Here is a 54318-nt window from a genome sequence, read left to right as displayed (position 1 = left end):
GGCGGTGGCACGCCTGGGGTCATTCACGCAGGCCGCCGACGAACTCACGATCACTCAGCCGGCGTTGAGCCGCACCATCCAGCAATTGGAAGACGCTCTCGGGGCGACGCTTCTCGATCGAAGTTCGCGACATGTTGAGACAACGCAGGCAGGGCGAACTTTCGTTGATTACGTCGAACGCGTTCTCGCCGAACTGGAACGCGGCGTGGCCGCCGTGCGACGCCAGGCAAGTATTCGCCTCGGGTTCAGTTGGTTGTTGCCGGATCCATGGGCGCAGGACACCGTCGCGCGGTTCGAGCGCGCCACCGGCACGACGGTCAGGTTGATCCGCACCGACGATGCGTTGTCCGCCGTGCAGCAGGGAAAGGTCAACGTCGCAGTGGTGCGGGGACAGGTGACGTCAACCGGGGTACGCGTGGTGCACCTGTTCGACGAATCACGGGTGGCGGTGTGTTCCGTTCACTCGCCCCTGGCGCAACGATCGGAGTTGGACTGGGACGAGGTCCCGCGTTGGCCGTTGGTGGTTAACGTCGCCAGCGGTACCACCGGGCCGTGGTCCTGGCCGGCCGATGCAGGCCCGAAAACCGTTGTGGAGACAACGAATTTCGACGAGTGGCTGGAGTCCGTGGCTGCCGACCGCGGTATCGGCGTTATCCCCGACGTCGCGGTCCGGCGCAATATTCACCCCGGTGTGCGGTTCGTCGCGCTGCGCGGAGCCCCACCGAGTCCAGTCGTGTTGGCTTTTCTGCCGCGCGCCCGCAATGCCGAACTGCGCCGTTTCGTCGAGGCGGCCGTGGCGAGCGCGGCAGCGGGCGAAGCTTGATACCGGTTGTGCGCTCAGGGTTTTCGGTGTGCGTTCGCGCCGGATTCTGACGGCGTGTCGTCGCCGACCACGCACACTCGACTGCTCACCGATCGGGGACAACGCGACGAGGACTTGCGCCGAGCTGATGCGGCTGGCCACCCGAACTTCCGCGGCGGATTAGGTCAGCGGCGCCAACCCCGAGCGAACGAGTTCCAGGCTTGCGCTCACCAGCTCACCAAGGTCGTCGGAACAACCGTTGCGGCCCCAATTCTCTACTGCGACAACCAGAGCCGCGGCCAGAGCGGATCCCGCGACCTCGGCGGCCAGGTCGATGTTCGGCATGTCGCGGTTTCGGCTCCTGACAAACTCGGTGAGCACCTGCGCAAACGATGACTGGACCACCCGCAGGTGGCCCGCGATGCGGTCCGCGGTGATCAACTCCGTGCGTGCGATCGCGGCCTGGCGGACGACTTCGATGTCGTGCGGGAAGGCAGCCACACTCGCCAACACCGCATCGAACAGCGGCTCCCACGGCGGACGCTGCGCGAGCGCCTCGGCCAGCCATTCCAGCTGGGTTTCGTAGTCCTGGAACAGCACGGCTTCCTTGGTCGGGAAATGCCGGAAGAAGGTGCGTTCGGTGACGCCCGCCTCCCGAGCCAACTCCGTGACAGTCACATTCACAAAACCCTTGCGGGCGAAGCTGTTTAACGCGGCCTGGCGAAGCGCCTCATGCGTCGAGCGGCGACGCAGCTCGTGGCGGTTGAGCGGGACGGTCATAGCTCGCCGATCGTATCCCAGCCGTTCCAAATCAGTCAGTACCGACATCTTCCTATTATGTCAGTACTGACATATTCTTGTCACGCCCACAACGTGAGAGGACGGGCCGGAACTATGAGCACAACGGACTACGACGCGATCGTGGTCGGTGCCGGACACAACGGACTGACCGCCGCCGCGATTCTGCAACGCGCCGGGCTGCGCACCGTGTGCCTGGAAGCGAACACGTACGCCGGAGGGATGGCGGCAACGGTCGAACTGATCGACGGCTTCCGATACGAGATCGCGGGCTCCGTCCAGTTCCCCACGGCCAGCGAGATCACCAAGGATCTCGGGCTCGACACGCTGCCCACGGTGGAACCCGAGGTGATGTCGATCAACATCGGCGAACACGGCGAAGAGCCGATGGTCTTCTACCGCGACCCGATGCAGCTGATGGCACACCTCGGCGAGAAGCACGGCTTCGAGGCCGTTACCGGCATGGCCGAACTGATCGGGTGGAGCCAGGGACCCGCCCGGGCGCTGGGCCGATTCGACGTACGCAAGCCTCCCAAGACCCTGGACGAGATGTACGCCTGCGCAACGAATGACGCTGAACGACGGGCGATTCACGAGATGTTGTTCGGGTCGGCGATGGACGTGATCGACCGCTACCTTCCCGAGAAGGACAAGCACGCGGTGATGCGCGGGATGCTCGCGTTTCTGGCCGTCAACTCCACGTACCGCGGGCCCTACACACCAGGTAGCGCCACCTGTCTTGCGTTCGCGCTGGCCGTGCCCGATGACAGCACCGCGATGATGACCAAGCTCAAAGGCGGCATCGGCGCGCTGACCGAGCATCTGCGTGGGCTGTTCATCTCCCACGGCGGCGAGCTGCGATTCCGCACCAAGGTTGAGCAGATTCTGGTCGAGCGCGGGTCGGTGACCGGTGTGCGGCTTCGTGACGGGTCGACACTGAGCGCGCCGATCGTCGTGTCCAACCTGTCGCCAGACGTCACGCTCAACGACCTGGTCGCACCCGAACATGTCCCGGTAGAACTTGTTTCGCGCGTGTCGGACCGAGACCATCGTGCGTCCTTCGTGCAGCTCCACTTCGCCCTGGACGGGCTACCGGAATTCGCGCCCCCCTACGAGTTCTTGAACGAGGAGGGAATGCAACAGTCGGTCGGGATCTTCGGCTCGCCGGAGGAGCAGCAACTGCAGTGGGAGACCTGCCGGCGCGGCATCGTCCCGGACAACCCCTCGATGGGCATGCAGATCCCTTCGGTGCACGATCCGGGCATGGCGCCGCCCGGCAAGCACGCCGCCAGCGCCTACGCGTACGCCTTCCCGGTCGAGGTGGACCGCGACCAGCATGGGCATCTGAAAAATGAGATGGCGCAACGTGTTATCGACAAGATCACCAGGTTTGCACCGAATTTCAAGGACATCGTGATCCGCCACATCACGTTTGCGCCGTACCACATGAACACCATGTTCGGCGCACCCTCCGGCGACTTCTGTCACGGTCTGCTCCACCCGGACCTGATGGGCCCGAATCGACCCGGACCGAAGGGGTTTCTCGACTTCCCGATACCGATCGACGGCCTCTACCTCGGTGGCGCCGGATGCCACGGAGGCCCGGGTATTACCTTCACGCCCGGCTATAACGCGGCATACCAGATTCTGGATGACCGCTAGCCGGTCAGCCCCCGAACGTTCCCACCAGTTGAGCCTGAGCGGTGGCAGCGCCGGCAATTGTCTGCGCCGCTTGTACACCGGCCAGTCCGCCGGGGAGCTGGTAGTCGTTGGGAAGCTGGTAGAGCGTGAAGCGGTAGTGGTGCGTTCCGCTGCCCTCGGGCGGGCACGGCCCCTTGTACGCCGGCTGGCCCGACGTGTTCGGGAGTGCGGTTGCGCCGGCGGGGGATTGACCGCGCCCGGCGCTACCGGAACCTGGTGCGATTCCGATGACGATCCAATGGACGTACAGGCCGTTGACGGCGTCGGGGTCGTCGACAACCAGCGCCGCCCCTAACGGCGCGGACCACGCCAGCGGCGGCGACACGTCCGCGCCCTTGCAGGTGAAATCGGTTGGTATCGGTGCGTTATTGGCGAACGCGGGACTGCTGATCGTCAGCGGCCCGGTGCCCGGTGCTGCCCTGGTCGTGCCGGCGCCGACGCCGGCCAACGCCAGTGCCAGTGCCAGTCCGGCAATCACCAACCCGGCTCCGTGCAGTGTGCTCGCCCCGCGTATTGCCATACGACATTGTCGCTCCCCTCGCGTTAGGGCACCAGCACGACCTTGCCGATGTTCTCCCGCGCCGCGAGGATCCGGTGCGCGGTGGGCGCGTCGTCGAACGGCACGGCTGCGTGGACGACGGGGGAGACGGTGCCGTCGTGCAGTGCAGTGGTCAGCGGGCTGATCCAGGGTTCGAGGGTGCCGCGGTCGTCCCACAGTCGCAACATGTTCAGGCCGATCACGGCTTTGGAGTCCTGCAGCAGGGCCATCGAGTTGAAGCCACGCAGCATCGACAGCGCCTGCGGTGCCGCGCGGCGAAGTGAGCGCTTCTCACCTTGCTGCATGGCCGAAACCCCATAGCCAACAAGCCTTCCGCCCGGGCGCAGCAGCGCATACGAGCGCCGCAGCGACGTTCCACCCAGGGCGTCGAGGACCACGTCATACGGGTCGAGGCCCTTCCACCACCCGTCGCGGCGGTAATCGATCGCGCGGTCCACACCGAGCTCGACAAGCTTGGCGTGTTTGCCCGGCGACGCCGTGCCGTGCACCTGTGCTCCCGCGGCCTTGGCGAATTGAATGGCCGCGATGCCGACCCCGCCGGCCGCGGCGTGGATCAGCACCCGCTCGCCGGCGCGCAGCGATCCGTAGCCGTGCAATGCCGCCCATGCGGTGGCGTAATTGACTGGTACTGCGGCGCCCTGTTCGAAGCTCAATGCATCGGGAAGCGCCACGCTGTCGCTGGCGGCGACGTTGACGATCTCGGCGTAGCCACCGAAACGTGTTCCGGCCAAGACCCTTTCACCGACCAGGCCCGGGTCGACGCCGTCGCCGACCGCATCGACGGTGCCGGAGACTTCGTACCCCACCACCGCCGGAAGTTTCGGCGCGTCCGGGTAGAGCCCGACGCGGGCCAGATGATCGGAGAAGTTCACCCCGGCTGCGCGTACCGCGACCCGCAGCTGACCCGGGCCCGGCGGGGGTGGGTCCGGGCGCTGCTGTACCTGCAAGACCGACGGGTCGCCATGCTTGGTAATGACAACTGCGCGCATCGACTACTCCTGCCCGGCGGCGTCGGCAAGGCGGGGCAGAACGACGTCACGCCAACCCGGTCCCATGCGATCGAACGCGTCGGCCATCCGCGCGTCATCGAGGTTAAAGCCGCTGTGTTCCAGGAACACTCGAGTGCCTGCGCCTTCCGGCTCGAGGCGCCAGCTCAACGTCCATGCCGGGGTGAAGGTGTAGACGAAGCGGTGCGGCGGATCGACCTCGAGCACCTTGCAGGATTGCTTGCCGTAACCCGGCATGTCGAGGGTGAATTGGTGGCCAACCACCGCGGCCACCTCACCCTCGGCCCACCAGAGTCGCATCAGCTCGGGTTCGGTCAACAACCGCCACACCTTGTCCGGAGGCGCCGCCACGAATTGGTCTACCCGGATCGTGGCCGGTGTTGAGGTCTCGGTCATTGCAGCTCCTCTGCTGCCTCGGCGAGCACGGCCAGCCGCCCCCGCCAGAACCTCTCGAACGGATGCAACCAGTCGTTGAGCTCAGCCAACGGTTCGGCGGTCAGACGATAGATGCGATGACGGCCTTGCGGCTCGTCGGCCACCAGCCCGGCCTCGCGCAGCACCTTGAGGTGTTCGGCCACCGCGGGGCGACTGAGTTCGAACCGCTCGCTGAGTTCCCCCGCGGAAAGTTGCTGCCGGGCGAGGATTTCCAATAATTCCCGTCGCACCGGGTTCGCCAGGGCGAGAAAGATGCGATCGGGCGTCGCCACGACACGCAATATACGTCGGGAATTTCCGACACGTCAATGCCGAGCGCCCAGGCGTCTCCCACAAACCGCACGAAGGGCACTTTTTCGACGGCAGTCGTCAGGCTACGTTGCACTGTGTGCATTTCACGTGGGAGCGGCTGACCCGCAGTGTGTACCGGTGCCGGCTGCCGTTCTGCGATGTGACAATCGGACTGATCCGGGGCGCGACCGGAGCGCTGTTGGTCGATAGCGGCACCACGCTTGCCGAAGCGGCCGCGATCGCCGCCGATGTCGCCGAGCTTGCGCAATGTCAGGTCACTTGTATCGTGTTGACACACAAGCACTTCGACCATGTTCTCGGTTCCTCGTTGTTCGCCGGCGCCGAGGTCTACTGCGCACCCGACGTCATCGAATACCTGTCCTCGGCAACCGCGCAGATTCGCGACGACGCGGTGCGCCACGGGGCGAACGCCGCGGAGATCGATCGCGCGATCGCGGCGCTGCGCCGGCCACAGCACGCGATCTACGACGCGATGATCGATCTCGGTGACCGCAGCGTGACGATCGCGCATCTGGGTCGTGGCCACACCGGCTCGGATCTGGTGGTGATAGTGCCGCCCGCTGATGACGAGGACGGCCGGGTCGTGGTGTTCACCGGAGACCTCGTCGAGGAGTCGGCCGACCCGGCGCTCGACGCCGATTCCGACGTGGCGGCCTGGCCGGCAACCCTGGATCGGGTGCTCGCGGCGGGCGGAACGGACGCCATCTACGTCCCGGGGCACGGCAAGGTCGTCGACGCCGAGTTTGTCCGCCGCCAGCGGGATTGGTTGAGCCGCAAGGCGGGCTCAGCGCCCGGCTAGGCGTGGCCCGCGGTGGCAGCGGCAATCAGGGCATCCGGGTCGGTCACGCTGACCCACAACGAGCGCAGCTTCACCGACCTCCCCACCGCTTTGGCCCGGGCCGGCGGCTCGATGGTCAAGGCCACCAGGCCCTTGGTCGAGCCATTGACCAGCCAGCGACCGCGGGAGTAATGCACACCCCAGGCGAAAGCCCGCTCTGTCGGAACTTCCGCTCTGGTGATCGACGCAAGGGGTATGCGGGCATCGAACGCCCAGCCCATCTTCACGTGCAGGGTCCCGTCAGCGACCCGCAGCTCACTGTTCTTCGGCCCGAGTCCGATGGGAACGGACAACGGGAGATACCACCGCTCGAAGCGTAAATCTGTCACGGCAATGACCGTACCCAGCTGTTTGCTGGCGTGCATGGCTTCCATAGGCTTCATTGGTCTCCCCGGTTTGCTGACGCCGCGTGTGTGGCGACGAGGGAGGGGCGGGCCGTGCGCTCGGTATCGCCCCGGTCATGACACGGCCGTCGTCCGGCCACCGAAAACCGGTGCGATTCAACGCTTCGGCTCGACCCGGTAATCACCCGGTTGACGGGTGATTGAATGCCCGGATACAGGGATAGACTCCTACCCACCGGTAACCTGCCGAACAGGAGTGTAAAAGCATGGCCATCATCGACGCGGACACCGAAGTCCCCGCACCGTTCGAACAAGATGTCGCAGCCACGCAGCGATACATGGACGACCCACGCTTTGCCGGGATCATCCGGCTTTACACGGCCCGCCAGGTGGTAGAACAACGCGGCACCATCCCGACCGACTACACGGTCGCCCGCGAGGCAGCCGCCGCTTTCTACCCGCGCCTGCGCGAGCTGTTCGCGCAGAAGAAGAGCATCACCACATTCGGCCCGTACTCGCCGGGACAGGCGGTGAGCATGAAGCGGATGGGCATCGAGGGGATCTACCTGGGTGGTTGGGCAACCTCCGCCAAAGGTTCGACCACCGAAGACCCGGGACCCGACCTGGCCAGCTACCCGCTAAGCCAGGTGCCCGAAGACGCCGCGGTGCTGGTGCGAGCCCTGCTCACCGCCGACCGCAACCAGGAGTACCAGCGGTTGCAGATGAACGAGCAGCAGCGCGCCGGCGCCAAGCAATACGACTACCGGCCGTTCATCATCGCCGACGCCGACACGGGCCACGGCGGTGATCCGCACGTGCGCAACCTCATCCGGCGTTTCGTCGAGGTCGGCGTCCCCGGCTACCACATCGAGGATCAGCGCCCCGGCACCAAGAAATGTGGCCACCAGGGCGGCAAGGTGTTGGTGCCGTCGGACGAACAGATCAAGCGCCTCAACGCCGCGCGCTTCCAACTCGACGTCATGCGGGTGCCGGGCATCATCGTTGCCCGCACCGACGCCGAGGCGGCCAACCTGATCGACAGCAACTCCGACGAACGCGACCAGGCTTTCCTGCTGGGCGCGACCAACCTGGACATTCCTTCCTACAAGGGCTGCTTCCTCGCGCTGCTGCGGCGCTTCCACGAGCTGGGCGTCAAGGATCTGAACGGTCACCTGCTGTATGCCCTGGCCGACGGCGAGTACGGCATCGCCAATGCCTGGCTGGAGCGCCAAGGCATCCTGGGCCTGGTTTCCGAAGCCGTCAACACCTGGCGGGAGGACGGGCAGAAGTCCATCGACGATCTCTTCGACCAGGTCGAGTCTCGGTTCATCGCGGCCTGGGAGGACGACGCCGGGCTGATGACCTACAGCGATGCGGTGGCGGAAGTGCTGTCGTTCGGCGAAAGCGAAGACGAGCCGGCGAGCATGAGCCCCGACGAGTGGCGCCAATTCGCCGCCCGGACATCGCACTACGCGGCGCGGGCGAAGGCAAGGGAGCTGGGCGCCGCCCCGGACTGGAGCCCCGAGCTGGCACGGACCCCCGAGGGCTACTACCAGGTTCGCGGCGGCATTCCGTACGCGATCGCCAAGTCGCTGGCGGCGGCGCCGTTCGCCGACATCCTCTGGATGGAGACAAAGACCGCCGATCTCGCCGACGCCCGGGAGTTCGCCGAGGCGATCCACGCCGAGTTCCCTGACCAGATGCTGGCGTACAACCTGTCGCCGTCATTCAACTGGGACACCACCGGCATGACCGACGAGGAGATGAAGCAGTTCCCCGTTGAGCTCGGCAAGATGGGCTTCGTCTTCAACTTCATCACCTACGGCGGGCACCAGATCGACGGCGTCGCGGCCGAGGAATTCGCCACCTCGCTGCAGCAAGACGGCATGCTGGCGCTGGCGCGGTTGCAGCGCAAGATGCGCCTGGTCGAGTCGCCCTACCGGACGCCGCAGACGCTGGTCGGCGGCCCGCGCAGCGACGCCGCCCTGGCCGCCTCGTCGGGCCGCACCGCGACCACCAAGGCGATGGGCAAGGGTTCGACCCAGAGCCAGCACCTGGTGCAGACCGAGGTGCCGAAGAAGCTCCTGGAGGAGTGGCTCACTCTATGGAGCGAGCACTACCAGCTGGGGGAGAAGCTTCGCGTGACGCTGCGGCCTCGACGCGCGGGTTCGGACGTGCTCGAACTCGGGATTCTCGGTGAGGACGGCGAACAGCTGGCCAACGTGATCGTCGATCCGATCAAGGACCGGCACGGCCGCAGCATCCTGCAGGTGCGCGACCAGAACACCTTCGCCGAGAAGCTGCGCCAGAAGCGGCTGATGACCCTGATACACCTCTGGCTGGTGAACCGCTTCAAGGCCGACGCGGTGTACTACGTGACACCGACCGAGGACAACCTGTATCAGACCGAGAAGATGAAGTCCCACGGCATCTTCAGCGAGGTCTATCCGGAGGTTGGCGAGATCATCGTCGCCGAGGTGAACAAGCCGCGCATCGCCGAGCTGCTCAAGTCCGACCGGGTAGCGCTGCGCAAGTTGATCACCAAGGAAAGCTAGACAGCACCGCCAAGCGGTTCGCCAAACTGTTTGGCCAGCAACATATCTCGCGCACGCGTGCCGCCTGCCGAGGTACAGCGCGTCCCCATTTGCCTTGCGATGCCGGTCGCTCGAGTTTGCTCCATCCCGCACCGGTGCTACCTCGATCCTGCGCATCCGCGTTGGCCTAGTCGGTAATGGTGCGCGGCGCAGCCGCAAGAGCAGGGAGAACCCGGGCCCCAACCGTGAAAGTCATCACGCTTCGTATGCCAACAATATTTTGTGTGCCTGCAATAGTTGCAGTGGTGTATGATTTAGCTAGTCACAAACTTTCACCGGATGTAGCAACCGAGAGGACGAAACGATGAAGTCTCTAAACAAGCTGACGATCACGACCTTCGGCGGAGCAACCGCGCTCGCCTTTGCCGTCGGATTCGGCGGCATCGCCGCCATGCCCGTCGACACCACACCCGCTCCGCCGGCCCACACTTCCTCGAACGCGGCAGCGGCTCCGACCACGGCGGGAAGCACCAACGCCGCCGTTCACCAGGCCACTCTCGTCGGCTGCATCTCCGGCCTCGACTGCTAGGCGGTCAGGGACCTCACCGATGGCCCATCTCGACTCCGAGACGGGCCATCGGTCTTTTTGTGGGACATCGGATTCGGTGCGGTTTGGCAAGCGACTGAGCGGGTATGAAGCAGGGGCCGCGGGTGAGCGCGCACACGACGTAGTGGAGGGCGGGAGTCTGATGAGGTCTGCAGCGAGGACGACGTTTGCGCTTTTCGGTGCGGCGGTAATGCTGTTTTTCGCCGTGGGATGCGGCAGCAGCGGTAAAGGCCCGAGCGGCAGCACCACGCCCACCACCACGTCGACAACAACCTCCAGTGTCGCGCCGTCCCCCACCGGTGGTGGCGGCCCCGGCGGGGGTGGCGGCAGCGTCCCGGGTGGGTCCCCGGTGGCCCGACCGGCGGGGGCGGACCGGGCGGTGGCAGCGGCAGCATCCCAGGTATCGGCGGAGGCGGCGGCGGGCCCGGCGGTGGCGGCGGCTGCATCGGCAACGTCTGCGGCGGCAACTAATTCGCTGTTTCGTCGACGCCTCGTAACGCACGGCACAACCACGCTTTGCTCCCTAGCCGATGGGGCCATGTCGATCTGGCCCCATCGGCTGAGCAATTTCTGGTGACCCTCGAACTGGCCAAGTCCTCACCGCGTTGAGTTATTGTTCTCCCCAACGCGACTGCAAAGGGACCTTCAATGGCGAAGCTCAGGTTCGGGTATTTCATCGCTCCATTCCACCGCGCGGGCACCAACCCGACACTCGCCCTGCAGCGCGACCTGGAATTCGTCCAGCACCTCGACGCCCTGGGCTTCGACGAGGCCTGGATCGGCGAACATCACTCGGCGGGAAGCGAACTCATCGCCTCACCGGAGATCTTCATCGCCGCAGCCGCCGAGCGGACCAAGTGGATCAAGCTCTGCACGGGCGTCATCTCGCTGGCCTACCACAACCCGCTCTGGGTCGCCGACCGTTTGATGATGCTCGATCACCTGACCCACGGCCGGGTGATCGGCGGCGTCGGACCCGGCTCGCTGCCTACCGACTCCTCGATGATCGGCCTGACGCCCACCGACACCCGTGAGTTGCTGGAGACCAACCTCGACATCGTGGTACGGCTGCTGGCGGGGGAGACCGTGAGCGCCAAGACCCCGACGCACGAGCTGCACAACGCCAAGCTGCAACTCTCCCCGTACTCCGACGGGGGTGTCCCGCTGGCGGTGGCGGCCGTCGCCTCGCCGACGGGCGCGCGGCTGGCCGGCAAGCACGGCATCGGCCTGCTGTCCATCGGGGCGACGCTGATCCTGGAAGGCTTCAATGCGCTGCAGTACCACTGGGACATCGTCGAAGAGCGCGCGGCGGCGTTCGGCACCACGGTCGATCGCAAGAACTGGAGCCTGGTCGGCCCGTTCCATGTCGCCGAAACAGACAAGCAAGCCCGCGAAGACGTGAAGTTCGGCCTCGAGCCCTGGTTCCGCTACTTCCAGAAGGTGGCGGCGTTCCCACAGATGACCATGCCGGGCGAGCAGATCGACGAGATGATCGACGTCATCAACGAGAACGGTGCGGGTGTGATCGGCACGCCCGAGCGGGCGCGGGCGCAGGTGCAGCGGATGTGGGATCAATCCGGCGGGTTCGGCTGCATGCTGCAGATGGGCCATGAGTGGGCCAATCCCGCGGCAACCAAGCGGTCCGCCGAATTGTTCGCCGCCGAAGTGATGCCGCATTTCCAGGGTCAGGCGCAGCCCACGCTGGATGCCGCCGCGCGCGCCAGCGACGCCCGGGAGGGCCTCGCGGAGTCGCAGAATCAGGCGGTCGAGTACATGACCAAGAAGTATCAGGACGAAGTCGGATCTAAGCCCGTCTGATCTGGTGCTTCACCGAGAGTCCGCGTCAACACGGCTGCGCCCTGCCGAAACCTCGTCGGCAGGGCGCACCTACTCAAATCAACTCTGTCAGTTGGTGACTACAGCGATCAGCGATGACCGCCATGATCACCGGGACCACCTGGCCCATCAAATCCACCATGATCGCCAGGACCACCATGATCGCCATGGTCGCCATATCCGCCATGATCGCCAGGACCACCGGAATGCCCGTAATAGGGGTTGGGTCCGTAGCCGCGCCAGTTGTCGTGGCAACCCCCGCCATCCCAATTGTTGCCCCAGCCCGGGTCCCAAAAATCACCCGGGCACCACTGCGGGAAGGGCCCTGGCTGGGCTTGAGCATCAGCTGCAACGCCCAGCCCCGCCAGCCCCAAGCCAGCGGCCAATGCGAAAGTCATTGCCGCCAAACGTAAATTATTTTTAACCACGCTAATTAAATACCCGAACGGGCCGATTCCAATCTTGTAGACGCCAGCGTTTCTTTTTTGCGTGACGTTTGCGCTGCTCAGAACGCTGGAGGCGAATTAACCGTTGTGCAGGATTACCAAGAAAATGGCTCTAAATAGCTGTTTGCACTCCGAACCACCGCGCGAGCGCTCCTCGCAATTCGGCGATTTCGGGCTTGGCCGCCGATGACGCCCATGCCACATAACCGTCTGGGCGCACCAGCAGCGCCGTCGCCGCGACCTCGCCGTTCGGGCGACCGGCAGCGACGGTCAGCCGGTCGGCGACGTCGGCCAGCGCCGCCGCGACCTCGCCGCGCTTGGTGAGATCGAGCAGCAGCGGCCGCCCGGTGCGGGCAAGCTCCGCGACCCGCCGGGTGCCGTCGGCGTTTTCCACCGCGAAGTCGGGCACCCAGTGCCCGGCCAACGGATGGGGATCGGGGCCGGTGAGGTAGCGGTTTTCGGCGCCGGATATCAGGTCGGTGAGGCGGCGAACCGTGTCGGGCGCGGTGAGCAGTTCCGACAACAATTCGCGCAGCGCCGTGACTTCAGGGCCGGGCCGCACCAACGCCAGCTGGGCCCGGCTGTGCATGATGACCCGCTCGGCCGCGGGCCGGCGCTCCGCTTCGTAGGTGGCCAGCAGAGCCGGCTCGACGCGTCCGCTGACGACGGCCGCCAGCTTCCAGCCGAGGTTCACCGCGTCTTGCAAACCCAGGTTGAGGCCCGGGCCGCCCATCGGGGAGTGCACGTGCGCGGCGTCGCCGACCAGGATGACGCGGCCCACCTAATATCGCGAGGCGATCCTCGAGTTGATCCCGGAGAAGCGGCGCAGATCCTTTGGCGCGTCCGGCAATACGGGCCGCAGCGGCATGTCGACGCCCAGCACGCGTTTGGCGCTGGCCTCGAGTTCGGCCAGGCTCATGGACGGCTCGTCGACATGATCGTCGCGAGGTTCTTCACGCGCCGCCGTGTCCAGCTCGAACACGAGCACCGCTGCGCGGTCCCCGAGTGCGCCGAAGGCGAAGACGCCTTGATCGCCCCGATGGAACTTCAACGGCGGCACCCGGCCAAAGCCGGGTATGTCCAACCCCGCGCTGACCGGGCCGAGCCATTCGTCGGGGGGCACGACGTCTAATGCCATCCGGACTACCGTGTCGTACGACGACATGCCGGGGAAATCGATCCCGGCCAGCTTGCGGGTCGGGCTGGTGCCGCCGTCGGCGCCGACCAGGTAATTGGTCCTCAGCTGATAGGCACCGTCGGGTCCCGTGATGTGTACCGTGACGCCGTCCGCGTCCTGATCGAAACCTGCGAGCGTGTGGCCCCAGCGGATGTCGACGTCGTATTCGCCGGCCCGATCCGCAAGCGCCTGCACAAGCCTGGGCTGCTGAACGGGCAGCAGGAACAGCTGCGGATTCGGCACCACCGCAAGGTCAAGCGGAAAGGCCGCGAACATCGCGCGTGGATTGACTTGCGGCTGCTCCGATGTGCCGGCGATCTGACCGTACAAACCACGATGGTCGAGGATCCGAACACCTTGCCCGATAACACCGTTGGCGCGCCGTAGCGGATTTGGCCCCGGCATCGGATCCAGCACCACCGGCCTGATTCCGGCCAGTCCCAATTCGCCGGCCAGCATCAGCCCGTTGGGACCAGCTCCCGCGATGACCACGTCATACACTTAGCCAAGCTTAATAGTCTGCCGGTGGACCCGACAAGAGTGAGTCCCTGATGACAGCGGGTGATTTCATAACCGTGGGCCAGGCAATCCCCAGGTGATCGCTAGCGACGGGGCGCAAACCTGATGTATGACCCCTCAACTCCGCGCAGCCCGCCGTCCGCAATTGCGCATCCTGCAACTCATTTTCGCCGCGGCAGCGGCCATCGCGATGCTCGTGTTCTTCAACGCGGCGCGCCCAGATACAACTGGCGGATCGGTGCGCCTGACCGACGTGTCGATTGCTTCGCTGGTGCCCCAGACTCCGCCGGGCCTGATCGGCAGCGGTGGGTGGGCGGCCGACGACGGTAGCGACCAAGCTCAGCTGCAGCAACAGCTCGCGCAACAGGAGATGCAGCAGGCCGAACAACAGGCCGAAGAGCAGAACGAAGCCGCCCAGCAGCAGGCCCTACAAGACGAGTTACAGGGTCAGCAAGTCCAGGAACAGGCCGGCAATCCGTAATCGCTGGTTCTGGCGGTCACGTGGTGCGGCCGTAATGCACCGTGTGAAACAGCTTGTCAGCCAAGCCAATAACGGCAGCAGGCCGCGGTACAGTGAAACCCGTTGCGCGACAGGCCAATCGTCAGCTGGACTCGCGTTCGGCCGTCTTCACCAGCTTGTCCGCAAACAACCGGACCGCGCCGCCCAACGCCGCTCGCATGAACGGGCCGGTGCCGCGCACACCCTCATTGAACGATCCGGCCCAGTGGATGTCGGTGCCACCCGCCGCGTTCGGCGTGAACACCACCTCGGAGACGTAGTCCTTGGCCGGCGATTGGGGCCCGATCAGCTTGTAGACGTGCCGGCGATCCTGCTCGTACTCGACGGTCTCTTCCTGCACCAGGAACGGCCACATGCCAATCTTGCGAACAGCGCCGACGCCTGCCGGCGCGGGATTGCCCTGCCGCGCCCAACTCGATTGAATGACCAATGGTTTGGCCCAGTCCGACCAGTTGGCGCCGTCGGTCACGAGCCTGAACAAAGTGGCCGCGGGCGCGCTACTGGTCCGGTTGATCTCGAACGAAAATTTCCGACCCGACATGCTCAACTCCCCACACCGTAGGAATGGCCCTCAACGGAACTGCGCGTACCCTACCGCGCAGGCTGACGGGCCGTCCGGCCGGTCGCGGCCCCGAGTTCGGATTTTCCGACAAAAGGACCCTGGGCGCGCGAATGCGGCACACTTCTGCCGCGTCACAGGCATACTCTCCGTGTGCGTGGGACGGCTATTACCGACCGAGGCCTGACATCGTATTTGCGGGAACGGACGCGGATGTCGGGGATGATTTCCAGCCAATTCTGAGGGGTCATGAAAGAATCTGGCGGACACATTGTTTCGTGTTCGTCTGTGGTGTTCAAAGGACATGGTGAGTTGCGGCGACGACGGTGGGGCGCTTTGTTCGCGATCGTGCTCGCACTCGGCGGGTGCAATAGACCAGCGGCTACGCCCGCCTCGGACCCGCCGGCGAACACAACGAACAGCAGTGTCGCAGCGGACAAAATCACGACGTTGAGGGCCAACAGTCAGCGCGTGCTGGACGACGCGGTCAAGGCTGGTGGGCCGGGCTGCTCGGCGGCGGTAGGGTCCCAGGGCAACGTGGTTTGGGCTGGCGTGCGTGGCCTGGCCGACCTGGTGACCGCCGAGGAGATCACCACCGAAACCGTTTTCGACATCGGCTCGGTGTCCAAGCAGTTCACCGCCACCGCCATCCTGCTGCTTGCCCAGGCCGGGAAGCTGACTCTGGGCGACCCCCTCTCCAAATACGTGTCCGGGTTCCCGGGCTGGGCCGCCACGGTCTCTATCGCCCAATTGATGCACCAAACCAGCGGCATTCCCGATTACGTCGACATACTCATCGATCACGGGATCCAGGTCACCGAGCGCGCCACCGAGGACCAGGCCCTGCAGGCGCTGGCGGCAGTTCCGCAGCTGAATTCCAAACCGGGCGAGCGATTCGCCTACTCCAACTCCAACTATGTGCTGCTCGGCGAAATCGTCCATCGGGTGTCCGGAACGCCACTGCCACAGTTCCTCAGCGACAACATCTTTCGCCCGCTCGATCTGGCCATGGTGATGGATCCGGTCGGCCAGATTCCGCATAAGGCAGTCTCGTATAACGGCGGTAGCGAGGGATACCACGCGGCAAGCTCCGCTTGGGAGCAGGTCGGCGACGGCGCCATCCAGACCACACCCAGCCAACTGGTTCAATGGGCGGACAACTATCGCACCGGTCGCGTCGGCGGTCCCAAGCTGCTCGAGGCGCAGCTTGCGGGGGCGGTAGAAATCGGACCGGGCATTCCCGTCCACTACGGCGCCGGTATCTACATCAGGCCGGACGGCTCGCTCGACCACGACGGTGCTTGGCTCGGATTCGTCGCGGCGTTTCGCGTCAGCAAGGACCGACTGACGTCGGTAGCGGTGAGCTGCAACACCGACGACCAGGTCGCAGAGGCGCTAGCCGAGTCGATAGCGAAAGTCTGGATGTAGCCGGCCAAGGCCCAATGTCAGACGAATTCGACGACGATCAGCCACACCAGTGCCACGGCCACGCCCAGCAGTCCAATCACAATGGCCGCGCGGACAAGTCGCGTTTGACGGTGGAACCAGTGCTGCATCTGCGAGAAGCGCCAGTCGGTCCACGCGTATGCGCGCGCGGCCCAATCGGCTTCGACCGCCAACAGGCGGAGGGCGACCAGTAGCGCGGGGATCCCTAACTCGGGGAGCGCCACGATCATTGGGACCGACACGACCAGCAGCACGACTCCGACCACGGCCAGGGCCAGCCGAATCGGCATCGCCCTGGCCCGCCCGCGCTCGCGGTAAACCAGCACCCGGGCCAGCGCATCGTCGCGGCTCTCGACGTCATGCTCACCAGCGTTCACGGATGCTCCTTGACGCCGACGCGATGATTCCGCTCGGACTCTAGTGGACGGCGCAAACCGAGGGGCGGTAATGCCCGGGACCTAGACTGGCGCCTATGGATTACGGCTCCCGACAGGACTCCGCGGCTCCAAAAGGCCTGCTACTGATCGAGGATTGCCTGGATGCCACCGGCAATATCGCCTTGCCGCCGGGCACCACGCTGATATCTCTCATTCAGCGCAACGTGGCGAATGTCGGCGACGCGACGGCGTACCGCTACCTGGAGCACGCCCGCTCTGAGGGGCATGTCCTGGAAGTGACCTGGGCCCAACTCGGCGTCCGGTTACAAGCCATCGGCGCGCGAGTGCAGAAGTTCGCCGGCGATGGCGACCGGGTGGCGATCCTCGCGCCTCAGGGCATCGACTACGTCGCCGGCTTCTACGCGGCGATCAAGGCCGGGACCATCGCCGTCCCGTTGTTCGCGCCGGAACTGCCGGGTCACGCCGAACGACTAGAGACGGCGCTTCTCGATTCCGAGCCCACCGCCGTTCTCACCACCGCGGCCGCGAAGGACTCGGTCGAGAGCTTTCTCGACGGCGTCCCCCGGTTGCGACGGCCGCACGTCGTCGTCATCGATCAGATACCCGACTCCGAGGGCGAGCGATTCGCCCCCGTCGAGTTGGGCGTCGATCAGGTTTCTCACCTGCAGTACACCTCGGGCGCGACCCGGCCTCCGGCCGGTGTGGAGATCACCCACCGGGCCGTCGGCACCAACCTGGTGCAGATGATTCTGTCGATCGACCTGCTGAACCGAAACACCCACGGCGTCAGCTGGTTACCGCTGTATCACGACATGGGCCTGTCGATGATCGGCTTTCCGGCCGTCTACGGCGGACATTCCACCCTGATGTCACCGACCGCGTTTGTCCGCCGGCCCCAGCGGTGGATTCAGGCGCTGGCCGCCGGGTCTCGAGAAGGGCGAGTGGTCACCGCCGCACCGAACTTCGCGTACGAATGGACCGCACAGCGCGGCCTGCCCGCGCCCGGTGACGACGTCGACCTGAGCAACGTCGTGCTGATCATCGGTTCCGAGCCGGTCAGCATCGACGCGATGACGGCCTTCAACAAGGCGTTCGCGCCCTACGGGTTGCCGCGTACCGCGTTCAAACCGTCCTACGGGATCGCCGAGGCGACCCTGATGATCGCCACCATCGACCACGACGCCGTGGCCAGCGTTGCGTACTTCGACCGAGAACAATTGAGCGCCGGTCACGCGGTGCGCGTCGCCGCGGGTGCGCCCAACGCGGTCGCGCACGTATCGTGCGGGCGGATTGCTCGCAGCCTGTCGGCAGTGATCGTCGACCCGGATACCGGCGCCGAACTCGCCGATGGCGCGATCGGCGAGGTGTGGTTGCAGGGTGACAACGTCGGCCGGGGCTACTGGGGACGGCCCGAAGAAACCCGGCTGACGTTCGGCGCCACGCTGCGATCGCGGCTCCGGGAAGGTAGTCACGCCGAGGGCTCGAAGCCCGACCGAACCTGGTTGCGGACCGGCGATTTGGCGACGTATCTCGACGGGGAGCTCTACATCGCCGGCCGGATCGCGGATCTGATAGTCATCGACGATCGTCACTACTATCCGCAGGACATCGAGGCCACCGCCGCGGAGGCGACGCCGATGGTGCGGCGCGGATACGTCACGGCGTTCGCGGTACCGGCCGACGAAGCGTCGGCTGACGCCGCTGCCGGGAGCCCGCGTCTGGTGATCATCGCCGAACGTGCGGCGGGCACCAGTCGCGACGATCCGCAGCCGGCGATCGAGGCGATCCGGGCCGCGGTGCCGCATCGACACGGCCTGACGGTGTTCGACGTGCGTTTTCTGCCTGCCGGGGCAATCCCGCGCACTACCAGCGGCAAGCTGGCCCGCGTGGCCTGCCGCGCCCAGTACCTGGGTGGCGCGTTCGGCGCGCCTTAGTCGGCCGCCGAACTGGCATCCTGGCCATGTGGGTGTGGTGATCCGGCTATTGGAGCTTCTGATCGTGATCCTGCCGCTGGCGGGCGCGGCCATCGCGGTGATGCGCGCGTTCGGCGCCAACAGGCGCCAGGTCCAGCACGCCGACGACGATCGGGCGCGAACGCCGGAGTCGGTGACCGAGCTTCCGGGCGACTCCGAGCACAATCAGGCCGCGCAGTGGCGGTCGCTGAGACGCGTCATCGCTGAGCACAACCGGACCGACGAACGATGGCTCGACTACGAACTCGACTTCGCCAAACTGCTCGACTTCCCGCTCATGACCGACATGCGTGATCCGCTCACGGTCGACTTCCACAAAGCCAAGCTTCGCGCCGACCTTTTGCGCCCCATCAAAGCCGAAGACCTGCTCGACGACCGCGACGCCGCCGAACGATATCTGGCCGCGGTTGCCGACTACGTCACCGCATTCGACATCGCCGAGACCGAGGCGACGCGACGGCGGCGCAGCGACTTCTCCCGGACCGACCAACAGCGGATCGCGCGGGCCCAGAGCCTGTTGCGGGTGGCGTCGGACTCCGCGGCCGCACCGCAGGAACGGCAGAGCGCCTACGACCTGGCCGGTAAAGAACTACGTGGCCTCATCGTGTTGCCGTCCGCGACGCAGGCCAGCATCGAGCGGGGAATGTCCGGTCAGATCGAGGGATAAGGGCGTACCGCGGATGTCGACACCCGATCTGCCGGCCGAACCGAGTCCCGGCGCGGACCTCACGGAATTTCCGGTCACCGCGCCGCCGCTGCCCGGCCCGGTTACCGTCGATCAACGCTGGAGCGATCTGACGTTCCTGCACTGGCCGGTGCGGTCGGAGACGGTCGCGGACCTGTACCCGCCCGGAACCCGTCCGGACGTCTTCGCCGACGGGATGACCTACGTCGGGTTGGTGCCGTTCGTCATGACCAGCACCAAAGTTGGCTCCGCGCTGCCACTTCCATACTTTGGCAGCTTCCTGGAGACCAACGTCCGGCTGTACTCCATCGATGACGCCGGCCGGCACGGCGTTTTGTTCCGGTCGTTGGAGACGGCCCGCCTGGCCGTGGTGCCCGTCGTCCGCCTCGGCCTCGGCGTGCCCTACACCTGGGCGAGGATGCGACTGATCCGCCACGGTGACCACATCACGTATGACAGCATGCGCCGGTGGCCGCGGCGGGGCCTGCGCAGCCTGTTGACGATCGCGGTGCGCGAGGCGGTTGAACCGACCCCGCTGGAGGTCTGGCTGACCGCTCGATGGGGCGCGCACACGCGTAAGGCCGGCCGGACGTGGTGGGTGCCCAATGAGCACGGCCCGTGGCCCTTGCGGGCCGCGAGTGTCGCCGAGTTCAGCGACGAGCTGATCGGTGCCGGCGCGGTGCGGCCCGCCGGCGATCGACTGCGCGCTCTCTATTCACCCGGTGTGCGAACTCGTTTCGGCCGCCCCTGCATCGTCCGTTGAATCACGGGCAGCTGTATCCGCCGTCGATCACCACATCGGATCCGGTCATGTAGCTCGACGCCTCGCTGGCCAGGAACAGGTAGAGGCCGGTGAGTTCGTCGGGCCGGCCGATGCGGCCCAGAGGAATCTTGGGCTCCCACAGCCGGTGGTAGTCGGCATAGGGCTCGACGAGTTCGGTGAGGATGTAGCCGGGGCTGACGCTGTTGACCCGGATCCGGTGCGGCGCGAGCTCGACGGCCATGGCCTTGGTCAGGTGGATGACCGACGCCTTCGAGGCGCAGTAGTGGCTGACCTGCTGCGGGGTGTTGATGATGTGGCCGGACATCGATGCGGTGTTGATGATGACGCCGCCGTTACCCTGGTCGACCATCGCCCGTGCCGCGGCCTGGGCGGTGAGGAATACGCCTGTCACATTGGTGTTTTGGATTTTCTGGAATTCGTCCACCGACATGTCCAGCATCGGCGTGACCGAGATGATCCCGGCGTTGCAGACGGCGATGTCAATGCCGCCCAATTCCGCGATCACCTGGTCCAGCATGGCGGTCACCTGGTCTTGCTGGGTCACGTCGCAGCGCACCGGCACGACCCGGCCACCGGCGGAGCGGAGTTCGTTCGCGACCTCGTCCAACACCTCGGAATGCCGCGCGGCGATGGCTACCTGAGCACCGGCCTGTAGGTAGGCCTCAGCCACTTTTTTGCCGATGCCGCTGGACGCCCCAGTGACCAGAGCCGTCTTGCCGCGCAAGTCAAACAAGTCCAAGACACTCATTCGATATCCCCATCCAGACGAGTCACGCATAACCGAAACACGTTCTAGTGTGTCCGTCATGGGCAAATTCACCAGGGCCGAAATTGAGCAAGCCGTCGCGCACTACACCACCGTCGCGGAAGGGTGCAGCTCGTCGGGCGACTGGCGCCCTTTTGCCGATCTGTTCACCGAAGACGTCGTCTATACCGAGCACCACTACGGCGTATTCCACGGGCGCGAGGCGGTGCGCGACTGGATCGTCGCGGTCATGGCCCCATTTCCGCACATGCGTTTCCCTAGCGACTGGATTGCCTACGATGACGACAATGACGCTGTCGTCATCATGATCAAGAATCTGCTGGACCACCCGACCGACCCCAACGGTGAGCCATTCTGGTTCCCGAACTGGACCCGCCTCGTGTACGCGGGTGACGGGCTCTTCTCCAGCGAGGAAGACATTTACAACCCGAACCGGGATGCGCCCGGTGTGGTGGGTGCGTGGCTGCAGGCGGGCGGTCAGCTGGAGTCGACGGAGATCCTGCAGGCAGGCGCCTAGCCCGAAGCGCCGACCCGGTGCGCGCCTTGGCACTTTCGGCCGCTCCGTCCCAAATAAACCTGTGGGGCGATAGTATCCCTGTGCAATAATGTTGCTTACCTACTGTGCCGTTTTTGTTCGGTGTGCCGATAGCCGGGATCACTGCACACGGGCGAAGGATCTCGCTGGAAGGTAGCCAATGATGAAGGTTGTCAAGACGATTCAGCCACCGGCCGGATTCACCCGATTCGTTCTCCGGATTCCTATCTACCTCTATCGACTCAAGCTTGGGTGGCTGTTCGGAAGACGGCTTCTGCTGCTCAACCACACCGGATGCGTCTCCGGCAAGCCCCGACAGACCGTCCTCGAAGTTGCCGAACGTGACGGCGACGGCTATGTCGTCGCGTCAGGGTGGGGATCCACCGCCGCGTGGTACCGCAACGTCCGCCATGCGCCCGACGTCACCATCCAGGTGGGCACGCGAACGGTACCGGTTACGGCCGTGCCGCTCGACCCAGAGGAGGGAGGACAAGTCTTCGTACGGTACGGGTCACGGCATCGCGCGGCGGCCAGGTACGCGCTTCCGCACCTACTGGGATTCGCAGTTGACGGGTCAGACGCAGACTTCCGCGCGGTTGGACAGCGCTTGCCCTTCGTCCGGTTCGTCCCTCGAGCAGAATTCTAAGATCCTCGGCCTGCTTGAACCCTACTGAGCCCCAGCGAATGCCAGGGCCTCTTTGAGAAATGAGGACCAGCTCTCTGGTCGGGAAGATCCGATGGCGGCCCATTCGCGAAAGGGCCGACCCGACGGAGCGAAGGGCTCGGCGTCACCGCCCTGAAGGAGTTCTTTGACCCTGCGTTCGGGCAGCTTGACAACGAGGGCGCTGGTGCGGCGCCTCAGCCTGATCACCCCACCAACAACCACTTTCGTCGCCGTGACCGGACCGCCGTGAGCGCCTGCTCCCAGGCCAGCATCGTGGTGGCCTTCAGGTTCGCCGGCTTGGCGCTGTCCTTCGAAAGCAGCGCGGTCGCAGCGGCTTTCGTGGTCGCGGAGGCCTTCGACATGTGGCCGGAGTCGAACGGCGGGTGCGGGTCGTATTCGATCGCGAGCTGGATCGCCTTCGCCCGGCCCTCGCCGCCGATCTCGCCGGCCAGCCACAGCGCTAGGTCAAGCCCGGCGGACACGCCCGCGCTGGTGACGATGTCGCCTTGACACACGATCCGCTCGTCGGCCACCGGGACGGCGCCGAATCCTTGCAACAACGGGATGGCCAGCCAGTGCGACGTCGCGCGCCTGCCCTCGAGCAGGCCGGCGGCGGCCAGGATCACCGAGCCCGAACACACCGACGTCGTCCAGCGGGCGGTGCGATGTGCATGACGCAACCAGTCCAGCAGCGCATCGTCGCGTGCGTGCACCGGGGTCGACGGGCCGCCCGGCACGAGAATCACGTCGGGCGAAGGTGTTTCGGCAAGTGAATGCGTCGCGCCGATCACCAGCACACCGGAATCGGCGGTGACCGGTCCGGCTTCATGCCACACGAACCGCACCTCGGCGTCCGGCAGGTTGCGCAGCACCTCGTACGGCCCGATCATGTCCAGCGCAGTTAATCCGGGGTAGGCCACAAACGCGATCTGGGTCATCGGTGTCGTCCCTTTCTGGTTAGGCTTCAACTAAGCAAAGGCCTTGCGATATTGGTCTGGCGAAATACCGACTCGGCGAATGAAGTTGCGCCGCATGGTTTCTGCCGTGCCGAAACCGCAGCGCGCGGCAATCGCGACAACGGTGTCGTCGGTCTCCTCCAACTGGCGGCGCGCGGCTTCGGTGCGGATGCGTTCCACATAATGGCCGGGCGCCTCACCGACCTCGTCGGTGAATACGCGGGTGAAATGCCGCGGACTCATCGTCGCCCGGCGGGCCAGCTCGCCGATGCTGTGCACGCCGCCCGGTTCGGACTCGATGGCCTCCTGCACCTCGCGGATGCAGATGCGTTTGGCGCGGGGCACCCACACCGGGGCCGCGAACTGGGTCTGCCCGCCGGGGCGGCGCAGATGCAGCACCAGCCACCGGGCGACGGTTTGGGCGACCTCGGTGCCGTGGTCGTCTTCGACGAGCGACAGCGCGAGGTCAATGCCCGCGGTGACGCCCGCGGCCGTCCATATCGTGTCCGAGCTGCGGACGAAGATGGGATCGGGATCGACGTCGATGGCCGGGAACTCGCGGGCCAACCGATCGGCAAAGGCCCAGTGCGTGGTCACCCGGCACCCGTCGAGCAGCCCGGCCTCGGCCGCGAGGAAGGCGCCGGTGCAGACGGTGACAAAGCGGCGTGCCGTGCGGGCGACGGTTTTGATCCAGACGATCAGGTCGGGGTTCGACCGTGCGTCATCGACGGCGCCGCCGGGCAACACGACGGTGTCGATGCCGTCGCGGGGATCCGGCAGTGGCGCCGCAAGAAACGCCAGACCGGTCGGGGTGGCAACCGGACTCCCGTCGATCGACCCGACGACCACGTCGTATCCGCCGTCGGTCAGCAGCGATGCGCCGGTGAACACGTCGTGCGGCCCCACCACATCAAGTGCCTGCACGCCGGGAAAGCCGACGATGACCACCTTGCGAGCCATGGATCCAGTGTTGGCCAAGCCCACCCATGTCGTCTACGCCGGGCATCCCACCAATTAGGACATCGGACCTGACCTAAAGCCGCCCGGTCGGCCTTGGCAGACTGTGCCCATGGCACAGATAACCTTGCGTGGAAACCCGATCAACACTGTCGGCGAGCTTCCTGCCGTCGGATCTAAAGCCCCAGCGTTCAGCTTGACCGGCTCCGACCTGAGCCCGGTCAGCAGCGAGCAGTTCGCCGGCAAGTCCGTGTTGCTGAACATCTTCCCGTCCGTGGACACGCCGGTCTGTGCGACGAGCGTGCGGAAATTCAACGAGCGCGCCGCCGGCAGCGGTGCGACCGTGGTGAACGTGTCTAAGGATCTGCCGTTCGCGCAGAAGCGATTCTGCGGCGCGGAGGGCATCGAGAACGTCACCACAGCGTCGGCGTTCCGGGACAGCTTCGGCGAGGACTACGGCATCACGATCGCCGACGGACCGATGGCCGGGCTGCTGGGCCGCTCCGTCGTGGTCATCGGCGCCGACGGCAACGTGGCCTACACCCAGCTGGTGCCGGAGATCGCCGAGGAGCCCGATTACGACGCCGCGCTGTCCGCACTGGGCTGACCGTCAGCCTCCGGTCGGCGTCAGCGTGAACGGCAGCCAGTAGACGCCCGGGCCGTCTCCGGGACATCCGGGCGCCCCGACGGTGAAAGTCCGCTCGCCGTGGAAACTTCCGTCGCCGTTGGGCAGCAGGAAATCGGAGCGCAGGGTCGCCACCGTGCTGTGGTCGTCGCAGTGGAACGGGTAGTCCGAGCTCGACACCCAGCGGTCGGTGGCCCACTGGTAGTCGAACAGCGTGGGCGCATTCGGATTGTCGGCCAGCCGGCCGGCCAGCAACCAGTGCGCGACGCAGCCCGAGGCGTCGCAGTTGGTGGTGAAGTCGGCAGGCTGGATCGACGGCTCCGACGCTCGCGGCTGGCCGTTGAACGTCTGCTGCGCGTGGTCGAGGAAGGTGTCGTAGGCGCCGTAGAGCGGGGCCGGCTGCGGCCGGTCGGCACCTGCGAGCGGTGTCGACCCGATAGCCACACCGACGGCGGTCGCGACGACGGCGGGCCACGCGGCGCCCGCGAGATATCTGTGAGCCATCGGCGGTACTTTAACCGGCCGCACTCGGGGTTGCCGCCGAACGACTGCATTCGTTTGCACCACACGGCTTTTATCGGGTCTGAGCTGTGGCGGTGAGTCCGGCCCGTGTTAGCCTGGCGATTCCAGCTGGGTTAGCCTGCGGCCCGGCAGACACAAGGAGTGACCGCGCAATGATGCGTAGCGCCCGGGTTGCGGCGGCGGCCGTGATCGTCAGCGGAATGACTGTTCTGTCGGCCGGCTGCAGCAGCAAGCCGACCGTCAAACCCGACGGGGCGGCGCAGTCGGTCGTCGACGTCGTGTCCAAGCAGACCGGTTTTCACCCCAACGATGTGCACTGCCCCGACGGGGTGGAGGCCAAAGTCGGCCAGCAGTTCGACTGCCACTTCACCGGGCCCGAGGGCAAGGCATACGTCGCCAACATGAAGATCACCAAGATCACCGGTGACAACGTCGAATTCGACGTCAATACCCATCCCAGTGGCTAGTCGGCCTCGAGTCGCTGCGCAGTGGCGGCCAGCACCTCGCGGCAGCCGGTCCACATCTGTTTGATGATGTCGGCGGCAGGCAGGATGGCGTCGATCCGGCCCGCGACTTGACCGGTGTTGGCGACGCTGGCATCCATGTCGCCATCGAAGTACAGCCGTTGCACCCGTTGTAGCGCCGCGCCACCATCTTCGAAAGACCTTGCACCATCGATCTTTTCGGCAGCTTGCGTCCGAATGACCCGCATCATCCGCTTGCCGTCGAGGGGCAGCAGCACGGTGTCTGTTTCGTCGGCGTGGACCACTGCCTGTTTGAGATTGCCGTGTACCGGTGAATCCGCCGAGGCCAGCAAGCGGGTGCCCATTTGCACGCCGTCGGCGCCGAGCACCAGGGCTGCCGCCATGGAGCGCGCGTCGCAGATGCCGCCGGCCGCCACGATCGGCACGTCGACATGAGCGGCAACCAGGGGCAACAGCACCATCGTCGACGCCCCGAAGCGGTTCTTGAAACCGCCGCCTTCGACGCCCTCGACCACCAGCCCGTCGACTCCGGCGTCGACGGCCTTTTGGGCCGCCGCGAGCGTGCCCACCACGTGGAACACCGTGATGCCCGCATCGTGCAGCCGGTCGGTGAAGAGCGAGGGATCACCGGCCGAGGTGGTCACGAACCGAATGTCGTTGGCGACAAGCAAATCCACGACTACCGGATCACGGTTGAACAGCAGTGCGATGTTTGCGCCAACCGAACCGCGGGTGAGGTCGCGCACGCGGTGTAGGTCGGCTCGCCCCTGCGCCGAGGTCGTCTCGATGATCCCCAACGCGCCGGCATTGGACACCGCCGCGGCAAGCTGGGCGCCCGCGATATAGGTCATCGGCGCCTGGACGATCGGGATATCGATCCGCGCGAGTTCGCAGACCCGGTTGACCGCGCCGGCGTTCATCGGTCGCGCGGATCGACGAGGGCGCGGAAGCGTTCCGCGGGCACGACCGACGCACCGAGACCGCGCACCCGGTCGGCCAGCGTTCTGTCCGATGTCACCACCCGAATGTCGTCCGCATGGGCGTCGGCCTGCACCAGCCGCACGATCTCGTCGTCCGCGGAGTTCACCCCTGCCTTCGGCGCATGCGCGATCTCGATTGTCGACGACGTGATGGCGGTCGGCCGCTCAAAGACCACCGTCACCCCTTCTGCATGCATTGACGCCCATCGATCCAGCCTCTCCACCAGTGTGGCCATCGCGCCGCCCCGGTCCTTCCACCAGCCGTCGGGGCGACTGCCGATGACATTCATACCGTCGACGATCCACCGCACCCGTCCACGGTAGAGCCATCATCGCCGGAACGGCCGCAGGGTAGCTGTCCGGCAAGCACTTTCACCACATCAACACGAGGCCGAACACCACCAGGACGGTCAGCGTCAGCAATTGGGGCCAGGGACGCCACGGGGCATCCTGGATGGCATACGACATCTCCTTGAGCGGGGATGTCTGCGGGGGAGCGGCGCGGTCCGGGGCCACTGGACGGTGAAAGCGGTGGAAGTACAACTGGATAAGGGTCGCGCCGATCCACAACCCACCGAGGAAGGACGCCGCCTGGACGCCGCGCCACAACAGCAGCGCGGCAAGCGCCACCGTGAACGCCATCAGCACCCAATCGGACACCGTGGTCGCCGAAGGCTTGTCGCCGTATTGCTTGTCGAGCATGGCGCGGCGCCGACGGTACGGCAGTGCGAAAAACGCGAATTTGTCGACGATGTGGATGCCCAGGACAGCGACGACGATTGAGGTAACGGTGTTCAGCATGAGGTCTGAAAACCCTTCCAGTTCATAACTCGCGATTCGATACTTAGCGCGTTTGAGTAATTGATACGGTCACCGGTGTCAGTGTTCCCGCTGATGTCGCGCACCAATGATGGAGAAGCGCCAATGACGTCGATAGCCGAGACGGATGACCGGATCGTTTCCCTGGCTCGCGGCATGCGAGACCTGGTGGCGGCCGAAGCCGCGGAATGCGAACGCATTCGCACACTCACACCCGCGGTCGTCGACGAAATGTGGTCCAGCGGGTTGATGCAATCATTCAATCCCGTCGCGGCCGGCGGTGTCGAGCCGTCCTTCACCCAGATGATCGAGACCTGGATCGAAATGGCTTGGCAGGATGGCTCATTCGGCTGGGTCGGCATCGCCAACCTGCCGTCTTCGTTCGCCGCCGCGGCGTATCTGTCCGACGAAGGCTTCGCCGAGGTGTTCACGGCCAACGACAACCGCGTCACCATGGGCGGCCAATTCTTTCCCAACGGGCAGGGGACGGTCGTCGACGGCGGCTACCTGCTGAACGGGGCGTGGAGCTTCGGTTCGGGCACCGGTCATTCCGAATACATCGCGGCGGGATTCCTGCCCATCGACAACGGCGAGATGCGCTGGATCAGCGAGGGGCTGCCCGAGATGCACGTGGCGGTGCTGCCCCGCGCGCAGGTCAGCTTCAACGACGGCTGGCACGTCCAGGGGCTCAAGGCAACCGGCTCCTACGACTACGGCGTCAACGACCTTTTCGTGCCGCGAAGCCGCACCTTCGAACTGTTCACGCGCACGCCACACCGCGGTACGTCGCCGGCCACGCGGATGGGGATGATGCCTGTTACCGCGGCCGGTCACGCATCGTGGGCGCTGGGCGTGGCCAAGAGCATGCTCGACGATGTTCAGGAACTGGCCGCCACGAAATTCCGGATGAGTGACATGGCGTCACTGGCCAGTCGCCCGACGTTCCAGAAGGGGCTTGCGCACCACCGCGCCGCCTGGCGCGCCGCGCGCCTGCTGGTGCTCGACGCGTTCACCACGGCCGAGGCCGCCGTCGCCGCGGGGGAAGACCTCACCCCGGCGTTGCGCGCCGACATGCGGGTGGCGGCCGTCTACGCGACCGACATCGCCCGCAACTGCGCGGAATGGGCCCACCTGGCCGCGGGAACTACGTCGATCCGCGAGGGCAGCCGCCTGGAGCGGGCCTTCCGCGACATCTACACCGGAACTCAGCACGCCTTCATCAGCGAGAAGGTGGCCATCGACGCCGCACAGATCTGGTTGGGCATCATCGACGACCAGCCGGGGCTGTAGCGCCGCCCACGCAGGACCTGTCAGACCAGCCCGTCACCGGTCTTCTGAGCTCCCGGGTCGTCGGCGACTGGTTCTTCCTTGTCCGTCAACGACGCCGGCACCGCCGCGGCGCTGCCGCCGGCCGCCCCGCCCATGGAGCCGCCCATCGAGGTCAGCGAACTTAGCGAGCTCAACGGCGTGCTCGCGGCACCCAGCACCGTGGACGCTGCGCCGGAAAGGCCGGAAATGGTGGCCGCTGTGGGAGTCGCCGCCGCGGGAGTCGCAGCAGCAGCAGCAGCAGCCGGCGCCGCCACCGCGGCCGGCGCCGCCACCGCGCCCTCGACCAGATTGGCCATCAGCGGCGTGCGGGCCGCCGTGCCCGCCGCGCCCGGAAGCGCCTCGGAGCGCAGCAGCTTGCCGCTGGCGGTGCTCGCGAATCCAGCCGCTTCGATGAGGCTGGTCTGCATGGCGTTGGCTTCCAAAGCGCTGGCCGCCGTCGCATCGGTCTGGGCGTACATGCGGGCGATATCGACCAGGGCCGCACCGGCGCGCGCGAGCTCCTGCTGCGCCGCGTTGTGAAAGGCGATCGCCGATTCGGCTGCGGCGGCAAACGCCATCGACGCTCCGATCGAGATCTCCTCGGCTCCCGCGGGGACCAGGGCAGTGATCGCCGGCGCCATCGCGGCGCTGTCAGCGACCGCGGCGGTACTCATTGCGATCAATTGCGCCCCGATGACCGCAGCGGCCGGATCGTGCGACATAGATGTCATATTGCGTCCTGCTCCTAGGGACTACCGCCGTCGAGTCGGGTGCAGCTGTGCCAGGCGGATGCCTCGATTCTACCGAGGCTCAAGGCAGCTGGATTCACTTTTATCGACCGCACCTCACAGATGGCTCAACAGCCGCTCGGCGAAGATCTCGGGGTGCTCCCGGTGCATGAAGTGCCCACCCGGGACCTCCTCGACGACGTAGTCGTTCGTGAACATCCGGGTGGCGCCCCGGTAGTCCGACGGTTCGGCGATCGGATCATCAAGCCCGGCAAAGACCACGGTTGGCACGGTGATCCGCGTCTTCAGCGAAGTACTGGGGATGGGGGAGAGCTTTCGGTAATAGCCGAATGCCGCGTTCAGGCTCGCCCGGTTCGAGAAACTGGCCCGGACGGCATCGAACTCCGCCGGGTCGGGTTGCCAGGCCGGCGACCAGCGCCGACAAATTGCGGGTAGTGCAGCGAAGTCGTTGCGCGCGAATCGGTTTGGCGCACCCGGCAACTTATAGGCGGCGAAGTGGCGAACACCCCAGAGTTTCTTCAATGTTGGCTTCAGCGCCCCGGGATGCGGAATGGCAATAGCGAACAGCTTTTTGACCCGATCGGGCCCCAGCGCTGCCGCGCCGTAAGCGGTCGTCGCGCCGAAATCGTGACCGATCACAACGGCGTCGTCGGCACCCAGGGCTTCGATCAACGCAAGCGGATCATGCGCCAGCGTTTCTTGATCGGCGTCGCGATCCGGAATCCCGCTGGGGTGATACCCGCGCATGAATGGACTGACCGCACGATATCCGGCTGCGGCGATTCGCGGGCGAAGGTCGTCCCAGGTGTGCGCGGTGTCGGGGAACCCGTGCAGCAGCAGCACCAGGGGACCGGAGCCCTCCTCGAGGTAGGCGAATCGCAGCCCATTCGCCTCGACGTAGCGGATCGCATCGGCCATGACCTGCGGACACTACGCCGATCCGATGACGGGGGGATGAATATCAGTGCGCAGCGGGATAGGCGTGTATCAAGGCGCTGGCGAGTTTCGGGACGGCGTGGGTGAGTTCGTGTTCGGCGTCGTGCGCGATGTGATGCGCCTGGGCCAGATTCAGACCGGGGTCGACATCCAGCTCGGCGTCGGCGTGCAGGCGATGCCCGATCCAGCGCATCCGCACGCTGCGTACCGCCTGGACCCCCGGATGAGCGGCCAGCGTTCGCTCGGCGATGTCGACCATCGCCGGATCCACCCCGTCAAGCAATCGGCGGAACACGTCGCGCGCCGCGGTGCGCAGCACCGCCAGAATCGCGACAGTGATGACCAGGCCGATAATGGGGTCGGCCAGCGGGAATCCAAGCGCGGTACCGCCGGCGGCGAACAACACTGCCAGGGAAGTGAATCCGTCGGTGCGAGCGTGTAGCCCGTCGGCGACCAACGCCGCGGAGCCGACGCGGCGACCGACCTTGATGCGATAGAAAGCCACCCATTCGTTGCCGACAAAGCCGATCAGGCCGGCCAGTGCCAGCCAGCCGAGATGGGTAACCGGCTCGGGGTGGATCAGGCGCATGACTGCTTCGTACCCGGCGACGATCGCCGACAGCGCGATCATCGCGACCACGAACAAGCCGGCCAGGTCCTCGGCACGACCCAGCCCGTAGTTGTAGCGGCGGGTAGCCGCCTTGGTGCTCAGCGCGAACGCGATCCACAGCGGAACCGCGGTCAGGGCATCGGAGAAATTGTGGATGGTATCGGCGGCCAATGCCACCGACCCGGAGACGAGCACGACCACGATCTGGGCGACTGCGGTCAGCCCGAGGACCAGCAGGCTGATCTTGACCGCACGGATCCCGGCAGCGCTGGATTCCAGGGCATCGTCGACACTGTCGGCGACATCGTGGGAATGCGGCGCGAAGATCTCCTTGACGGCCCCGCGCAGCCCGTGCCGATGCTGATGACCATGCGAATGGTCGTCGCCGTGCTCATGACCATGCGGGTGGTCGTCACCATGCGCATACGCGTGAGATGTACAGCTATCTGCATGCATACGCAGATAGTAAGTCATCGAACTGGCCGACGGCCACGCGGCCGTCGCATACCATCAGCGGATGCGCGGCTCCAAGATCTTGATCACCGGTCCGACTGGCCAGGTTGCCACTCCCGTCGCCGAGGCCCTGGCGGCCGAGAACGAGGTGTGGGGCATTGCCCGGTTCACCAACCCCGCAGCACGAGAACGCCTCGAGAAAGCGGGGGTGCACTGCGAGACCGTCAACCTGGCGGCCGGTGACTTCACCGGCCTTCCCGACGATTTCGACTACGTCATCAACCTGGCGGTCGCCAAGAGCGGCGACTGGGACAAAGACCTGGCCGCCAATGCCGAGTCCGTCGGTTTGCTGATGGCGCACTGCCGCAGCGCGAAAGCGTTTCTGCACTGCTCGTCTGGAGCGGTCTACGACCCGCCGGACGACGAGCCCCGCGCCGAGCACGCGGCGCTGGGCGACAACCACAAGCCGTTATTCCCCACCTATTCCATCTCCAAGATCGCCGGCGAAGTCGTCGCCCGGACGATGTCGCGCGTCCTCGATCTGCCCCCCCCCATCGCCCGCCTCAACGTCCCGTACGGCGACAACGGCGGGGGGGCGGTCTACCACATGGAGATGATGCTGGCCGGGGTCCCGATTCCCGTCCCGCCCGGCGTCCCGGCCCGCTACAACCCGATTCACGAAGACGACATCATCGCGACCATTCCGAAGCTGCTGGAGGCGGCGTCGGTCCCGGCGACCACGCTCAACTGGTGCGGCGATCAGGCGGTGAGCCTGCAGGAGTGGTGCGGCTATCTCGGGTCGCTGGTCGGCAAGGAGCCGGTGTTCGAGGAGAGCGAGCAGGCGCTGCGCGGCAATCCCACCGACTCGGCACGGATGCGTGAACTCATCGGCGGCGCCACGGTTGATTGGCGCGACGGCTTTCGACGGATGGCGGCCAAGTTTCACCCGGAGCTGGTCAGCTCCTGAATCCTGTTGCGGCAGAAGGTAATTACCAGTAGCGCAGCGCATTGCGAAACAGCTCGGCCAGAACGGGTTTGGTCATCTCGCGCGGGGCGTTCTGCAGCAGCCGCTGCTGGGGAAAGGCGCCTTCGGTGAGCGCCGTGATGTCGCTCTCGGTGTAGCCCACGCCGCTCAGTCCGTTGGGGATGTGCACCGCACGCATGATGCGGATGAGTTCGGCCGCAAGCACTTCGCCCGCGTCGTCGAGATCGGCGTCGTCCGCGTCAGCCCCCAGCAGGCGGGCCGCCTCCAGGTGCCGCTGCGGGCTGACCTGTGCGGTGAAGCGGAACACCGCGGGCGCATTGACGATGACGGACATGCCGTGCGGCACCAGCGGTTCACCCGGCGGGTAGCCCGAGGGGTGGAAGTCGCGCACCAGCCCCGCAACCGCATAGGCCATGCCGTGCGGCGCGTGCACGCCCGCGTTGCCGAAGGCGATGCCGGCCAGCGTCGCGGCCCACATCATCTGCTCGCGGGCCGCGCTGTCCGCGGCGTCGTGCACCGCGGTCTCGAGGTTCTGGCCCAGCACGCGCAGCGCCTCCCGGCAGCCCAGGTCGCTCCACGGGTTTGCGCCCTGACTCATCGGACGCAGGCTGGGCCGCGCGGGAGCCGGGCGATGGACGTAGGGTCGCGCGGTGTAGGACTCCAGGGCGTGCGACAGCACATCCAGACCGGCGGCGGCCACGACCCCCGCGGGCAGAGTGGCCGTGCAGTCGGGGTCGACCAGCGCCTCGGTGGGGCGCAACGCGTGCGATGCGATGCCGGTCTTCGCCGCCAACGACAGCAGGTCGAAGATCGCGATGCCGGTGACCTCACTGCCGGTGCCGGCGGTGGTGGGGCAGGCGATGTGCGGCTTGAGCGGCCCGGGGATGGGTTTGGCCTCGCCGATCGGCGCGTTGACATAGGTGAGCAGGTCCGCGGGATAGCTGGCGAACAGGTTGGCGGCCTTGCACGTATCGATGACGGAGCCCCCGCCCAACGACACGTAGCCGTCGGGCTGTGCCTCCTGCGCGAACCGCGCCGCGTCGGCGAACGACACGTCGGTGGGCTCGACGTGCACGTCGGTGTAACCGACGACGTCCAGGCCGGCGGCCAGCAGCGAGTCCCGGGCCACGGCGAAGACGGCCAGTCCTGCCACGTCCACATCGGAGAACAGGGCCACCCGTCGCATCCCCAGCGCGGCGGCGCGTTCGCCCACTTCCGCCAGACAGCCCCGCCCGAACGTGATCCGCGACGAGTCAACGGTGAAGGCGCCATCGCAGCCCTCGGCCACAGCAGGGAATTCACAGCACGCCATGCCTCTATCAAACTCGCCCACCGTCGACGCGTTGTGGCGGCTTGGGAGAAGACGTCCTTGACCGCGCAGCGCCCGTGATGCTAAGCAAGTGCTCAGCACTCGACGTTCGTCGAACGCATGGCTTGAGTACGGGTTTTATGGAAGGGATCGGATGACTCTGCAGGCGGTATTGGACGATATTCGCAAGCGTCCGGGATCGGGCGATGTCATTCAAGTCATCGATCCCACAACCGAAGAGCCGATAACCGAGTTCACCGACTGCGGGCCGGAAGCGGTCGACGAGGCCGCCGCCCGGGCGAAGGCCTCCTTCGAGTCGGGCGTCTGGTCCCAGCTGCCGGGTCGCGAGCGGGCCAAGGTCATGTGGCGGATCGCGGACCTGATCGACGAGCATGCCGACGAATTCGCTCAGCTCGATTCGCTCAACACCGGCATGCCGCTCATGCAGGCAACGCTGCAGATGTCCACCGTTTCGGAGTTCTTCCGCTACTACGCCGGCTGGTGTTCGAAGATCAACGGCGTCGCGTACGACGTGAAGACCGACGGCATCGCGACGGACTCCTTCGTCGACATGCACGCCTACACGTTGAAGGAGCCCTACGGCGTAGTGGGCCTGATCTTCCCGTGGAACGGGCCGATCTTCAATGCGAGCGCCAAGCTCGCACCTGCGCTCGCCGCGGGCTGCAGCGTGCTCGTCAAACCCGCTGAAGAGACACCACTTTCGGCGCTGCTGCTCGACCAGCTGATCCACGAAGCGGGTGTCCCCGAGGGGGTCGCCAACCTGCTGACGGGCTACGGCCACACCGCGGGAGCGGCGATCACCGCGCACCCCGACGTCGAGAAGGTCGCCTTCACCGGGTCGACCGAAATCGGCAAGGAGATCGTGCGGGCGTCGGCCGGCAACCTGAAGAAGGTCACGCTCGAACTCGGCGGGAAGTCGCCGGTGCTGATCTTCGACGACGCCGACATGGACAAGGCGCTCCTGATGGCATCGCTGGGCATCTTCGTGCATTCCGGCCAGGGCTGTGTCTGCGGATCGCGGATATTCGCCCAGCGCGGCGTGTACGACCGCGTCGTGGAAGGCGTTGCCATGATGGCGAATACGTTCAAGCTCGGCGCCCCCAGCGAGGAGGGCTGCGTCAGCGGCCCGCTGATCAGCCAGAAGCAGCTGAACCGCGTCATGGGCTTCATCGACGAGGGCCGCAGCGACGGCGTCGAGGTGGTCACCGGCGGCTACCGGCTGGATCGCAAGGGCTACTTCGTGCACCCGACGGTGCTCACCAACGTCGACCCGGGCATGCGGCTCTACCAGCAGGAGATCTTCGGGCCCGTCGTCACCATCCTGCCGTTCGACGACGAGGACGAGGCCGTCGCGATGGCCAACGACACCACGTACGGCCTGGCGGCCACCGCCTGGACGCAGGATGTCGGCCGGGCCCACCGGATGCTCAAGCGCCTGCACGCCGGCAGCGTCCAGGTGAACTGCCAGTTGGTCTTCGACCACGACGTGCCGTTCGGCGGCCACAAGCAATCCGGCTGGGGCCACGAGTTCGGCAAAGAGGGCATCGACATGTACATGAAGACCAAGTCGGCCTGGATCCAACTCTAGGCAGCACAGCGAAAAGCTCCGAACCTTGGGCGGGTTCGGAGCTTTTCGTGGCTCGACGTCAAGACCCTCGTGAGTAGCGGGTCAGGAAGCCATAGGAGGTGAGCCCCGCGACGGTGCCGACCACGCCCCACAGCACCAGCGAGAAGGCCATCGACCCAAAGAACCAGCCGAACGTCATTGCGAGGTAGAGCGTCCAGATCAGCCGGTAAAAGCTCCAGACCGCAAGGAGGCCGGTGCTGATCCCGATGTAGAGGCTCCGCTGGCGGTCGACGCGCTTGATCTGTTCTTCGATGCCGGTGGGCAGGATGTTCATGTCTGTCTTCCCTTTCTTGAGGCGGCGCCTCGCTGGCGTCGTCGTTGCAGCAAGTACAGACGGCGCCATCGGCTACCGATCCCAAGAAATTGAAGCCGCGGAGCTAGCTCGTCTTGACGACGAGCTTGCCGGTGTTCTTGCCGTCGAAGAGCATGTTGATCGCCGTCGGCAACTGCTCGAAGCCTTCGACGACGGTCTCGAGCGGAGTGAGCCTCCCCTCGGCAATCAGGCCCGCGATCTCGCGGATCGCGTCGGGCGCGCGGCCAAGGTGGTCGAGCACGATGAAGCCCTGCAGCGTCGCGCGCTGAATCAACAGATTCCCGAACACGCGCGGACCGGGTGGCGGATCGGCCGAGTTGTAGCCGGAGATCAGCCCGCACAACGCCACGCGCGCACCGATGTTCAGCCGGGCGAAGACCGCGTCCATGATTTTGCCGCCGACGTTCTCGAAGTCGACATCGATGCCGTTGGGCGTCGCCGCGGCGAGCTGGGCGGCCCAATCGTCGGCGCGGTGATCGACGGCGGCGTCGAAGCCGAGCTGCTCGGTCAGCAGCGCGCACTTCTCCGGACCGCCGGCGATCCCGACGACGCGTGCGCCGTCGGCCTTGGCAAGCTGCCCGGCGATCGAGCCGACGGCGCCGGCGGCCGCCGAGACGACGACGGTCTCACCCGGCTTTGGCTTGCCGATGTCGCGTATCCCGACCCATGCCGTCAGCCCTGTCGTGCCCAGCGCCCCCATGTAGGCGCTGGGCGAAACCCCGTCGGCGACGTCGACCGGGAACAACGGCTGTGTGTCCGAGGCGACGAGGTACTCCTGCCAGCCGACGAGCCCCTGCACAATCTGGCCCACCCGATAATTCGGGTTCTTGGACTCCACGACTTCGCCGAGCCCGCCCGCACGCATGACCTCGCCGATACCGACCGGCGGCAGGTAGGTCGGTGTGTCGTTGATCCAGGTCCGGTTCGTCGGGTCCAGCGAGATCCAGTCAACGCGGACCAGCGCCTCGCCGTCGCCTATCGCGGGCACGGCCTCCTCGACGAGCTCGAAGGTGTCCGGGCCGATGCGCTCGGAGGGGCGGTTGCGGAGCAGGAAGCGGCGGTTGCGAGCAGGCATGAGCGCACGCTACTCCGACCCCGTCAACGGTCATGAGCGTCGTTCCCGCGGAGGCACGCAATCTCCGGGTGGCGGGTGCTATAACGCAACGTATGCCAAGCAACGGTCACACGATCACCCACGTTTCCGATACGGCCCGGTGGACGGCGTTGCACCGCGCAACCGAATCGGCGCGGCCCGACGCGTTGTTCCACGACCCGCTCGCCGAGCGTCTCGCCGGCGAGCACGGCCGCGCCATCGTCGCAGGCGTGCCGTGGCAGGACCGCAGCGGTTGGTGGCTGGTCGCGCGCACCAAGATCATCGACGACGCCATCGCCGACGCACTCACCAATGGCTGCGACCGCGTGCTGAACCTCGCCGCCGGTCTAGACACCCGGCCGTATCGGCTAGACCTCCCGGCCGAGCTCACCTGGATCGAGGCCGACCTACCCAAGCTGCTCGCGGAGAAGACCGAGCTGCTTGCCGATCAAACCCCGCGCTGTCGCCTGACCCGAACCGCCGTTGACCTCGCCGAGCCGACCGCCCGGGACGCGTTCTTCGACGACGCGTTGAACGGCGCGACGAAAGCCTTCGTGCTGACCGAAGGTCTGTCGATGTACCTCGAATACCAGGACATCGAAGCACTTTCGGGCGCGATCAAACGGCCCGAGGTGACGTGGTGGATGCTCGATTTCGCCTTTCCTGGTCTGCGGAAGCGCATCAATAAGAATGTTGACGGGATAGCCGAAAGCGCACCGTTCAAGTTCGCACCCGAGAACGGGCTGGCATTCTTCGAAAACCTCGGCTGGCGGACCCTCGAAGCGGAATCGTTGCTCGAGGCCGCGTACCGACTGCACCGCTTACCGATCTGGATGCGCCCTCTTGCCTGGTTGCCCAAGTCGGATCTACGTCACCCGGGCAGCAAACCCTCAAGCGCGGTCGCGCTGCTCACTCATTGATTTGCCGAAGGGGCCATTCACAATGGGGCCCAGGTGGAGCAGTGTTAGCCGGATGGACGCATTGCGACTTGTCGCCGTAGCCATCGCCATAACGGCGGTGGCTGTATTACCCACTGCGTTGCCCGCCAGCGCCGATCCGCCACCCACTCAGGTGATCACCACGATTGCCGTCGGGTCCCAGGGGCAAGCCGTCAACGGCTACAAAGAGGCACCCCCCGACGGCAACGTCGCCGTCGTCACCGACTGCACCGATCCCTCGCCCTCGGCCGTGGCCGCCAATGTCTACGCGTGCTCGCCCAGCGCGGCCGGTGCCGCCACCTGTTGGCCGTCGACACCGGGATCGCTTCTGTGCGTTGACAATCCGTGGGACAAGCTGCTGCATCGCGTTTCCTACCACGGTCCGCTCTCGCCCGTGCAACCGACGGCGTCGCCGGACCCCTTCGCGCTGGCTCTCGACGACGGCACCCACTGCCTGCTGCGCAACGGCGGGGCCTGGGGCGGACGCGACGACGGATACGTCGGCGCCTACGGGTGTGGGAATTCCGGTGCCAATCCCGCCGTGCTGTCGCTGCCGAATCAGGGCGACGGGAGCGGCATTGACCGCTCGGGGCCGGTGTGGACGGTCAAAGTCGGTCAGCTGGGCTCACCGGGCACCCACTTTCCGCCGCCGCAGACCCACGCTGTGACGAGCGCGTGGTTCGCCGGAGATCGGATTCCGGCCAGTTAGAACGTCCGGTCGCACCCGCGTAGCCCGGGTAGCGAATCCGGAGTGCGTCTGCCCTACTTACCCACTCAGCCCACGATTCCTAACTGGCAACCCGCACAATCGAATTCGATATCTGTCCCGCAAAGCCGACCGTGACATCGCTCATCTCCTGAATGGAGCACGTCTGACGTCTTGCCATCGGGCGACATCGTAGGAATTTTGCCCATTTGCCGCTGCCAACCTACGTCGCTGAATTTAGGATCGCTACGTGCTCATTTCACTCAAATTCGATCTGAAATTCGAGTTTGCCGAACTTGAGGAGCTCTGGACCACCGCCGATCGCCTTGGTTTCGAAGCGGTGTGGGACTACGACCACTTCTACGGCCCGATGGAGCACACCGACCCCGTATACGAGGGTTGGACCACGCTGGCCGCCATGGCTGTGGTGATCAAACGGGCGCGGATCGGCTGCCTGGTCTCGGGTGTGACATACCGGAACCCCGCGATCCTCGCCAACATGGCCGTCACCGTCGACCACATTTCCGGTGGACGGCTGAACTTCGGGATCGGTGCCGGCTGGCACGAGGCCGAGCACCGCGGATACGGAATCGAGTTTCCCAGCCCCGGCATCCGGGTCGCGATGGTTGATGAGGCACTGACCGTGATCCGTAAGCTCTGGACCGAAGAATCGGTCACTTTCGACGGGCAGTTCTTCGCTCTCGAGAATGCGCTCTGCGAGCCCAAACCACTTCAGCGCCCACACCCACCGATCGTGATCGGCGGCAGCGAACCGAAGATGTTGCGTGTCATCGCGCGCCACGCCGACGTCTGGAACATGCCAGGGCACGAGGGGCCTCAGAGATGGGGCGCCGTGAACACTCGACTCGACAAAGCGTGTGCCTACGTGGGGCGTGACCCCGCCGACGTCCAGCGTTCCGCACAGGTGTCGCTACACCCGGCGGAACTTACCCAGGTGGATGAGCAGCTTGCGCTGCTGCCCGAATTCGAGCGACTCGGCTGCGAGCACATGGTGCTGGCGTTCCGACAGCCACCAACGGTGGCCCTTCTCGAACGCTGCCTCGCGCTCGGTTGATTCTGCACACGCCGATCGACCAATCAGTGACGGCTGAATCGCTCCCGCAGCTACGCCCGTCAGACGCGCAACACAAGTGCCGGGTGACATTGCGTTTGGAGGACGAGCGCCCTTGTCGGACAACCACGAACGTGGCTCAATAACCCCTACTGAACATTCAACCGGGGAGCTGCACGTGCAGGCACGAACTCTGTTACCCGCCGCCGTGGCCGTCACGGCCACCGCCGTCGTCGGTGGCCTGGCGAGCCGGCCGGCCGCGTTGCCGTGGTACCGATCATTGCGTAAGCCGTCCTATCAGCCTCCGCAGCAAGCGTTTCCGATTGTGTGGCCGGCGCTGTACGCCGACATCGCCGTTGTATCAGCAAACACACTCGATGAGACGGAGCGCACCGGGCAACTGGTAGAGCGTCGCCGATACATCGCGGCGCTGGGCGCAAACCTTGTGTTGAACGCAAGCTGGACCTGGCTGTTCTTTGATCGTCGACTGCTGGGCACCTCTGCGATTGCAGCGGCGGTCCTCACCGCGAGCAGCGCCGACCTGGCCCGCCGCGCGGTAAAGGTACAGGGCAAGCGCGCCGCGCCCCTGCTCTTGTACCCGGCCTGGTGCGCGTTCGCGACGATGTTGTCCAGCCATGTCTGGTTTCTCAATCGAGCATGAAGGGAATGATCTCGCTGATGAAGCCGACCAAGCTCGCCCAACAGATCATCGAGTCCGTCGTAGCGGTAGTGGGCATTCGGGTGGGGACCGAGGAGCCGAAACATACGCGCCGCCGGCTCACTGACACCGTCGAACTGCGGAGCTATGGTCCGCGGATTGCAGCCGAAACGACGGTGATCGACAACGAGGATCGCGCTCGCAATATTGGCTTTCGTCGGTTGGCGGGTTACATCTTCGGCGCCAACCAACGCAACCAGACGATCTCGATGACGGCGCCCGTCAGCGAGACGGGCGGCCAGCAGATCGCGATGACAGCACCAGTCGTTCAGACCGCCGGCCCGGATCATGGCTTTGTCATCCGGTTCTTCATGCCGTCGAAGTGGACCATGGAGACGCTACCCACGCCCAACGATGATCAAGTCCGCTTGATCACCGTGCCGCCAGAGACGGTGGCAGTGCTGAAATTCACCGGCGACCGCAGCCCCAAGGCGGTTGCTGCACGTACCAGCGAGCTCAGCAAAGCATTGCAGGACAACGGCATCCAACCAATCGGCGAGGCCGATGCCTGGTTCTACGACCCGCCGTGGACGCTGCCGTTTCGGCGTCGCAATGAGATCGCAATTCCGATCGACGCGGAATCCGTGTCCCCCTAGCTCGCCCGGTCATGGCGGCGACATTGCTCGTTACCAGACGCGTATCCAGTCGACGAGCATGTCGGCGGGGTAGCTGCCGGGCCCGGGATCGCCGCCGCCGGAACCGGCCACCGCGAGGTTGAACACCGGATAGACGGTGTAGCCGGGGCCGTTGAACGGCCAGTCCGGTAGCGAGGTCGCCGGCACGTCGAAGTAGGGGGCCGCGCCGTCGGCGTAGTCCTTCCAGAACCGGATGCCGGTTTCATCCCACTGGCATCGCCAGGTATGCCAGGCACTGTCGACCGCGATGTTGTGGGTCTTCCACTCGCCGCCATTCGATTTGGCGTGCACGGTGGTGGCCGACGGCCAGCTGCCGTTTCCGTACCACTCCATCACGTCGATCTCGCCCTGGTCGTCATTGCCCAGCCAGTAGGCCGGCCACGCGCCGGGGGTGAGGCAGTTCAGCTTGATCCGGGTTTCCCAGGTGTGGCCGACGCCGCCCCGCCAATTGCTTTGCACCTTGCCGCTGAAGTAGGTGGGCCCGTCTTTGGCGGCGCGCAGAACGAGGTTGGAGTTGCCGTCGACGAACACATTGCGCCGATCGTCGCGGTACTGCCCGATGTGCTCGGGCAGCTCCCAGTAGGTCGGGTCCTTGATGACCTCGCGAGCCTTGGCGACGGTCCACTTCGACGGGTCGGGGGCCGATCCGGCCGGGCCGTCGAACTCGTCTTGAAAGATATAGGCCCCGCTCTGGCCGCTGGGGGCGCGCGGCACCGGCGCATCCGACCGAGACGGGTAGGCGTGGGCTTCAGGGACGGGAAGCGCGGCCGCCAGCACGCCGATCCCTGTCGTCAAGATCATGCGGCGACGGTCCATCGGGGGCATAAGCAAGCGACGATAGCAGCCCCGCGCCTACGGGGTCGAAACCCGAATTTGTCGGTGGCCGTCGTTACCATTCGGGTCGAAGCAGGCTCCAAATCGCACGGCGGCACGGTACTAGCTCGGGATTTACCACGAATTCACGGCTAATTCTCATGCTGGCGCGTGGTTTGGTCTCAGGATTGCCTGGGCATCCTGGACACGAACGCATAACACATTCGTAGCTTTGCAGCAGAGTTGGATTGCTCTGGGAGGAGTGACAATCGTGGCGAATACATCCGGTGCGACGGTTATATTCCTTCAGTCACATCCAGCGTGGATTGCCGCACACCGCGTTGAGCGTGAGCGCGAGGAAGCGATGCGCCGCCACCCGTCATTTCGGACGGGTCGAGGCTCTGCAGAATTGGGCAGCAAAGCAGTCGCTGGTTTCCGTGATTTCCGCGTGTACTCTAGCTCCGACACCCCGGCCTGAGGGGTTCCGACGTATCTCACCCGCGAATTCGATTCGTCGGTGGTCTTCAGCTAATCGTTTTGGCTGCTTGATGTATGAGCACGCAGCGGCGTCTCGTTTCGCCGCCTCCTCGCGTTAGCGCCAAATTGCACTCCCGGCCGCCGGGGAAATCGGCGCCGGGCTGGTGCTCGGCTATGTCGGGTTGCGGGCCAGGCAGAACACCGACGGGTAGGGCAATCAACGACCCTTGCAGAGCACGGCAATAGCGGAAGCTGCGTTATCGCCGCGGCATCGGCATAATTCGCGGTGTGCCGCAGACACATCGAGCCAAAGCCCTTGCCAACCCTGAACAGCCGCATAGCGCGCTTATCCACGAGCTGGAGCGTTATATCGAGGCCCACCATCCCGACGCCCGCGACGTCAATGTGGTGAGTGCGACGGACACCGGCCAGGCCGACAAGACCCACAAGCCGGTGCGGCACTGGTATCAGGTCACCTACGAGGCCTGAGCTCGGCCACGTCAGGCACCCCCGGACGTGGCCGCACCAATGTCCAGCGAACCGCCCCCGTCCGGGTCGGCCACCTCCACGGTCGGATCATCGACGTCGTCGAACTCCAGCCGCAATGCCCGCGACATGATCGCATGCATCACATACATGGTGGTGACGTACGTGAATTCGAGGATGTCCCGGTCGGTGAAGACCTCCCGCAGCTGGACGAACAGCCGCTCGGGCACTCGACCGTGTTGTCCTGCAAGGCAATCCGCGTAGGCCAGCAGCAGTCGCTCGTCGTGATCGAAGCAGTCCGCCGTTTCCCACGATGGAATGGCCGCGATCTTCTCCTCGGACAGCCCCGCCGATCGGCACGCTTTGCAGTGCTGAGAGAAGACGAATTGGCTGCCGACCACCCACCCGGCCCTGATCTGGCCCAGCTCGCGGTGGTCCGGCCGGATGTTGACCTCTTGCTGGTACATCCGGAAGCCGCGAACAGCATGACGCAGTGCAGCGGGGGACTGCGCCATCACGGTCCACCAGTTGCCCGGAGTCCCGCCGATCGTCCCAGGCTCGGCGACCGGGTCACGATCGCCGAACATGAAGTCGTACATGTTCAGCGTGAATTCGTCGCTGACCTCACCCCGAGGAACGGGATTCAGGCGTGGCATTGCGGATCCTCTCAGCCGATGACAGCGGGGGCTGGGTGCAGATTGCATCCAATCCCAGCCCCGTTACCGCGTCAATGCAGCTCGGCGCAGTAGCTCAGCAGCGTGATTACGTATCCGTGGATTCAGGGGCGCAGGCCGGACAGCACCATAGCCGCAAAGACATCACCAATCTCGGTCAGCGAGTTCCGCCCACCGGGGACGTACCAACGATGAATCCAGTTGTGCATACCGAGGATGCCAAGCATGACCAGCCGGGGGTCGAGATCGTTGCGGAAGACGCCGGATACGATGCCCTGCTCGATGATGGCCAGCAGCGTTTTGCCGTAGGCGTCGGCGTTGGTGACGATGTCAGATGCTTGGGGAATGGCCGCCAGGTAATGACTTTCGCTGAACAACAGAACGACTTCCGGATGGGTGATCAGATCTTCGATGAAGGCCTGCAAAGCGCGGCGTAATTTCTCATCGGCCGGCGCATCGGACTCGAGCGCCTCACGACAGTGCCGGGTCATCGTAAAAGCCGGCTGTTCGATCAGCGCAACGAGCAACTCCTCCTTGGTACCGACGTAGTAGTAGAGCGACGCACGGTTGATCCCGACCTCGACAGCGACGTCCTCCAGGCGGGCCCGCGCGAACCCCTCACGGCGGAAGACCTCGGCAGCTCCCTTGAGAATCGTCTGCCAGCGCTGGCCGGAGGCTCGGCGGTCGGCGTTGCGCCGTTCATGGCGCCGACGTGCGTTGCCACTCTGCTGGCGTGCGGCGGGAATCGTTTGTCCTCCTCGTGCGTGACCTCGCGCTAATAAGGTACGTCATCGTGCCCGGAGCTGGGCAAATGCCGGACTACCTCAACCCCGACAGGCTGCGGTGACCCATTGTCGAAGGTTTGGCCCGACCAACCTGCGCTGAAGCTACGCCGTAGCCTGTGCCTCAGCTGGTCAACAACGCGGCCACGAGGCAGGTGATGGCAATGCCGATCGGCGATCAGGACGAGCCCAGCATGGAATTTCTGCGCTGCCCTGGACGGATTGCCATGGCGCACAGGGGATTTACCGCGTTCCGGCTGCCCATGAACTCCATGGGTGCTTTTCACGAGGCGGCGAAGCTCGGATTTCGCCATGTCGAGACCGACGTTCGGGCAACCCGTGACGGCGTCGCCGTGATCCTGCACGATCGCTCGCTGCCGCCCACGTCGGGAGTTGCGGGTGCGATCGACCAGCTGTCGTGGCCGGAAGTGCGCACGGCGGATTTAGGCGCAGGGGAGTCGATCCCGACCCTGGAAGAACTCCTTGTCGCGTTGCCGGATATGCGGGTCAACATCGATATCAAAGCCGCTTCGGCCGTCGAGCCGACCGTCGACGTCATCGAGCGGTTGAACGCGCACGACCGAGTGCTGGTGACGTCCTTCTCCGATCGGCGCAGGCGCCGCGCGCTGGGCCTGCTGTCCAAGCGGGTCGCGAGTTCGGCCGGGACGGCCGCGTTCCCCGCGCTTCTGGCCGCCAAGACGCCCGCCACCCGGGCGTATGCCTGGCGGATCCTGCACGACAGCGACTGCCTACAACTGCCGCCACGGCTCGGTCGTCTGACCGTCATCACGCCCGGACTGGTCCGGACCGTTCATGCGTCGGGCCGTCAGGTGCACGCCTGGACGGTCGACGACCCGGCAGCGATGCGGGCGCTTCTGGACATCGGCGTGGACGGCATCATCACCGATCGCGCCGATTTACTGCGCGATGTTCTCATCGCCCGCGGCGAGTGGTCGCCGGCCTAGTGCTGTCCTAGACCTTGCCTGCGACGAAGTCGGCGGCCTGGTTGACCATTCCCGAGCTGATATACGCCCCGGCAAGATGTTGTGGCCAGTTGTCCTGCCAGGTGTTCGGGTCCGCCGGGTTGCAGATGGGATCGGCGCCGTGGCACTGCTCGATGGTGCGGTCGTTGTAGGTCGGGCTGAAGTTCGTGATCGGACCCACCCACTGGCTTCCGTTACCGAACAGCGCGACGGCGGCGATGTGCTGGTCCATGCCCGCCGGCAGGGGGCTGTCGAAACCGAATGCGCCGATGGGCGCCGCGAGCACCACGTCGGTGACCGCCGCGCCCAGCGAGTAGCCGCCCAGCACCAGCTTGGTGTCCGGGCAGTTGGCGGCCATGTCCTGGATGTGATGGCTCATGTCGTTGGCGCCGATGTCGACCTGCGTGTCGGCGGGGTACTTCACCGCGTAGGACCCGACATTCTTCGAGACCTTGGATTGCAGGTCGCTGATGAATGCGTTGCCGACTGCTCCTGGCCCCGGCGACTCTAGTCGGCCGCGAGCGAAGACCACCTGAACCTGTGGGCAACTGGCAACGGCCGAAGGCGCTGCCCCGGGAAGCCCGGACGGCAGCACGGCGGCGGTCAACGTCAGCAAGGGTGCACTGACCACCGCCGCGAGGCCAGCACCAACAGACTTTCGGAGAAGTAGAGCGCGCACAGCATGATGGTAAATCGAGCGCGCCACAACCGCTGAGCGGGGCGGACGAAGCGCCGACTAGCCCGACGTTTAGGTTCAGCTGATGACCAACACCCACACCAGTGCAGCACGCGAGCGCTTGTTTGCCCTGGCCGAGCAGGTGACCGGGTTCATGCCCAGTGACGAGGGCAGGGCGCTATACGACGCCGCTTTGCGCTACCTCGACTCAGGAGTGGGTGTCGAGATCGGCACCTATTGCGGCAAGTCCACCCTGTTGCTCGGCGCCGCCGCACAGCAGACCGACAGCGTGGTCTACACGGTCGACCACCACCACGGCTCGGAGGAACATCAACCCGGCTGGGAATTCCACGACACCTCATTGGTCGACGAGGTCACCGGGCTGTTCGACACGCTGCCGACGTTTCGCCGCACGCTCGACGCCGCCGGGCTCGATGAGCACGTCGTGGCCGTCGTGGGGCGCTCGCCGGTGGTGGCCAGGGGCTGGCGCTCACCGCTGCGGTTCTTGTTCATCGACGGCGGCCATTCCGAGGCGGCGGCCAACCAGGACTTCGAGGGATGGGCCAAGTGGGTGACCCGAGGCGGCGCGCTGGTCATCCATGACGTGTTCCCAGACCCCAAGGACGGCGGCCGACCGCCATACTACATCTATTGCCGCGCAATCGATTCCGGTCAATTCCGTGAGGTGTCGGCGACCGGCTCGCTGCGGGTGCTCGAACGCACCGGTGGTCAGCCCGGAGAGCAGATCGACGTCAGCGGCCCGGCCCGCTGACCACGCATTCACAATCGAAGTCGGTCTGCAGGCCCAGCGGCAGCCCTTCGGCGCGGAAGATCCCAGCGCCGGCGGTCGTGTCCGAGAGTGCGTCGGCCGCAAGGATCATCGCGGCCCCGGTCCAGGTGGTGCGCTCCTCGGGCCAGCGTTTCCCGTCGGCGAACACCAAACCGGTCCAGTACGAACCGTCGTCCTCGCGTAGATGCTGCATCGCGGCGAACTGCCGGTGCGCAGCCGACCGGTGGCCGATGGCGTCAAGCGCCATGACCAGTTCGCACGTCTCGGCACCGGTCACCCACGGCCGGTCGTCGACACAGCGAATGCCGAGGTCGCCGACCACAAAGTTGTCCCAGCGCTGGCGGATTCGCGCATCGGCCGCCGGGCCCCGCAGAGCGCTACCGAGGATCGGGTAGTACCAATCCATCGAGTAGCGGTCCTTCTCGCTGAACGCCTCTGGGTGCGCGACGAGTGCGTGGCCCAACCGGCCCACTGCCAGTTCCCATTCCGGCTGCGATTCGCCGACGACGGCGGCCAGGGCCAGCGCGCACCGGATGCTGTGGTAGATGCTGGCGCACCCGGTTAACAGGGCTTCGGGTACTGGTCCGTCTTCGCCTCGGGCCCAACAGATCTCGCCGAAGCCGACCTGCAAGTCGACGACGAAATCGATGGCGTTGCGCACCACCGGCCACATCGCTGCGGCAAAGGATTTGTCTCCGGTGACCAATGCGTAGTGCCAGACCCCGGTGGCGATGTAGGCGCAGAAATTGCTGTCGCTATTGGCGTCTTCGATTGTCCCCGAACGGATTTGGATGGGCCACGAACCGTCGGGACGTTGCATGCGCCGACTCCACTCAAAGGCGGCCCGCGCCGGCTCGAGGAGACCCGCCGCGGTGAGTGCCATCGCCGACTCAATGTGGTCCCACGGATCGGTATGCCCACCCGCAAACCACGGGATGGCGCCGGAGGACTCCTGCGCGGCAGCGATCGACAGTGCGGTCTTGTGGCATTGCTCCGGGGTAAGGACACCCGGAACCGCCGGAGGGCTAAATCGACGCAACTGAACGTCCCGGTTTGGCCTGACTTTCCACCGCCCGCGGTTTGTGGAAGTACATCGCAACGCTCTTGCCGACCAGCGGATTGAGCAATGACTCGGCAAGCTGGGTTATCTTCGGCCGCTGCATCAAATCCCACACCAACAATTTGTGGTACGCAGTCACCGCCAGATGATCAGTATTCTCAACGCCAACAGCACATTTCAGCCACCAGAACGGCGAATGCAGAGCATGGGCGTGATGGGAATGAGTCAATTCCATCCCGCCACCGCTGATCTTGTCGCGCAGCTCGTTGGCGCGGTAAATGCGGACATGGCCGCCCTCGTTGCTGTGGTAATCCTCGGAGAGCAGCCAGCACACCCGCTCGGGAAGCCACCGCGGCACGCTAACCGCAAGCGTGCCGCCGACTTTGAGCACCCGAATGAGTTCGCTGATGGCGGCGTCGTCGTGCGGAATGTGTTCCAGGATTTCCGACGCGATGACGCAGTCGAACGTCTCGTCGGCATACGGCAGGCTCAGCGCGTCGCCGGCAACGGCCTTCGCCGACGCCGCGGCGGGCGCTTCACCGGTCTCGGCCATCGCACGCAGAATGGTGTCCACCGATTGCAATTCGGACTCGTCCTGGTCGAAAGCGATGACGTCGGCCCCGCGCCGATAGGCTTCGAATGCGTGCCGGCCGGCCCCGCAGCCCACGTCGATAACCTTTGCGCCCGGGCCGATGCCGAGCCGGTCGAAATCGACTGTCAGCATTGCGACCCGCCCTCGGCGGCGGCCGTGCGGGCGATCGCACGCTCGTATACGCGCACGGTCTGAGCGGCGACGGCCTCCCAACTGAACACGTCGACTGCCCGTGCCCGCCCCGCCTTACCCAAACTCCGGCGCTTTTCCGGCGAATCCAGAAGGGCACCAAGCGCGGCGGTCAGTGCATCAACATCGGCTGGTGGCACCAACTCGGCACAGGCGCCATCGGTGCCCAGGACCTCGGGCAATGCGCCCACCCGACTCGCGACGACCGGCGTCCCGCTCGCCATTGCTTCCACCGCGGGCAGCGAAAATCCTTCGTAGAGCGACGGAATGCAGGCTACTTCGGCCGACGCGAATAAGGCGGCGAGCTCGGAATCGGACAGGCCACTGGTGATGTGAACGATGTCGGAGATGCCCAATTCGGCGATGAGTTTGTGCGTGGGACCGTTAGGTTCCACTTTTGCGACGAGCCGCAATTCGAGATCGCGGTTCACCCGGAGCCTGGCGACGGCTTTGAGCAGGGTGGCGACGCCTTTCAGCGGGGTGTCGGCACTCGCGATGGCCATCACCCGGCCAGGTTCACGGGGGCCCGAAAGAGGCTGGAAGAGTTCGGTGTTCACCCCCAACGGCACGACGTGGAGCTGATCGGGGGAGACGCCGAAATCGGAGACGATATCGGCGGCCGATGACGACGAGACCGTCAACAGGTCCGGGATCTGCCGCGCCACCTGTTCCTGCATCTTCGAAAACCCGTACCAGCGACGCACCGACGGTTTCCGCCACCATCGCGCGGCGGCGAGATCAAGCACCCGGTCCCGGGTGATGGGATGGTGCACGGTGGCCACCACCGGCAGTCCCGCGTTGGCCATGGTCAGCAGTCCGGTGCCCAGACTCTGGTTGTCATGAATGACGTCAAAATCGCCGGCCCGTTCGGTCAGCAGCCGGGCCGCCCGGAGCGTGAACGTTCGCGGCTCGGGAAAACCCGCCGTCCACACCGTCAACAGTTCGAGCAAGTCGATCGAGTCGCGGATCTCGCTCGGGCGCGGAATGCGCCACGGGTCAGGCTCCCGGTACATGTCGAGGCTGGGCACCTTGGTCAGCCGCACCCGTGGATCAAGCAATTCTGGATAGGGCTGCCCGGAAAATACTTCGACGTCGTGACCCAGCTCCACTAGACCGTGGCTGAGATGGCGCACATAGACGCCCTGCCCGCCGCAATGAGTCTTACTACGGTAGGACAGCAAGGCAATTCGCATACTCAACTCTTCTTTGCTGGTTAACGAACGCGGAAGGGCGCCGAATCCGTCGCGATCAACGAGCTCCCGAACTCCCCGACAGCAAACTGGACATGTGTCCAGACTATAGTTCGATCAGCTAATCGACGCAACGCGCCATCGGTGCCCCTCAATACTAGTTTCGCCGCATTTATCCCGCGACGCGGACCAACGGGATAACTGTCGCGCGGACACCCGAACCCGGTTTCACGGATGAATTATGTTGTGCGCCATAGGCCGGAAGGGTGGGTGAAGAAGGCTGATATTTGTTTGCTGGCGTGCCGCCTCAGCGATCAAACAGCTCGGACAGCGCGTCGGCGACCATGTCCTCGGGATCCTGGTCGATACCGACGTTGCGCAGCTCACCATCGATGGCAAGAGACGCGATGCCATGGACCAGCGACCAGAGCGGCCCGGCAGCCTGACGCGGCTCCTGACCGCCCAGGATCCCCGTCGCCTGGCATAGCGCGACCACCTCGAGCAGCTCACCAAAAGCCTGCTCGGCGGCGATGGACAGGCTCGGGTGCTGCGTCTTGTCGGTGTCGGCGCCGAACATGACCCGGTACTGATCAGGATGGGTGACGGCCCAGCGCACATAGGCGCGCCCGATTTCGATCAACCTGGCTACCGGGTCCGATGCGGCTTCGGTAGCGGCGGCCAGCGCCACGTGCAGCTCGAGAAATCCCTGTTCGGCGACGGTGGCGAGCAGATGTGCCTTGTCCGCGAAGTGCCGGTAGGGGGCAGCTGCGCTGACGCCTGCGCGCCGCGCCGCCTCGGTCAAACTGAAGCCTTTCGGTCCGCGCTCGGCCACCAGCGACAGCGCGGCGCTGGTCAGCGCCCGTTTGAGATCGCCGTGGTGGTAGCTGTCGCGGCGGGTCCCGGCGGGCCCGGACGGCTTCTGCTCGGCCATGTTGACGACATTAACATCGCTGAGTATGTTAAAGCCATTCACATTGCTGAAAGGAAGCGCACATGTCGATCCAACTGGACAAGGGGACAGGCTGGGCGGTGATCACCGGCGCGAGCTCGGGCTTCGGCGCGATCTTCGCCGACCAGCTGGCCAAGCGCGGCCTGTCGCTGCTGCTCGCCGGGCGTGACGAACGTCGACTCAGCGCGGTGGCGCAGCAGGTGCGCGACAGCGCGCCAGACATTGCGGTTGAAGTCGTGGCCGGCGATCTCGGCACCGCCGCCGGTGTCGACGCGCTCACCGCCCGTTTCGACGGCCGTGTCGTCGAGGTGCTGGTGAACAACGCCGGGTTCGGCACCTATGGCCGGTTTTCCGAGCTCGATGCCGACCGCGAGCACGAGCTGGTGGCGGTCAACGTCGACGCGCTGGTCCGGCTGACCCATGCGGTGCTGCCGGGAATGCTGGCCCGTGGGCGCGGCGGCATCGTCAACGTCGCCTCCACCATCTCGTTCCAGCCCGGGACCTATCAGGCGACCTACGGCGCGTCGAAGGCTTTCGTGCTGTCACTGAGCCAAGCCTTGTGGGCGGAGACCCGCGGGTCGGGCGTTACCGTGACCGCGTTGTGCCCTGGGCCCACCCGGACCGGATTTGTCGACGCGCTTGGATCAGATGTCTCCCACACCGCCATCTATCGGCGCCTCGCAGCGCCCGAGCCGGTCGTCGCCGCGGGCCTGCGCGCGATGGACAAGGGCCGGGCCGTGGCCGTTCCCGGGTTGCGCAATCGCATCATGGCGACCGGCGGCCGACTCTCGCCCGGCTGGCTCTCGGCACTGATCAGTGGGCGACTGCTACGACCCGCGGCCGCGACGGTGAGCACGAGTCGGTGAGCCGTGTCCGCCAAGGTTTTCGCGTTCGAGGTCAATCGCACCACGACCGCGCCGGCGGCCGCGCTGTTTCGCCTGGAGACTGACGGGGCCCGTTGGTCACTATGGGCGAAACCCCTTATCTTCCAGTCAAGTTGGGAGCGCCAGGGAGATCCGCAGCCCGCCGGAGTCGGCACGGTACGCAAGGTGGGCATGTGGCCGATGCTCATGCGGGAGAAGACGATCGCCTACGAACAAGACCGTCGGCATGGTTATCTGCAGATCGGTCCGCCGCTTCCGGCGAAGGACTATCGCGCCGAAATGCGGCTGACCCCAACCCCAAACGGCGGCACCGATATCCGTTGGACTGGTACCTTCACCGAGAGATTGCCGGGCACCGGACCCGTCATGCTGATTCTTCTGCGCAGCATTGTCGGCTTTCTTGCCGGACGACTCGTAAAGGCAGCCGAACGCCAATAGGCGACGCCGTCTTGCCCGTGAGCGGCGCCCGCGGTCGATCGCGATTTTGCTACCATCGCGCGGTGCATCATTCGGCTGCGCCAGGTAAACACGGCGGACAGCAATCTGTTTCGCGACGCAAGGTTTTCAAATACGCGCTGGCGCCGGCTGCGCTGAGCCTGGCGCCGCTGGTCGCGACTCCCGATGCCCCGCGGGCAACCGCCGACGACATCAGGTTGATTGATTTCGCGGAAAAACGAATCGCGCCCGATGAGATCAAGGCGGCGGGCTACGCCGGCGTAGTGAACTACGTGTCCCTGTGCCGGCCGGGAGCGAATTTCGAGGCGAAGCCACTGACCCGCGAGTACGCCGACGCGCTGCGGGCCGCAGGTCTGCACATCGTCAGCAACTATCAGTACGGCAAGCCCAATTGGCCCACGCCGTCGGATTTCACCCGCGGGCACGACGGTGGGGTGGCCGACGCTCAGACCGCTCAGCAACTGCACAGCGCGGCAGGCGGTCCGAACTCGGCTCCGATCTTCTTCAGTGTCGACGACGATATCGACGCCAATACGTGGAATAGCCTTGCGGTGGAATGGTTTCGGGGCATCAACTCGGTCCTGGGCGTGGGCCGCACCGGCATCTACGGACACGCGAACGCGTGTGGGTGGGCGATCAGAGACGGTGTCATCGGAAACTCGACCAGTGCCGGGCACAGTTGGGCGTGGCAGACCAGATCGTGGTCCCACGGGGCGCGCGAACCCATGGCGGTGCTATATCAGGCGGTGGTCAACAGCCCGTCGAACCCCGGTCCGCTACTCGGCGGCATCAACGTCGATGTCGACGACGTTCTGGCGCCCGATTACGGGCAGTGGGACCTCGGCCGATAACCCGGGATCAAGACATCCGAACTGGCATCGAGTTTTCGGTGTGCTCCTGGGGCTGGGTCGACGCGATGAAATTCTCCAAGATGTCGGCCACCGCCGCGGGGGCTTCCACGTGCGGGAAGTGGCCGACGCCCTCGAGCACCTCGAGCTGGCTGCCCTCCACAGCGTCGTGGGCAGCATACGCGTGCGCGACGGGAATGATCCGGTCGTTATCGCCCCAGATCAGCAATGTCGGCAAGCCAGCCGCAACGTGCAGCTTGTTCAGCGCGCTGACCGCCTGGCCGCGATAGTCGACCACCGAGCGCAACGTCCGCAGGAACGCCTGACGGGTGCGCGCGTCCGACAGCGAGGAGTACGCCTGCCACATCTCGCCGGCTCGCGGCGACTGAATCCCGGCCGAATTCAGCCACGAGGCCAGCTTGTTGCCGAGGTTCAGCACCGGTTTCGGCGCGACGATGGGCAGCACCAGCTCGGCGCCCGGGGCAGACAGGAAGCGCAGGACGGGGCTGAGGTCGGGGCCGAGGCCACCGCTGCCGATCAGGGCCAGCCGCTCGCAGTAGTCCCGATGCTGGTGGGTGAACTGCATGGCGATGCCGCCACCCAGAGACTGGCCTACCACCGTGGCGCGGGCCACCCCCAGCTCGTCGAGGAGATCGCGGAGAAAGACCGCGAACGCTCCCAACGAGTAATCGCCACGCGGCTTGGCGGACATGCCGTGGCCGAGTAGATCGGGGGCAATGACGCGGTACTTCTTGGACAGCTGCGGGATGATCTCGCGCCAGGTCGCCGAACTGCCGGCCATCCCGTGGATCAGCAGCAATGCGTGGCCTGCACCGGCATCGCGATAGGCGATCCGGTCTCCGTGTAGTTCGAGGTAGGTCAGTTCGTTCATGTCACCCGTTTACCCCAGCCTTGGTAGTTGAACTCGTCGGCCAGTAGCTATTGATAGACAACTTACGCCATCGTAGGTTACTGGCAGGTAATAATGTGGCTGGACTCACTCATCGCGCACCCCGCCCCGTTGCGCCCAATCGTCGGCCCAGGCCTGGAGCGGCCGCAGCGCGGTCATCAGCGATAGCCCCTGTTCGGTGAGGTAATACCCGCCATCGGCGTGGTCCACGATGTGCAGCGCTCGCAACTCCTTGAGGCGGGCGTTGAGGGAGCCGGGGTTCATCTCGGATGCCGCCTGCAGGGCGCGAAACGTCATCGCGTCGTCGCGCAATTCCCACAGAACACGCAGCGCACCGCGCCGGCCCAGGGCATCCAGCGCGACCATGATTGGCCGTCCGGACGTCGAGCCACGCACCGGCGAGCCGAACTGCGGCGTAGTCACGCTTCACATTTTGTAGCATCCGCGCGTAGAGTGCCAGCATGCAACGCTACAAAAACCGTAGCGCGCGCATTGCG

The 54318-nt window shown here is 65.6% G+C and carries 64 protein-coding genes and 1 pseudogene (2 of these 65 running past the window's edge); 30 read left to right on the top strand and 35 right to left on the bottom strand.

Annotation, left to right across the window (positions count from 1 at the left end):
- On the top strand, positions 1–823 hold the 3' portion of the coding sequence (locus tag MNAB215_RS23865; protein WP_077080984.1) for a LysR family transcriptional regulator. 53 nt of this gene lie to the left of the window's left edge; 823 of the gene's 876 nt are visible here — the last part of the coding sequence; its start codon lies beyond the left edge, outside the window; it ends in the stop codon at positions 821–823.
- Positions 824–982: 159 nt separating this feature from the next.
- Here the strand turns inward: MNAB215_RS23865 and MNAB215_RS23860 are convergent, their stop codons facing one another.
- Positions 983–1582 carry a TetR/AcrR family transcriptional regulator gene (locus MNAB215_RS23860; RefSeq protein ID WP_077080983.1) on the bottom strand — a complete coding sequence of 200 codons (600 nt, stop codon included), beginning with the start codon at positions 1580–1582 and terminating at the stop codon, positions 983–985.
- 114 nt (positions 1583–1696) lie between these two features.
- Between MNAB215_RS23860 and MNAB215_RS23855 the strand changes: the two genes are divergently transcribed.
- A complete protein-coding gene (locus tag MNAB215_RS23855; protein WP_077080982.1) occupies positions 1697–3262 on the top strand; it encodes a phytoene desaturase family protein in 1566 nt (521 codons plus the stop codon).
- Positions 3263–3266: 4 nt separating this feature from the next.
- Here the strand turns inward: MNAB215_RS23855 and MNAB215_RS23850 are convergent, their stop codons facing one another.
- The 4 genes from MNAB215_RS23850 to MNAB215_RS23835 are packed head-to-tail and all read right to left on the bottom strand — an operon-like array spanning position 3267 to position 5583.
- The gene (locus MNAB215_RS23850; protein WP_077080981.1) at positions 3267–3821 is read right to left on the bottom strand and encodes a YbhB/YbcL family Raf kinase inhibitor-like protein; all 555 of its coding nucleotides are present in this window, start codon (positions 3819–3821) and stop codon (positions 3267–3269) included.
- 23 nt (positions 3822–3844) lie between these two features.
- Positions 3845–4849 (bottom strand): zinc-binding dehydrogenase, encoded by a 1005-nt coding sequence (locus tag MNAB215_RS23845; RefSeq protein ID WP_077080980.1) that lies wholly within the window; start codon positions 4847–4849, stop codon positions 3845–3847.
- Between the two features lie 3 nt (positions 4850–4852).
- Complete coding sequence (locus MNAB215_RS23840; RefSeq protein WP_077080979.1) at positions 4853–5263, bottom strand: SRPBCC family protein; 411 nt, start codon at positions 5261–5263, stop codon at positions 4853–4855.
- Positions 5260–5583 (bottom strand): ArsR/SmtB family transcription factor, encoded by a 324-nt coding sequence (locus MNAB215_RS23835; protein ID WP_077080978.1) that lies wholly within the window; start codon positions 5581–5583, stop codon positions 5260–5262. The genes MNAB215_RS23840 and MNAB215_RS23835 overlap by 4 nt, the downstream gene beginning before the upstream one ends.
- Positions 5584–5690: 107 nt before the next feature.
- On the opposite strand from MNAB215_RS23835, the gene MNAB215_RS23830 reads away from it, so the two are divergent.
- The gene (locus tag MNAB215_RS23830) at positions 5691–6413 is read left to right on the top strand and encodes an MBL fold metallo-hydrolase (protein WP_077080977.1); all 723 of its coding nucleotides are present in this window, start codon (positions 5691–5693) and stop codon (positions 6411–6413) included.
- Here MNAB215_RS23830 and MNAB215_RS23825 read toward each other — a convergent pair.
- Entirely contained in the window at positions 6410–6817 is a 408-nt protein-coding gene (locus tag MNAB215_RS23825) for a hypothetical protein (protein ID WP_077082283.1), read from the bottom strand. The genes MNAB215_RS23830 and MNAB215_RS23825 overlap by 4 nt on opposite strands.
- 245 nt (positions 6818–7062) lie before the next feature.
- On the opposite strand from MNAB215_RS23825, the gene aceA reads away from it, so the two are divergent.
- The 3 genes from aceA to MNAB215_RS23805 all read left to right on the top strand — a co-directional run bounded on the left by aceA (position 7063) and on the right by MNAB215_RS23805 (position 11755).
- On the top strand, positions 7063–9351 hold the full coding sequence (aceA, locus tag MNAB215_RS23820; protein ID WP_077080976.1) for an isocitrate lyase ICL2: 2289 nt from the start codon (positions 7063–7065) through the stop codon (positions 9349–9351).
- 343 nt (positions 9352–9694) lie between these two features.
- On the top strand, positions 9695–9919 hold the full coding sequence (locus tag MNAB215_RS23815) for a hypothetical protein (protein WP_077080975.1): 225 nt from the start codon (positions 9695–9697) through the stop codon (positions 9917–9919).
- Between the two features lie 666 nt (positions 9920–10585).
- Positions 10586–11755, top strand: coding sequence for an LLM class flavin-dependent oxidoreductase (locus MNAB215_RS23805; protein ID WP_077080974.1), 1170 nt, complete (start codon positions 10586–10588; stop codon positions 11753–11755).
- A gap of 73 nt (positions 11756–11828) precedes the next feature.
- On the opposite strand, the gene MNAB215_RS29850 is transcribed toward MNAB215_RS23805, so the two are convergent.
- From MNAB215_RS29850 to MNAB215_RS30720, 4 genes and pseudogenes are all read right to left on the bottom strand, one after another.
- Positions 11829–11975 carry a hypothetical protein gene (locus MNAB215_RS29850; RefSeq protein ID WP_165691607.1) on the bottom strand — a complete coding sequence of 49 codons (147 nt, stop codon included), beginning with the start codon at positions 11973–11975 and terminating at the stop codon, positions 11829–11831.
- Between the two features lie 55 nt (positions 11976–12030).
- Positions 12031–12171 (bottom strand): annotated as a pseudogene (locus tag MNAB215_RS30890) (Mtp family mycobacterial-type pilin); the annotation flags it as partial.
- 160 nt (positions 12172–12331) lie between these two features.
- Positions 12332–13000, bottom strand: coding sequence for an aromatic-ring hydroxylase C-terminal domain-containing protein (locus MNAB215_RS30725; protein ID WP_342743241.1), 669 nt, complete (start codon positions 12998–13000; stop codon positions 12332–12334).
- A complete protein-coding gene (locus MNAB215_RS30720; RefSeq protein ID WP_342743240.1) occupies positions 13001–13897 on the bottom strand; it encodes an FAD-dependent monooxygenase in 897 nt (298 codons plus the stop codon).
- Between the two features lie 127 nt (positions 13898–14024).
- On the opposite strand from MNAB215_RS30720, the gene MNAB215_RS23790 reads away from it, so the two are divergent.
- The gene (locus MNAB215_RS23790; protein ID WP_077080972.1) at positions 14025–14396 is read left to right on the top strand and encodes a hypothetical protein; all 372 of its coding nucleotides are present in this window, start codon (positions 14025–14027) and stop codon (positions 14394–14396) included.
- 121 nt (positions 14397–14517) lie between these two features.
- Here MNAB215_RS23790 and MNAB215_RS23785 read toward each other — a convergent pair whose 3' ends face one another.
- Positions 14518–14976, bottom strand: coding sequence for an SRPBCC family protein (locus MNAB215_RS23785; RefSeq protein ID WP_077080971.1), 459 nt, complete (start codon positions 14974–14976; stop codon positions 14518–14520).
- A gap of 309 nt (positions 14977–15285) precedes the next feature.
- Here MNAB215_RS23785 and MNAB215_RS23780 point away from each other — a divergent pair, with 309 nt between their 5' ends.
- On the top strand, positions 15286–16422 hold the full coding sequence (locus MNAB215_RS23780; protein WP_342743257.1) for a serine hydrolase domain-containing protein: 1137 nt from the start codon (positions 15286–15288) through the stop codon (positions 16420–16422).
- Positions 16423–16439: 17 nt separating this feature from the next.
- Here the strand turns inward: MNAB215_RS23780 and MNAB215_RS23775 are convergent, their stop codons facing one another.
- Positions 16440–16817, bottom strand: coding sequence for a hypothetical protein (locus MNAB215_RS23775; protein WP_077080970.1), 378 nt, complete (start codon positions 16815–16817; stop codon positions 16440–16442).
- A 95-nt stretch (positions 16818–16912) separates the two neighbouring features.
- Here MNAB215_RS23775 and MNAB215_RS23770 point away from each other — a divergent pair, with 95 nt between their 5' ends.
- From MNAB215_RS23770 to MNAB215_RS23760, 3 genes are read left to right on the top strand one after another with little or no spacing between them, the layout of a single operon-like run.
- Positions 16913–18772 carry a fatty acyl-AMP ligase gene (locus MNAB215_RS23770; RefSeq protein WP_077080969.1) on the top strand — a complete coding sequence of 620 codons (1860 nt, stop codon included), beginning with the start codon at positions 16913–16915 and terminating at the stop codon, positions 18770–18772.
- A gap of 28 nt (positions 18773–18800) precedes the next feature.
- Entirely contained in the window at positions 18801–19478 is a 678-nt protein-coding gene (locus MNAB215_RS23765) for a hypothetical protein (protein WP_077080968.1), read from the top strand.
- Positions 19479–19491: 13 nt separating this feature from the next.
- Entirely contained in the window at positions 19492–20259 is a 768-nt protein-coding gene (locus MNAB215_RS23760; protein ID WP_077080967.1) for a YqjF family protein, read from the top strand.
- Between the two features lies 1 nt (position 20260).
- On the opposite strand, the gene MNAB215_RS23755 is transcribed toward MNAB215_RS23760, so the two are convergent.
- Positions 20261–21028: an SDR family oxidoreductase gene (locus MNAB215_RS23755; RefSeq protein ID WP_077080966.1), complete on the bottom strand. Its 768-nt coding sequence runs from the start codon at positions 21026–21028 to the stop codon at positions 20261–20263.
- A 58-nt stretch (positions 21029–21086) separates the two neighbouring features.
- Here MNAB215_RS23755 and MNAB215_RS23750 point away from each other — a divergent pair, with 58 nt between their 5' ends.
- Together MNAB215_RS23750 and MNAB215_RS23745 are read left to right on the top strand one after the other, a co-directional pair.
- The gene (locus MNAB215_RS23750; protein WP_077080965.1) at positions 21087–21563 is read left to right on the top strand and encodes a nuclear transport factor 2 family protein; all 477 of its coding nucleotides are present in this window, start codon (positions 21087–21089) and stop codon (positions 21561–21563) included.
- A 181-nt stretch (positions 21564–21744) separates the two neighbouring features.
- Positions 21745–22227: a nitroreductase family deazaflavin-dependent oxidoreductase gene (locus MNAB215_RS23745; protein ID WP_077082281.1), complete on the top strand. Its 483-nt coding sequence runs from the start codon at positions 21745–21747 to the stop codon at positions 22225–22227.
- A 221-nt stretch (positions 22228–22448) separates the two neighbouring features.
- Here MNAB215_RS23745 and MNAB215_RS23740 read toward each other — a convergent pair whose 3' ends face one another.
- Positions 22449–23183, bottom strand: a complete 735-nt coding sequence (locus tag MNAB215_RS23740) for a DJ-1/PfpI family protein (RefSeq protein ID WP_077080964.1) — start codon at positions 23181–23183, stop codon at positions 22449–22451.
- Between the two features lie 30 nt (positions 23184–23213).
- Positions 23214–24161: a GlxA family transcriptional regulator gene (locus tag MNAB215_RS23735; RefSeq protein WP_077082279.1), complete on the bottom strand. Its 948-nt coding sequence runs from the start codon at positions 24159–24161 to the stop codon at positions 23214–23216.
- Between the two features lie 109 nt (positions 24162–24270).
- On the opposite strand from MNAB215_RS23735, the gene tpx reads away from it, so the two are divergent.
- On the top strand, positions 24271–24765 hold the full coding sequence (tpx, locus tag MNAB215_RS23730) for a thiol peroxidase (RefSeq protein ID WP_077080963.1): 495 nt from the start codon (positions 24271–24273) through the stop codon (positions 24763–24765).
- 3 nt (positions 24766–24768) lie between these two features.
- On the opposite strand, the gene MNAB215_RS23725 is transcribed toward tpx, so the two are convergent.
- A complete protein-coding gene (locus MNAB215_RS23725) occupies positions 24769–25287 on the bottom strand; it encodes an MBOE_33420 family protein (RefSeq protein ID WP_077080962.1) in 519 nt (172 codons plus the stop codon).
- A gap of 170 nt (positions 25288–25457) precedes the next feature.
- Here MNAB215_RS23725 and MNAB215_RS23720 point away from each other — a divergent pair, with 170 nt between their 5' ends.
- Positions 25458–25772 (top strand): DUF4333 domain-containing protein, encoded by a 315-nt coding sequence (locus MNAB215_RS23720; RefSeq protein WP_245830390.1) that lies wholly within the window; start codon positions 25458–25460, stop codon positions 25770–25772.
- On the opposite strand, the gene MNAB215_RS23715 is transcribed toward MNAB215_RS23720, so the two are convergent.
- From MNAB215_RS23715 to MNAB215_RS23705, 3 genes are all read right to left on the bottom strand, one after another.
- Positions 25769–26710, bottom strand: coding sequence for an NAD(P)H-dependent flavin oxidoreductase (locus MNAB215_RS23715; RefSeq protein WP_077080961.1), 942 nt, complete (start codon positions 26708–26710; stop codon positions 25769–25771). The two genes, MNAB215_RS23720 and MNAB215_RS23715, sit on opposite strands and share 4 nt — an antisense overlap.
- Positions 26707–27081: an NYN domain-containing protein gene (locus MNAB215_RS23710; protein WP_077080960.1), complete on the bottom strand. Its 375-nt coding sequence runs from the start codon at positions 27079–27081 to the stop codon at positions 26707–26709. The genes MNAB215_RS23715 and MNAB215_RS23710 overlap by 4 nt, the downstream gene beginning before the upstream one ends.
- Before the next feature lie 61 nt (positions 27082–27142).
- Positions 27143–27571: a hypothetical protein gene (locus MNAB215_RS23705; protein WP_077080959.1), complete on the bottom strand. Its 429-nt coding sequence runs from the start codon at positions 27569–27571 to the stop codon at positions 27143–27145.
- A 123-nt stretch (positions 27572–27694) separates the two neighbouring features.
- Between MNAB215_RS23705 and MNAB215_RS23700 the strand changes: the two genes are divergently transcribed.
- Positions 27695–28879: an acyl-CoA dehydrogenase family protein gene (locus MNAB215_RS23700; RefSeq protein WP_077082277.1), complete on the top strand. Its 1185-nt coding sequence runs from the start codon at positions 27695–27697 to the stop codon at positions 28877–28879.
- A gap of 20 nt (positions 28880–28899) precedes the next feature.
- Here the strand turns inward: MNAB215_RS23700 and MNAB215_RS23695 are convergent, their stop codons facing one another.
- From MNAB215_RS23695 to MNAB215_RS23685, 3 genes are all read right to left on the bottom strand, one after another.
- Entirely contained in the window at positions 28900–29619 is a 720-nt protein-coding gene (locus tag MNAB215_RS23695) for a PE domain-containing protein (protein WP_245830389.1), read from the bottom strand.
- 123 nt (positions 29620–29742) lie between these two features.
- Positions 29743–30564 carry an alpha/beta fold hydrolase gene (locus MNAB215_RS23690; RefSeq protein ID WP_077080957.1) on the bottom strand — a complete coding sequence of 274 codons (822 nt, stop codon included), beginning with the start codon at positions 30562–30564 and terminating at the stop codon, positions 29743–29745.
- 43 nt (positions 30565–30607) lie between these two features.
- Entirely contained in the window at positions 30608–31648 is a 1041-nt protein-coding gene (locus MNAB215_RS23685) for a cation diffusion facilitator family transporter (protein ID WP_108637690.1), read from the bottom strand.
- A gap of 61 nt (positions 31649–31709) precedes the next feature.
- Here MNAB215_RS23685 and MNAB215_RS23680 point away from each other — a divergent pair, with 61 nt between their 5' ends.
- A complete protein-coding gene (locus MNAB215_RS23680) occupies positions 31710–32612 on the top strand; it encodes an NAD-dependent epimerase/dehydratase family protein (protein WP_077080956.1) in 903 nt (300 codons plus the stop codon).
- A gap of 22 nt (positions 32613–32634) precedes the next feature.
- On the opposite strand, the gene MNAB215_RS23675 is transcribed toward MNAB215_RS23680, so the two are convergent.
- A complete protein-coding gene (locus MNAB215_RS23675; RefSeq protein WP_245830388.1) occupies positions 32635–33918 on the bottom strand; it encodes a hydroxyacid-oxoacid transhydrogenase in 1284 nt (427 codons plus the stop codon).
- 175 nt (positions 33919–34093) lie between these two features.
- Between MNAB215_RS23675 and MNAB215_RS23670 the strand changes: the two genes are divergently transcribed.
- Entirely contained in the window at positions 34094–35548 is a 1455-nt protein-coding gene (locus MNAB215_RS23670; RefSeq protein ID WP_077080954.1) for an aldehyde dehydrogenase family protein, read from the top strand.
- A 58-nt stretch (positions 35549–35606) separates the two neighbouring features.
- On the opposite strand, the gene MNAB215_RS23665 is transcribed toward MNAB215_RS23670, so the two are convergent.
- A complete protein-coding gene (locus tag MNAB215_RS23665) occupies positions 35607–35861 on the bottom strand; it encodes a hypothetical protein (RefSeq protein ID WP_077080953.1) in 255 nt (84 codons plus the stop codon).
- 103 nt (positions 35862–35964) lie between these two features.
- Positions 35965–36975, bottom strand: coding sequence for an NADP-dependent oxidoreductase (locus MNAB215_RS23660; protein ID WP_077080952.1), 1011 nt, complete (start codon positions 36973–36975; stop codon positions 35965–35967).
- Positions 36976–37067: 92 nt separating this feature from the next.
- On the opposite strand from MNAB215_RS23660, the gene MNAB215_RS23655 reads away from it, so the two are divergent.
- The 5 genes from MNAB215_RS23655 (at position 37068) to MNAB215_RS23635 (ending at position 41023) form a co-directional block, all read left to right on the top strand.
- Positions 37068–37913 carry a class I SAM-dependent methyltransferase gene (locus MNAB215_RS23655; protein ID WP_077080951.1) on the top strand — a complete coding sequence of 282 codons (846 nt, stop codon included), beginning with the start codon at positions 37068–37070 and terminating at the stop codon, positions 37911–37913.
- 52 nt (positions 37914–37965) lie between these two features.
- A complete protein-coding gene (locus tag MNAB215_RS23650) occupies positions 37966–38640 on the top strand; it encodes a hypothetical protein (protein WP_077080950.1) in 675 nt (224 codons plus the stop codon).
- A gap of 247 nt (positions 38641–38887) precedes the next feature.
- The gene (locus MNAB215_RS23645; RefSeq protein ID WP_077080949.1) at positions 38888–39712 is read left to right on the top strand and encodes a TIGR03560 family F420-dependent LLM class oxidoreductase; all 825 of its coding nucleotides are present in this window, start codon (positions 38888–38890) and stop codon (positions 39710–39712) included.
- A 175-nt stretch (positions 39713–39887) separates the two neighbouring features.
- Positions 39888–40370 (top strand): TspO/MBR family protein, encoded by a 483-nt coding sequence (locus MNAB215_RS23640; RefSeq protein ID WP_077080948.1) that lies wholly within the window; start codon positions 39888–39890, stop codon positions 40368–40370.
- Between the two features lie 5 nt (positions 40371–40375).
- The gene (locus MNAB215_RS23635; RefSeq protein WP_174604634.1) at positions 40376–41023 is read left to right on the top strand and encodes an SOUL family heme-binding protein; all 648 of its coding nucleotides are present in this window, start codon (positions 40376–40378) and stop codon (positions 41021–41023) included.
- Positions 41024–41053: 30 nt separating this feature from the next.
- On the opposite strand, the gene MNAB215_RS23630 is transcribed toward MNAB215_RS23635, so the two are convergent.
- Positions 41054–41887 carry a glycoside hydrolase family 16 protein gene (locus tag MNAB215_RS23630; RefSeq protein ID WP_077080947.1) on the bottom strand — a complete coding sequence of 278 codons (834 nt, stop codon included), beginning with the start codon at positions 41885–41887 and terminating at the stop codon, positions 41054–41056.
- A gap of 753 nt (positions 41888–42640) precedes the next feature.
- Here MNAB215_RS23630 and MNAB215_RS23625 point away from each other — a divergent pair.
- On the top strand, positions 42641–42841 hold the full coding sequence (locus MNAB215_RS23625; RefSeq protein ID WP_077080946.1) for a hypothetical protein: 201 nt from the start codon (positions 42641–42643) through the stop codon (positions 42839–42841).
- 11 nt (positions 42842–42852) lie between these two features.
- On the opposite strand, the gene MNAB215_RS23620 is transcribed toward MNAB215_RS23625, so the two are convergent.
- The gene (locus MNAB215_RS23620) at positions 42853–43494 is read right to left on the bottom strand and encodes a carboxymuconolactone decarboxylase family protein (RefSeq protein ID WP_077080945.1); all 642 of its coding nucleotides are present in this window, start codon (positions 43492–43494) and stop codon (positions 42853–42855) included.
- A 122-nt stretch (positions 43495–43616) separates the two neighbouring features.
- The gene (locus MNAB215_RS23615; RefSeq protein WP_077080944.1) at positions 43617–44165 is read right to left on the bottom strand and encodes a TetR/AcrR family transcriptional regulator; all 549 of its coding nucleotides are present in this window, start codon (positions 44163–44165) and stop codon (positions 43617–43619) included.
- A gap of 323 nt (positions 44166–44488) precedes the next feature.
- Between MNAB215_RS23615 and MNAB215_RS23610 the strand changes: the two genes are divergently transcribed.
- Positions 44489–45259, top strand: a complete 771-nt coding sequence (locus MNAB215_RS23610) for a glycerophosphodiester phosphodiesterase family protein (RefSeq protein WP_077082273.1) — start codon at positions 44489–44491, stop codon at positions 45257–45259.
- A 7-nt stretch (positions 45260–45266) separates the two neighbouring features.
- Here the strand turns inward: MNAB215_RS23610 and MNAB215_RS23605 are convergent, their stop codons facing one another.
- On the bottom strand, positions 45267–45956 hold the full coding sequence (locus tag MNAB215_RS23605; protein ID WP_083746353.1) for a cutinase family protein: 690 nt from the start codon (positions 45954–45956) through the stop codon (positions 45267–45269).
- An 82-nt stretch (positions 45957–46038) separates the two neighbouring features.
- Here MNAB215_RS23605 and MNAB215_RS23600 point away from each other — a divergent pair, with 82 nt between their 5' ends.
- The gene (locus MNAB215_RS23600; protein WP_077080942.1) at positions 46039–46725 is read left to right on the top strand and encodes a class I SAM-dependent methyltransferase; all 687 of its coding nucleotides are present in this window, start codon (positions 46039–46041) and stop codon (positions 46723–46725) included.
- On the opposite strand, the gene mmpH is transcribed toward MNAB215_RS23600, so the two are convergent.
- The 4 genes from mmpH to MNAB215_RS23580 form a co-directional block, all read right to left on the bottom strand.
- A complete protein-coding gene (gene mmpH / locus MNAB215_RS23595; RefSeq protein ID WP_077080941.1) occupies positions 46706–47782 on the bottom strand; it encodes an MMP endo-(1,4)-3-O-methyl-alpha-D-mannosidase in 1077 nt (358 codons plus the stop codon). The genes MNAB215_RS23600 and mmpH overlap by 20 nt on opposite strands.
- On the bottom strand, positions 47769–48527 hold the full coding sequence (locus tag MNAB215_RS23590; protein ID WP_077080940.1) for a class I SAM-dependent methyltransferase: 759 nt from the start codon (positions 48525–48527) through the stop codon (positions 47769–47771). The genes mmpH and MNAB215_RS23590 overlap by 14 nt, the downstream gene beginning before the upstream one ends.
- Complete coding sequence (gene manT / locus MNAB215_RS23585; protein ID WP_077080939.1) at positions 48521–49777, bottom strand: MMP alpha-(1->4)-mannosyltransferase; 1257 nt, start codon at positions 49775–49777, stop codon at positions 48521–48523. Before manT ends, MNAB215_RS23590 begins: the two co-directional genes overlap by 7 nt.
- A 304-nt stretch (positions 49778–50081) precedes the next feature.
- Positions 50082–50705 (bottom strand): TetR/AcrR family transcriptional regulator, encoded by a 624-nt coding sequence (locus tag MNAB215_RS23580; RefSeq protein WP_077082272.1) that lies wholly within the window; start codon positions 50703–50705, stop codon positions 50082–50084.
- A 62-nt stretch (positions 50706–50767) separates the two neighbouring features.
- On the opposite strand from MNAB215_RS23580, the gene MNAB215_RS23575 reads away from it, so the two are divergent.
- The 3 genes from MNAB215_RS23575 (at position 50768) to MNAB215_RS23565 (ending at position 52914) form a co-directional block, all read left to right on the top strand.
- Positions 50768–51589: an SDR family NAD(P)-dependent oxidoreductase gene (locus MNAB215_RS23575; protein ID WP_077080938.1), complete on the top strand. Its 822-nt coding sequence runs from the start codon at positions 50768–50770 to the stop codon at positions 51587–51589.
- Positions 51590–51592: 3 nt separating this feature from the next.
- Positions 51593–52045: an SRPBCC family protein gene (locus MNAB215_RS23570; protein WP_077080937.1), complete on the top strand. Its 453-nt coding sequence runs from the start codon at positions 51593–51595 to the stop codon at positions 52043–52045.
- 62 nt (positions 52046–52107) lie between these two features.
- Positions 52108–52914 (top strand): DUF1906 domain-containing protein, encoded by an 807-nt coding sequence (locus MNAB215_RS23565; protein ID WP_077080936.1) that lies wholly within the window; start codon positions 52108–52110, stop codon positions 52912–52914.
- Positions 52915–52921: 7 nt separating this feature from the next.
- Here the strand turns inward: MNAB215_RS23565 and MNAB215_RS23560 are convergent, their stop codons facing one another.
- Both MNAB215_RS23560 and MNAB215_RS23555 read right to left on the bottom strand, forming a co-directional pair.
- Complete coding sequence (locus tag MNAB215_RS23560; RefSeq protein WP_077080935.1) at positions 52922–53803, bottom strand: alpha/beta fold hydrolase; 882 nt, start codon at positions 53801–53803, stop codon at positions 52922–52924.
- Positions 53804–53908: 105 nt separating this feature from the next.
- Entirely contained in the window at positions 53909–54244 is a 336-nt protein-coding gene (locus MNAB215_RS23555; protein WP_108637689.1) for a winged helix-turn-helix transcriptional regulator, read from the bottom strand.
- 38 nt (positions 54245–54282) lie between these two features.
- Between MNAB215_RS23555 and MNAB215_RS23550 the strand changes: the two genes are divergently transcribed.
- Positions 54283–54318, top strand: the start of a protein-coding gene (locus MNAB215_RS23550) for a carboxymuconolactone decarboxylase family protein (RefSeq protein ID WP_077080934.1). The gene runs 525 nt beyond the window's last position; only the first 36 of its 561 coding nucleotides appear in the window; its start codon is at positions 54283–54285; its stop codon lies off the right edge, out of view.

It is taken from the genome of Mycobacterium numidiamassiliense, from assembly GCF_900157365.1.
Lineage (GTDB): Bacteria > Actinomycetota > Actinomycetes > Mycobacteriales > Mycobacteriaceae > Mycobacterium > Mycobacterium numidiamassiliense.
This window is presented reverse-complemented; position numbering and strand designations above follow the sequence as displayed.

Bases quoted from the DNA above. Each gene is read 5' to 3' on its own strand.
- MNAB215_RS23685 (WP_108637690.1), bottom strand. From the start codon at position 31,648: ATGCATGCAGATAGCTGTACATCTCACGCGTATGCGCATGGTGACGAC.
- MNAB215_RS23815 (WP_077080975.1), top strand. From the start codon at position 9,695: ATGAAGTCTCTAAACAAGCTGACGATCACGACCTTCGGCGGAGCAACC.
- MNAB215_RS23670 (WP_077080954.1), top strand. From the start codon at position 34,094: ATGACTCTGCAGGCGGTATTGGACGATATTCGCAAGCGTCCGGGATCG.
- MNAB215_RS23790 (WP_077080972.1), top strand. From the start codon at position 14,025: ATGACCCCTCAACTCCGCGCAGCCCGCCGTCCGCAATTGCGCATCCTG.
- MNAB215_RS23665 (WP_077080953.1), bottom strand. From the start codon at position 35,861: ATGAACATCCTGCCCACCGGCATCGAAGAACAGATCAAGCGCGTCGAC.
- MNAB215_RS23700 (WP_077082277.1), top strand. From the start codon at position 27,695: ATGACGTCGATAGCCGAGACGGATGACCGGATCGTTTCCCTGGCTCGC.
- MNAB215_RS23575 (WP_077080938.1), top strand. From the start codon at position 50,768: ATGTCGATCCAACTGGACAAGGGGACAGGCTGGGCGGTGATCACCGGC.
- MNAB215_RS23705 (WP_077080959.1), bottom strand. From the start codon at position 27,571: ATGCTGAACACCGTTACCTCAATCGTCGTCGCTGTCCTGGGCATCCAC.
- MNAB215_RS23650 (WP_077080950.1), top strand. From the start codon at position 37,966: ATGGACGCATTGCGACTTGTCGCCGTAGCCATCGCCATAACGGCGGTG.
- tpx (WP_077080963.1), top strand. From the start codon at position 24,271: ATGGCACAGATAACCTTGCGTGGAAACCCGATCAACACTGTCGGCGAG.
- MNAB215_RS23720 (WP_245830390.1), top strand. From the start codon at position 25,458: ATGATGCGTAGCGCCCGGGTTGCGGCGGCGGCCGTGATCGTCAGCGGA.
- MNAB215_RS23635 (WP_174604634.1), top strand. From the start codon at position 40,376: ATGATCTCGCTGATGAAGCCGACCAAGCTCGCCCAACAGATCATCGAG.
- MNAB215_RS23630 (WP_077080947.1), bottom strand. From the start codon at position 41,887: ATGCCCCCGATGGACCGTCGCCGCATGATCTTGACGACAGGGATCGGC.
- MNAB215_RS23580 (WP_077082272.1), bottom strand. From the start codon at position 50,705: ATGGCCGAGCAGAAGCCGTCCGGGCCCGCCGGGACCCGCCGCGACAGC.
- MNAB215_RS23850 (WP_077080981.1), bottom strand. From the start codon at position 3,821: ATGGCAATACGCGGGGCGAGCACACTGCACGGAGCCGGGTTGGTGATT.
- MNAB215_RS23750 (WP_077080965.1), top strand. From the start codon at position 21,087: ATGGGCAAATTCACCAGGGCCGAAATTGAGCAAGCCGTCGCGCACTAC.
- MNAB215_RS23755 (WP_077080966.1), bottom strand. From the start codon at position 21,028: ATGAGTGTCTTGGACTTGTTTGACTTGCGCGGCAAGACGGCTCTGGTC.
- MNAB215_RS23770 (WP_077080969.1), top strand. From the start codon at position 16,913: ATGGATTACGGCTCCCGACAGGACTCCGCGGCTCCAAAAGGCCTGCTA.
- MNAB215_RS23760 (WP_077080967.1), top strand. From the start codon at position 19,492: ATGTCGACACCCGATCTGCCGGCCGAACCGAGTCCCGGCGCGGACCTC.
- MNAB215_RS23855 (WP_077080982.1), top strand. From the start codon at position 1,697: ATGAGCACAACGGACTACGACGCGATCGTGGTCGGTGCCGGACACAAC.
- MNAB215_RS23740 (WP_077080964.1), bottom strand. From the start codon at position 23,183: ATGACCCAGATCGCGTTTGTGGCCTACCCCGGATTAACTGCGCTGGAC.
- MNAB215_RS23695 (WP_245830389.1), bottom strand. From the start codon at position 29,619: ATGTCGCACGATCCGGCCGCTGCGGTCATCGGGGCGCAATTGATCGCA.
- manT (WP_077080939.1), bottom strand. From the start codon at position 49,777: ATGCGAATTGCCTTGCTGTCCTACCGTAGTAAGACTCATTGCGGCGGG.
- MNAB215_RS23655 (WP_077080951.1), top strand. From the start codon at position 37,068: ATGCCAAGCAACGGTCACACGATCACCCACGTTTCCGATACGGCCCGG.
- MNAB215_RS23620 (WP_077080945.1), bottom strand. From the start codon at position 43,494: ATGCCACGCCTGAATCCCGTTCCTCGGGGTGAGGTCAGCGACGAATTC.
- MNAB215_RS23590 (WP_077080940.1), bottom strand. From the start codon at position 48,527: ATGCTGACAGTCGATTTCGACCGGCTCGGCATCGGCCCGGGCGCAAAG.
- MNAB215_RS23690 (WP_077080957.1), bottom strand. From the start codon at position 30,564: ATGGCCGATGCGATCCGCTACGTCGAGGCGAATGGGCTGCGATTCGCC.
- MNAB215_RS23735 (WP_077082279.1), bottom strand. From the start codon at position 24,161: ATGGCTCGCAAGGTGGTCATCGTCGGCTTTCCCGGCGTGCAGGCACTT.
- MNAB215_RS23845 (WP_077080980.1), bottom strand. From the start codon at position 4,849: ATGCGCGCAGTTGTCATTACCAAGCATGGCGACCCGTCGGTCTTGCAG.
- MNAB215_RS23805 (WP_077080974.1), top strand. From the start codon at position 10,586: ATGGCGAAGCTCAGGTTCGGGTATTTCATCGCTCCATTCCACCGCGCG.
- MNAB215_RS23660 (WP_077080952.1), bottom strand. From the start codon at position 36,975: ATGCCTGCTCGCAACCGCCGCTTCCTGCTCCGCAACCGCCCCTCCGAG.
- MNAB215_RS23860 (WP_077080983.1), bottom strand. From the start codon at position 1,582: ATGACCGTCCCGCTCAACCGCCACGAGCTGCGTCGCCGCTCGACGCAT.
- MNAB215_RS23680 (WP_077080956.1), top strand. From the start codon at position 31,710: ATGCGCGGCTCCAAGATCTTGATCACCGGTCCGACTGGCCAGGTTGCC.
- MNAB215_RS23840 (WP_077080979.1), bottom strand. From the start codon at position 5,263: ATGACCGAGACCTCAACACCGGCCACGATCCGGGTAGACCAATTCGTG.
- MNAB215_RS23600 (WP_077080942.1), top strand. From the start codon at position 46,039: ATGACCAACACCCACACCAGTGCAGCACGCGAGCGCTTGTTTGCCCTG.
- MNAB215_RS23560 (WP_077080935.1), bottom strand. From the start codon at position 53,803: ATGAACGAACTGACCTACCTCGAACTACACGGAGACCGGATCGCCTAT.
- MNAB215_RS23610 (WP_077082273.1), top strand. From the start codon at position 44,489: ATGGAATTTCTGCGCTGCCCTGGACGGATTGCCATGGCGCACAGGGGA.
- aceA (WP_077080976.1), top strand. From the start codon at position 7,063: ATGGCCATCATCGACGCGGACACCGAAGTCCCCGCACCGTTCGAACAA.
- MNAB215_RS23825 (WP_077082283.1), bottom strand. From the start codon at position 6,817: ATGCACGCCAGCAAACAGCTGGGTACGGTCATTGCCGTGACAGATTTA.
- MNAB215_RS23725 (WP_077080962.1), bottom strand. From the start codon at position 25,287: ATGGCTCACAGATATCTCGCGGGCGCCGCGTGGCCCGCCGTCGTCGCG.
- MNAB215_RS23785 (WP_077080971.1), bottom strand. From the start codon at position 14,976: ATGTCGGGTCGGAAATTTTCGTTCGAGATCAACCGGACCAGTAGCGCG.
- MNAB215_RS23745 (WP_077082281.1), top strand. From the start codon at position 21,745: ATGAAGGTTGTCAAGACGATTCAGCCACCGGCCGGATTCACCCGATTC.
- MNAB215_RS23715 (WP_077080961.1), bottom strand. From the start codon at position 26,710: ATGAACGCCGGCGCGGTCAACCGGGTCTGCGAACTCGCGCGGATCGAT.